Genomic DNA, 56741 nt, shown 5'->3' with positions numbered 1-56741 from the left:
CTGCGGCATCACTCTGTCGCCAGGGCGTGAATGCACACACGGCTGAGATAGAGCTTCCTGAGCTTGACGTCCTGCGCGACAACCCGAGCGAGTTTCGCGCGGTGAATATTGCCCGTTTTCTCGACAACGACGATAAATGGCCGCTGCTGTATGCCGCGCTTCGGCCACTGGCCGAAGGTTGCGACACGCTGTTTATGCCCGCCTGCTTTGGCTTAAGCGACAACCGGCTCTGGCGCTGGCTCTCGGATCGCCTGCCCTGCTCGCTTGGCCTGCTGCCGACGCTTCCCCCTTCTGTCCCCGGCATTCGCCTGCATACCCAGCTTCAGCGGCGGTTTATCGCTCAGGGTGGCGTGTGGATGGCGGGTGACGAGGTGAAAAAAATCACCCTGACGGATGGCTCGGTGAGCGAAGTCTGGACGCGTAATCACGCTGATATTCCGCTTCGCGCGCGTTATACGGTGCTGGCAAGCGGCAGTTTCTTCAGCAACGGGCTGCTGAGCCGTCGGGACGGCATCCAGGAGGCCATTATGGGGCTGGATGTCCGGCAAACGCCCTCCCGCGCGGACTGGTATCAGAGTGATTTCTTCACCCCACAACCCTGGCAGCAGTTCGGCGTGATTGTCGATAAGCAACTGCACCCGCAACTTTCTGGTCAGCCGGTCAGTAATCTCTATGCCATTGGCTCTCTTCTGGGGGGATACGATCCCATCGCTCAGGGTTGCGGCGGCGGGGTCTGCGCCATCACGGCGCTGTATGTGGCAGAGCAAATTGGCCAGCGCATGGAGGCTGAGCAATGAACGATACCCGGTTTGAAAGCTGCATCAAATGCACAGTTTGTACCACCGTCTGCCCGGTCAGCGGTGTGAATCCGCGCTACCCGGGCCCGAAACAGGCCGGACCTGACGGCGAGCGCCTGCGTCTTAAAGACGGTGCGCTGTACGATGAGGCGCTGAAATACTGCATCAACTGTAAACGTTGCGAAGTGGCCTGTCCGTCGGACGTGAAAATCGGCGATATCATCCAGCGAGCCCGCGCGCGTTACAGCACGCAAAAGCCGTCCCTGCGCGATGCGATCCTGAGTCACACCGACCTGATGGGCAGTGTCTCCACGCCTTTTGCCCCGCTGGTGAATGCTGCAACGTCTCTCAAGCCGGTGCGAAAACTGCTGGATGCGACGCTAAAGATAGACCACCACCGCAGCCTGCCAAAATACTCTCACGGTACCTTCCGGCGCTGGTATACATCCGTGGCAGCGGAACAGGCGCAGTACACCGATCAGGTCGCGTTCTTCCACGGCTGCTATGTCAACTACAACCACCCGCAACTGGGAAAAGATCTGCTGAAGGTACTCAACGCGATGGGGACCGGCGTGCAGCTCCTGAATAAAGAGAAGTGCTGCGGTGTGCCGTTGATTGCCAACGGTTTTACCGATAAGGCGCGCAGACAGGCCAAAAGCAACGTCACGTCCCTGCGCGAGGCCATCGTTGATAAAGGAATTCCGGTGCTGGCCACCTCGTCCACCTGTACCTTCACCCTGCGTGATGAGTATCCGCACCTGCTGGACGTGGATAACACCGGTCTGCGCGAGCACATTGAGCTGGCGACGCGTTTCCTGTGGCGCAAACTGGACAGCGGGCAGACGCTGCCGCTGCGGGAACTACCGCTGAAAGTGGTGTATCACACACCGTGTCATATGGAAAAAATGGGCTGGTCGCTCTATACGCTTGAGCTGTTGCGGCTCATTCCGGGGCTGGAGCTGACGGTGCTGGACTCGCGCTGCTGCGGCATCGCGGGCACTTACGGTTTTAAGCGAGAAAACTACGAAACGTCACAGGCGATCGGCGCCCCGCTGTTTCGCCAGATTGAAGAGAGCGGCGCAGATATCGTGGTCACCGACTGCGAAACCTGCAAGTGGCAGATAGAGATGTCTACCAGCAAGCGCTGCGAGCATCCGATCACTCTGCTGGCGAAGGCGCTGGGCTAAACCGTGCCGGGGCAAAACGCCCCGGCAAAGGCATCACTCAACAAACAGCGATTCGACAACATTAATCCAGCCGTGCTCGCTGGCCACCTCTTTACCCTTCAGCCAGCGGCGCAGCATGTTCAGCGCCATCATGGCGCAGACCTCCTGACGTACCGCCAGACTGTGGCGAGTAATGCTCATTTTAACCCGCAAAGCATACGTGCCTTCCGGCGTCGCCAGCGCAAAGTTGAGATGTTCCTCATCCAGCCCCCCCACAAACAGCGCCAGGCCAGCAAAATGTTTCACCCTTCTTTCCGAAGCCCAGCGCGCGGTCTGCGCCAGCGTTTCCTGCTGGAACGGCACCACTTCACTGGCTAACAGCGGCGCACTGGCGCGCGACAGCTGCAGCGCCAGCAGGCCGCCGGTGAACTGTTCACTTAAGGTCACGCTCAGCTGCCGAGACTGCAGATGTGACGCAATCTGCGCCGGCAGCCCCTCGGTGCCTTCAAAGATCAGGCTTTCACCTGCCACGCGCTGCACCTCCGGCCAGAGCGCCAGCATCGCCGCCTTCTCTGAGGCCGGCCCTGTCAGCTTGAGTTCAATGATGGGCATGGAGGAGCGGTAGCCCATTGAGACACCGGGTGGCAGGGAGAGATGATCAAGACTCTGGGCCAGATCGCTTTCGGAGCGGCCAAACGTGGTCAGACGCAGGCAGAGCGGAGGCTCAGGCAGGGTAAAACGTTCGCGAAGGCGCGGCAGGATCTGCTGCTCGACCATCACTTTAAATTCTGACGGTACGCCCGGCGTGAAGAACATCAGGCAGCGGTTCAGCGTAATGGCAAACCCACACGCAGTACCCACGGGGTTATCGACCAGTTCGGCGCTGGCGGGAATTTCCGCCTGCTTGCGGTTGCTGGGTGCCATAACACGGCCACGTTCGGAGAAGAAACGCTCCATCTGCGCCAGCCACTCTTCATGCAGCACCAGCCCTTCACCTTTTGCGGTCGCGGCGGCCAGGGCGCTGAGATCGTCGCTGGTGGGACCGAGCCCGCCGTTCACAATCAACACGTCGGCGTGTTCGCTACGCTCGCGCAGCACATTCACCAGTGACTCAAGATTGTCGCCCACCGTATTGCGACGCGTTAACGGTAATCCTTGCTCAAAGAAAAGATCGGCAAGCCAGGCAGCATTGGTATCAATAATTTGTCCATGCAGCACTTCGTCGCCGGTGGATAACATCTCCACGTTAATCATTGTGTTCTCCCGCTTATATGGTCAAAACACTATAGCGCAAATGGATGTCGGGAGAAGAGAGAAACTGGCGCGACAGAATGCCGCGCCGGCGTGATTAGAACCCTGCGCTGACCCCCACGTACGGGCCGTCAGCCAGTGCGTTGTCGCGGTTGCCGTCTTTACCCGCCAGGTTCAGATAGCGATAGCCTGCTTCAATCGTAATCGGACGCATGATGGTCCAGCGCGCGCCCGCGTTGGCTTCTTCATAGCTGTCGATACCGCTGGAGAGCGAATCCGGTGAGTAGTAATACTCGCCGAACAGGCCGAAGCTATCACCAATTTTCCACTGCAGGCCGCCGCCTACCGCCGCCGCATAACCTTCATCGCCGTCGTTCGGGTTAGTGTAAATTCCCTTACCGCCCACGGTGGCCAGGAACGGGCCAAGCGGAATGTTCAGACCCAGGCCGAGACTTGCCGCATCGCCATCGTCATCGTTATGTGTCCAGCCGCCGGTCATCGCCAGACCGGAGGTCTCGGTCCCAAGGCCAAAGCCGAGGTGAGTATAATCCTGACCCGCCGAGCCGTTGAAGCTGATGGCGTTCGCCGCCGAAGAAACAACCATCAGGCCTAAGCCCACTAATGCCACTTTTTTCATTGTCGTGATCCCGCACAATTTTATAGAGAAGTCCCAAAACCGCGAGATTTTAACCTGAGTCGCCCGGGGATCAAGCACTCTGCGTGCGGCAGGCGAGTAGTTTGTAACGATTTGATACCCGGTGTTTTTTTACGTGAGCAGCAGAAAACGCATTTTAACGCTCAGGCCACCCAGCGTTTCGCTGCGCGTCAGCTGCAAAGGACTTCGGTGCAGACGGGCAATATCAGCGGCCAGCGCCAGCCCGATCCCTGACCCGGCGGCATCTCCGACGTTATCCAGCCGGTGGAAAGGCAGCATCGCCTGCTGGATCTGGTCCTTTTCGATGCCCGGACCACTGTCCTCCACGCTCAGCTCAACGGCGCCCTGGTCCGTTCGTAGGAACACGGTCACTGTCCCTTCTGCAGGGGTATATTTGATCGCATTCTCCAGCAGGTTGGCGCACAACTCCCCCAGCAGCACGTCATCGCCTTCGATCATGACCGGCTGTTGCCGACCGTCATAGCCCAGGTCAATCGCTTTACTGCGCGCCTGCGCCAGCCGGGAGAAGCAGCAGTTTTGCACCACCTGAACCAAATCCACCGGCGCAAACTGGCCCTCCCCCTGCTCCTTACGCTTCACAGCGGAAAGCTGCAGCAGCCGTTCGGTCAGTACAATGGTGTCATCCAGGGTCGCATTCATTGCCCGCAGGCTCTCCTGCCACAGGGCGGGATCCTGACGCATCAGGGCAACGGAGACCTGGGTTTTCAGCACCGCCAGCGGGGTTTTGAGCTGATGCGAGGCATCCGCGTTGAAACGTTCCTGACGCGACAGCACGCCGCGCAGCCTGTCGATATAGCGGTTGAACGCCACAATCAGCAGCCGGGTCTCAGACCAGGGCAACAACTCCGGCAGCGGCGCGAGCAGGCCTGGATCACGACGCACCATCAACGAAGAGAGCTGGCGCATTGGGCGCAGTACGCGACGCAACAACCACGCGGTCAACACCAGGGTCAGCAGCACCAGCAATCCCTGAGAGACCCATGATGAAAAGAGCAACTGACTGGCGAGATAACGGCGGGACTGGAGCGTCTCCGCGACATAAATCTCCGCCATGCCGACGATATTCCCTTCATTGACGGGCTGCAGCAGACGCGCGACACGGATCGCCTGCCCGCGATATTCGGTGTGATAAAACCAGGCCAGCGCCGGATAGAGCGTGGTGCGGGATGTTGCCGGGGGCATCCGGGGCAGATCGTCATAACCGGAGATCACCCGCCCGTCGGGATCAACCACTTTATAATAGAGCCGGTCGTTCATATTGAGTTCAAAGCTGTCGAGCACCACCCAGGGAACATTCACGCCCAGCCTGCCGTCGTGAACCTCCAGCCGCTCCGATATTGTTCGGGCAGAGGATAACAGCGTGCGGTCGTAAGCCTGCGTGGCTGCCTGCAATGCGCTGACATAGCTGTTAAATGCCGACAACCCCCACAGCAACAGCAACGGAAGCCCAAGAAACAGCAGCAGCTGCAGGTAAAGCGACTGCGGCTTAACCCACCTCATCGCCGCACTCCAGCACATAACCCAGTCCGCGAAGGGTGGTGACCCTCACGCCGCTACCGCTGAGCTTTTTGCGCAGACGATGAATATAGAGATCGATACTCTCCGGGCTGACGTCGTCATTCAGGCTAAACACCTGATCGAACAGCTGCTGCCGGGAAACGGGGCGGGTCCGGCGATGCATCAACACCTTCAGCAGCGACAGTTCACGCGGCGTGAGCGACAGAGGCTCGTCGCGCAGCAGGAAAAAGCCTTCGTCGTCATATTCCAGCTCCCCAAGGCGCTGACGCTCCTGCGTTCGCCCTTCGCTTCTGCGCAACAGGGCGCGCAGCCGCGCGTCAAGCTCCTCCAGCTCAAACGGTTTCGGCAGATAATCATCCGCCCCGGCGTTGAGCCCTTTCACCCGGTCCGCCACGTTACTGCGCGCGGTGAGAAACAGGACGGGCAGCGTCTGACCGCGTTTACGCAGACGATGCACGACCTCCAGACCGTCAAAGCCGGGCATTCCGATGTCCAGAATGGCAACCGCATAGCTTTCTCCCTGCAGCAGATGGTCGGCAGCGCGCCCGTCAGAAACGCAGTCCACGGCAAAGCCCTCCTGCACCAGCGCTTTCTCCAGCCAGTGAGCCAGCTCACGATTATCTTCCGCCAGTAAGAGACGCATATCACATCCTGTAAAGTTGGTGTCGCTTTGAAAGGGAAATGAAAGGTTATTGTTTTAACAATCACGCAACGGAACCGCTACAAGGTGGTTCACATAATCAGAAAAAAGACCCGTACCCGTACTCCCGGAACTCCGGCGTGAGGATAAACGATGAAAAAACAACTACTTTCGACTCTTGCTGCAAGCGTATTGATGATAAGTGCCTCTGTCGTTCAGGCGCAGGATGCCCCGTCCCGCACCGAGTGCATCGCGCCGGCGAAACCCGGCGGCGGTTTCGATCTCACCTGCAAACTCATTCAGGTCAGCATGCTGGAGACCGGCGCTATCGCAAAACCCATGCGCGTGACCTATATGCCCGGCGGCGTGGGTGCCGTTGCGTACAACGCGATTGTCGCGCAACGCCCTGCGGAAGCCGGCACGGTGGTGGCTTTCTCCGGTGGCTCGCTGTTGAACTTGTCTCAGGGGAAGTTTGGCCGCTACGGCGTGGATGACGTGCGCTGGCTGGCAACCGTCGGTACCGACTACGGCATGATTGCCGTGCGCGCGGATTCACCCTGGAAATCCCTGAAAGACCTGCTGACCGCCATGGAAAAAGATCCGAACAGCGTGGTGATTGGCGCCGGTGCCTCCATCGGCAGCCAGGACTGGATGAAAGCCGCCCTGCTGGCACAGCAGGCGAAGGTTGATCCTCACAAGATGCGCTACGTGGCGTTTGAAGGGGGCGGCGAACCGGTGACGGCGCTGATGGGAAATCACGTTCAGGCGGTATCTGGCGATCTCAGTGAAATGGTGCCCTACCTGAACGGCGATAAAATCCGCGTGCTGGCGGTCTTCTCTGAGAACCGCCTGCCGGGCCAGCTGGCGAACGTCCCTACCGCAAAAGAACAGGGTTATGACCTGGTCTGGCCGATTATCCGCGGTTTCTTCGTCGGGCCAAAAGTGACCGATGCCGAATATCAGTGGTGGGTCGAAACCTTCAATAAACTCCAGCAGACCGAAGCGTTTAAAAAGCAGCGCGATCTGCGCGGGCTGTTTGAGTTCAACCTGAGCGGCAAACCGCTGGATGAGTACGTCAAAAAACAGGTCAATGACTATCGCGAACAGGCGAAAGCCTTTGGCCTTGCCAAATAACCGGAGGCGGTATGAGCGATCGTATTTTTGCCGGGATTTGGCTGCTGCTCTGCGTCGGTGGGATGTTCGTCGCCTGGCAGATCCACAGCGAGTACAGCTATGAACCGGTGGGGCCGCGCCCCTTCCCGATGGGCATTGTTGGACTGATGCTGCTCTGCTCAGTGGCCCTGCTGCTCCGTCATCCGGATACCGTAGAGTGGCCACCGCGCCGTATTCTGCAGCGTCTGCTGGTGATGGTCATTGTTCTGCTGATGTACGCCTGGGGTTTTGAGTGGCTCGGCTTTCCGGTGGCAACCGCCATCCTGACGATGGTGATCGGCATGCTGTTTAACGCCACCCTCCCGGCGGCGGGGATTTCCGGCGCGGTAATGGGGGTCTTGCTGTGGTTTGTCTTTGACCGCCTGCTGGATGTGACCTTACCGCTCGGCGCATGGTTTAATTAACGGAGCACGCTATGGATACCTGGATTTATCTCTCGCAGGGGTTCGCCGTGGCGATGACCCCGGAAAACCTGGTGATAGCCCTGATCGGCTGCTTTGTCGGGACCATTGTGGGTCTGCTGCCCGGCCTTGGGCCGATTAACGGCGTTGCCATTTTACTCCCGCTGGCGTTTGCCCTGCATCTGCCTGCGGAATCGGCGCTGATCCTGCTGGCGACGGTGTATATCGGCTGTGAATATGGCGGGCGTATTTCCTCCATCCTGCTGAACGTGCCCGGCGATGCGGCGGCCATTATGACCGCGCTGGATGGCTACCCGATGGCACGGCAGGGTCGCGGTGGCGTGGCGCTGTCCATCTCCGCGGTCAGTTCATTTTGTGGTTCGCTGATTGCCATCGGCGGTATCATTCTGTTTGCCCCAGCGCTGGCCCAGTGGTCGCTGGCGTTTGGTCCGGCAGAGTATTTTGCGCTGATGGTCTTTGCCATCGCCTGTCTCGGCAGCATGATGGCGCAGAATCCGCTGAAATCGTTTTTGTCCGCGCTGATTGGCTTAGGGTTAGCCACCGTCGGCGTGGATGCCAACACCGGGGTTTATCGCTTTACCTTTGACAGCGTGCACCTTTCCGACGGCGTGCAGTTTATCGTGGTCGTGATTGGCCTGTTCTCGGTCTCTGAAATTTTATTGATGCTGGAACATACCAGCAGCGGACAGACGCTGGTGCGTAAAACGGGCCGCATGCTTTTCAGTGCCAAAGAGGGCGCACAGTGTATCGGCGCGACGCTGCGTTCGTCGGTGATTGGCTTCTTCGTCGGCATTCTGCCGGGGGCCGGGGCCACCATCGCCAGCGCCATCACTTACATGACCGAGAAAAAGCTCAGCGGCAACAGTGACAGCTTCGGCAAGGGGGACATTCGCGGGGTAGCGGCACCAGAGGCTGCGAATAACGCCTCGGCCTGCGGTTCGTTTATCCCGATGCTGACCCTTGGCGTGCCGGGCTCGGGCACCACGGCGGTGATGATGGGCGCGCTGACGCTCTATAACATTACGCCAGGACCGGCCATGTTTACCGAGCAGCCGGATATTGTCTGGGGGCTGATTGCAGCGCTGCTGATCGCCAACGTGATGCTGCTGGTCATGAACATTCCGCTGATTGGTCTGTTCACCCGGATGCTGACAATTCCCCTGTGGTTCCTGGTGCCGGCTATCGCGGCCGTCTCTGCGGTGGGGGTGTATGCGGTACACAGCACCACTTTCGATCTGGTGCTGATGGTGCTGCTTGGCGTACTGGGCTACATCCTGCGAAAGATGCACTTCCCGATGTCGCCGCTGATTTTAGGCTTTGTGCTGGGAGAGATGCTGGAGCAGAACCTGCGCCGCGCCTTGTCCATCAGCAACGGCAATATGTCTATTCTGTGGGACAGCAGCGTGACGAAGGTGCTGTTAGCGATGGCCATTCTGGTGATTGTGGTTCCGCCGGTATTGCGTCTGCTGCGTCGCCGCCAGCGCAAACCGGCACCGGATATCGGTTGATTATCCTTTCAACAGACGGGTGACCCACTGTTTTAATGCCTGGCGGGAGATCTTAATCCCGCCATTTTTAAGCTCTGCCGGCAGCATCAGCCAGTGCACTGGCTGCTCAAAGCGCGCCAGTTTGCCCTGTACCCATGCCGGGAAGCCGGTGATATCGGTTCCCGGTTCACACTCCACCACCGCCACCGGACGCTGACCGAACTCGGCGTCATCGAGTGGGACGATAAACGCCTGGTTTATCTGCGGATGGCGGGCAATAACCCGCTCAAGGCTTTCCGGCTGGATCCCTTCGCCCCCGCTGAAAAAGAGGTTGTCCATTCGGCCAAGGATCGTCAGGCGCCCGTCATGCCATTCCCCGCGATCGCGGGTGGCAAACCAGCCCTGTGCATTGGTCAGCGGAATCAATGCACCGTCCCGCCAGTAACCTGCGGCCATACTTTGCGCTTTGATCCACACTTCACCGTCAACCACCCGCACCTCTCTGCCCGGCAGCGCAGCGCCGACGTCCGGTTCACCGTCCGCCTCTTTGGCACAAACCGTTGAGGCAAACTCCGTCAGACCGTAGCCACAGAAAGTGCGGATCCCCCGCTGGCTCGCCTGCTGAGTCAGGTCAACGGGGATCGCGGCCCCGCCAAGCAGTACGGCTTTCAGCGCGACAGGCTGATGTGCATTAAGCAGACGCCAGAGCTGCGTCGGTACCAGTGAGGCATGCGTACAGCCCTGCAGGGCCTGCGCCAGCGGCTGCTTCTCGCGGACGGTTAAGCGCGCGCCAGCCTGCAGCCAGCGCCACAAAATCCCCTGCCCGGAGACATGAAACAGCGGCAGGGAGAGCAGCCAGTCGTCTTCATCGCCGTAGGGCATCAGCGAAAGCACGCCGCGCGCACTGGCAAGATGGGCGGCACAGGTATGGACCGCCGCCTTGGGTAAACCGGTTGAACCGGATGTCAGCGTCATGGAAGCCAGCCGCGATGGTTGCCACGCCACGCGACACCCGCCCGGCGCCTCGCGCATACTGAGCGCGACCAGCCCGTCGTAGACGCCGTCCAGCACCAGGGCAAAGCGCAGCGTCATCTGCGGGAGCAACACGTCCAGCAACGGGTGCGGCAGTTGCGGGTTAACGGGAAGAATACGTGCCCCGCACTGAAGCAATGCCAGCCACGCCATCAGGGTTTGCGGGTGATTATGCGCCAGCAGCAGTACGCCGTCGCCCTCCTGCACACCCTGCAGCTGAAAGCCTGCGGCCAGTCTGTCGATGCGCGCACACAGCTGTTGCCAGCTGAGCGTCTCATCGTTCAGCCTCAGGGCCGGTTTATCAGCATACTGCGCGCACCAGTGTCGCCACGGCCAGTCGGTAAAACTCATAGCAACGGCTCCAGCCCCTCAACGTCAAGGAGCGGCAGCGTGCTGTCTGGCCACGGACGGATAAGCTGATTTTGCATCAGGTTCAGCGTATCGAGACCGGGGACAGTGTCTGGCGTTAACCAGGCGGCAACGCGCGCCAGTTGCGTCAGCCCCAGGCTGGACTCAATCGAAGAGCTGATGACCGCCGTCAGCCCGGCGGCATGGGCCGCCGCGACCTGCTCACGTACCTTAGCAAGGCTGCCGGTCAACGTCGGTTTAATGACCACCGCGCGGACACCCGGTTCGGCGACAAACGCAAAGCCGTCTTCACGCAGGCTTTCATCCCACGCGATGGCAATGCCGGTTTCACGGGCAAACGCCCGGGAATCGTCGCGGGTTTTACACGGCTCTTCCAGAAACGCGATACGACTGCGGTACGCCGGGTTTACGTACTTCGCGAACTGCTGCGCCTTCAGCGGCGTCCAGGCGCGGTTAGCATCCAGACGCAGATGCAGGTCGGGCAATGCTTCCAGTAAGAGGTTAGCGACCATCCCATCGCGCACCGCTTCATAGAGACCGACTTTGATTTTCGCCACTTTCTCGCCCGGCATGGCGGCGAGCAACGCAAACAGTTCATCCGGATCGCCCGTACAGAGCGGTGCCGCGCGGTAATTAGCCTCTGCAGGCAAGCTACCATCCAGCTCCGCCAGCGCGCAGCTAATACCAAAAGCCGCGGAAGGCACCTCCGGCAACGCCGGGTTCGCGCCCTCACGCCACTCACTGGCCCACGCCAGCAATACCGTCTGCGCGTCATCCAGCGATTCAAGGCTAAAGCCCGGCAGCGGCGAAATCTCGCCCCAGCCTTCCTGCTCGCCCTGCTGCAGATGCACCAGCATGCCATCACGGGTTTTTAACCGCCGTTCACGCAGCACCACGCCCGCGTCCATCGGTATCTGCCAGCGGTAAACCTGCGCGCGACGCATTACGGATTCCGTTTATATTTGCTGAAGTCAGGCTGGCGTTTTTCGTTAAAGGCGTTGCGACCTTCCTGCCCTTCTTCGGTCATGTAGAACAGCATGGTGGCGTTACCTGCCAGCTCCTGCAGACCTGCCTGACCGTCACAGTCGGCATTCAGGGCCGCTTTCAGGCAGCGCAGCGCCATTGGGCTGTTTTGCAGCATTTCACGACACCAGCGCACGGTCTCTTTCTCGAGGTCGGCAATTGGCACCACGGTGTTCACCAGGCCCATATCCAGCGCTTCCTGAGCAGTATACTGACGGCACAGGAACCAGATTTCGCGGGCTTTTTTCTGACCGACAATGCGAGCCATGTAGGAAGCCCCCCAGCCACCATCGAACGACCCCACTTTCGGGCCCGTCTGGCCAAAGATGGCGTTCTCTGCGGCAATGGTCAGGTCACACATCATGTGAAGCACATGGCCGCCGCCGATGGAGTAGCCTGCCACCATCGCCACTACCGGTTTTGGACAGGTGCGGATCTGGCGCTGGAAATCGAGCACGTTCAGGTGGTGAACGCCAGAGTCATCCTGGTATCCGCCGTAATCGCCGCGCACTTTCTGATCGCCACCGGCACAGAACGCTTTTTCACCTTCGCCGGTCAGGACGATAACACCGATGTTGTCGTCATAGCGCGCGTCTGCCAGCGCCTGAATCATCTCTTTGACGGTCAGCGGACGGAACGCGTTACGCACCTGCGGGCGGTTGATGGTGATTTTGGCAATGCCGTCTGCGGATTTGTGGTAACGAATGTCGGAGTAACCTTCGGAGCAGTCTTGCCATTCAACCGGCGCATAGAGCATGTGTTCATCAGGATAGATCATAGAGAGTCCTTTATTCGAAGACGCAGTATCTGAGCCAGACTCGCAGCAACCGCAGCGGGGTTTTCCCGGTGGGCGTTGTGTCCGGCATGGGGAATCGCATGGCGTACGGCGTGCAGTTCAGCCGCAAGGGCTTTGAACTTCTCATCACGTTCACCATATAAATAATCAAAAGCGACGTTGCAGGCGCTCAGTGCCGGACGCAAATCAGGCTGCACGGCCAGCGAGGTGGCCTCGAGCATCATCGCCAGAGTCGCGCCATTGTTCTGGCTACGCAGGCGAATAAGCGCCTGCCGCTGAACGTCCGTCAGGGAAGCAAATACAGGTTGTCGGTACCAGTCGGTGAAAACCACGTCGAGCGCCTCGGTACGAAAGCGCCGCGCCCAGCGGCGATCGGATGCCAGCCGCGCACTCCGCTCACCGGCATCCTGTAGCCCGGGATGGCCGCCTTCCACAATAATGCCCTTCAGCCCCTCTGGCTGCTGGCAGGCATGGAACATCGCAATGCGGCCGCCGAGGGAGTACCCCACCAGCCAGAAATTCAGTATGTTGTAACTAAGCAGGGTTCGGGTCAGCAAATCGCTCATCTCCTCGAACCCGGTTACGCCAGTATTGCCGGATTCACCGTGCCCCGGCAGGTCGAGATACAGCTGCGGGTAATCGCTCAGCGCCGCCCCGACCGTCTGCCACTCGCGGCAATCCCCGGAAAAACCGTGCAAAAACACCAGCCAGGGATAACCTGGCTTTCCAGCCTGCTGCACGCCCGCGAGGATCACAGGTGGCTTACCTGGGCCAGCAGGCTTTGCAGTTTCTGCGCGCCGTCAGCATCGTTCACCACCAGTTCGATCAGCGTCGCACCGGGCTGTCGCCAGGCGCTGCTCAGGGCCGCATCAAGCGCTTCCCAGCTTTCCGGGCGATGGTATTTCAGGCTGAACATTGCCGCGGCGTGTTCAAACTGCACGTTCTGCGGCATCAGATAGAAACGCTCACGTTCGCTCTGCGGGGTGGGCAGCAGGGAGAAAATCTGTCCACCGTTGTTGTTAACCACAATCAGCACAAACGGTGCCGAAACCTGACGCAGCAGCGCCAGGGCATTGAGGTCGTACAGCGCGGAGAGATCGCCAACGATCGCCAGCGTAGACTTCGCGCTGGCACGCTGTACGCCCGCCGCCGTGGAGATCAACCCGTCAATGCCGCTGGCCCCCCGGTTACTGTAGACCGGGTAACCGGCTGGCAGCTTTGAAAAGGCATCTATCAGGCGAACCACCAGGCTGTTGCCGACAAACAGCTGCCCCTGCTCGGGCAGATACTGACGAATACGGTGTGCCAGCCCGGCCTCACTGAACGCTTCGCAGCTCGCCTGGGTTAACGCCCAGGCCTGTTCCGAAAGCGCCGGGATCGCAACGGCCCAGGGCTTGCGTTTTTCAGCCGGATGGAGCGCAAGCCAGGCATCAATCTCACTGACCAGACGACGACCACGATGGTGCGCCGGGTCGAGCCGCCCGTCCAGCGAGTCCACCAGCCAGTACTCTTCTGGATCACAGGTAGCCTGCCACTGCAGTAACCGTTTACCGGTCAGGCTTGAGCCGAGCTGGACAATAATCTGCGCCTGCGAAAGCTCGGTGACCGCCTTCGCATTCCCCAGCCAGAGATCGGCACACGGCAGCGGCTGACCGGTCTGGGAAAGTACGTCGCCAATCAGCGGCCAGCCAAGGGTTTGCGCCCATTCCGCAACCAGCTTGCCTTGCGCGGCGCTCATGCGCCCGGCAACCACCACGCCACGTTTCTGCCGCCAGAAGAACCAGTCACGTTGTCTGGCGCTTTCAGGATGCGGTTGTGCACGCAGCCACGGCTTTTCACTTTGCCACCACTCACCCAGGGTGCGCTGCCATTCAAGACCGGTGTCATCCATTTCGCCATACAGCGGTTCGGCAAACGGACAGTTAATATGCAGCGCCCCGCTGCGCAGTGTCCCGATGGCATGATCGATTGTCGAGACCAGCCAGCTTGCCGGAATATCCTGAGTAGGACGCGGTAGCGCGATTGCCTGTGAAGGGTGCGAGGCAAAGATGCCCGGCTGACGAATGGCCTGGTTGGCGCCACAGTCGATAAGCTCGGGGGGACGATCCGCGGTCAGCAGGATCAGTTTCTCCCCGGTTAATCCGGCTTCGATCAGCGCCGGATAGAGGTTTGCCACCGCGGTACCGGAGGTCACAATCACCGCCACAGGCTCGTTGCTGGCTTTCGCCAGCCCCAGCGCCAGATGGCCAAGCCCGCGTTCATCAAAATGAGTGTGGTGAATAAATGCCCGGTTTTCAGCGGCCGCCAGCGTCAGCGGGGTTGAACGAGAACCCGGTGCAATACACACGTGCCTGACGCCATGGCGAGTCAGGGCTTCAAGGATCACCGCCGCCCAGCGTCGGTTAAAAGAACTTACTGACATGAGATTGTCCGGTATCAAGAATGCGACACAGTATAAATAATAGAAAAAATTGGAATTTTGATATGAATCGGGATTGCGCGAATCAGTCTTAATCCCTTAGGAGCAGAGAGCGCAGTCCGGCCGCTTTGTTTTCTATCTCCTGCCACTCCTGCTCCGGGTCAGAGCCGCTGACAATTCCCGCCCCGGCGTACAGCCGCAGGGCGTCTTCGTAAACACGGGCAGAACGCAACGCCACGCAGAACTCGCTTTGTTCAGGGGATAAATACCCGGCAGAACCGGCGTACCACTCGCGGTCGAACGGCTCGTTGTGGTGGATAAAGTCGCGCGCCGCCTGACGCGGCAGACCGGCGACGGCCGCCGTGGGCTGCAGAACATGCAGGCATTGTGCATCGTCAGCGTGTTTGAGCTCGGTCCAGATACAGCGACGCAGATGCTGTACTTTACGCAGCCGTACAACCTGGGCGGGCAGCACCTCCAGCGTCTGGGTATGGTGCTGGAGCCGCTGGCAAATATCTTCCACCACCAGCATATTTTCACGCTGATTTTTGTCGTCGTTCATCAGCCAGTCGCCCAGCCGTTCGGCCTGTTTATCATCGGTATGGCTGGCGACGGTGCCTGCCAACGCTTCCGTGCGCAGCAGCTTGCCGCGTCTGCGCCACAGGCGCTCGGGGGTCGAGCCGAGAAACGCGTTGCTGGCATCGAACACCATGCAGAAATGGTAGCAGTTCAGGTTCAGGGCGCGGCTGGCAGCCATCAGCGCGACAGGGTTAACAGAGTGCTTAAACTGCAGGTCGGTTGCCCGGGCGAGCACCACCTTTTCAAAATCACCGCGTGCGATGGTCTGGGTTGCCTTGCGGATAAGGCGCAGCCATTCGGGTTGTTCCGGATGATGCTTTTCCTGCACAACCTCAACGGACAGTGGACGAATGGGTCTCGCCTCACCGAGTTGCTGGAGAAAATCCAGCGCGGCGCGGGCATCATCGTGAAGTGAACTGTCGCTACACAGCTGCAGGCGTAACGTGGCCTGTCCGGCGGTACGTCGCCACAGCAGACGCGGTAAAAACAGACTGCCCTGCTCGGGATTAAACGCATTCAGGCCGCAGATACGCGTGTCGCGGGCCGCATCATGCGCCTGCAAAAACTGTGAGGCACATGCCAGAGAGGAGAAATGCGCGACGGCGCCAAGCGCAGCAAGCTCTTCATCACCGTTACGCTGTTGCCAGTAAAACTGAGGATAGCAATGCTGAACACCCAGCCAGGCCAGGGGATCGAAGGCGTCGTTTAACGGGAAAGAGACGTCGAAGTGATGTAAACCGGGTGCAGTGGGTAACGCTTGCGTAAGCCGGCTACGCAGATGCTCCAGCGCGGTGGAAATCGAATTCACGCGAACCTCTCCCTGTTAAAACCGCATATTATACGGGGTACTGACCATAAATAACAGTACCCACGTATAGGGAGTGGTTAACCGTATAAGGAACGTTAACGGCGGGCTAAAAGCAGCCCCAGCACCAGTCCGACAGCTGCCCCTACCCCGATGCCTTGCCATGGTTTTTCATGGACGTAATCATCGGCACGGTATACCGCCTTTTTCGCGCGGTAATAGTAATTGTCCGAAGCATGGCTGACGCGATTTTTAACATCATCCAGCGCTTTTTCGGCACGGGCTTTCAGCTCAATATATTTCTGATCGGCAGGGTCGCCCGACGAACGTAACACCTCTTCCAGCGTTTCGCTCAGCAAGGCCAGGTCGTCATCGATACGGGTATCCCAGGATTGAAATGACATATTTTTCTCCATGTTAGTACACCAGTCCGCTAACTATAGCCAACGACTCGCCATTACGCCTGTTTCGCTTCCCGCGCCATGCCGATGTGTGGAATACCGTCCTCATCGTACACGTCCGTCACGGGCGTAAACCCAAAATGCCCGTAAAACGGTTGCAGGTGCGCCTGCGCGCCCAGATATAACGCCTTGTCCGGCCACTGTTTTTGGCACGCTTCCAGCGTTTTTTCCATCAGCTGATAGCCCAGTTTTTCACCACGCGCGTTGCCGCTGATAATCACGCGACCAATCACGACAGGCTCAAAATCGTCTTCGCTTTTCAGAATCCTCGCATACGCCACCAGCGCGTTGTCCCGCCAGCCAAGAATATGGCGATTCTCGCCAATAAGATCATCGCCATCGATATCCTGATACGGACAGGTTTGTTCAACAACAAACACTTCGCAGCGCAGTTTGAGCAGCGCGTAAAGTGACGTTACCGTGAGCTCACTATGGTGTAAATCTTGCCACTGGATCATGTCAGTCTCCTTCCTGGGTTCATCACGTTATACTAAACCCCTCCCCGTTCGGCAAAGGGCTGATTACGTTATGGAACTGATTTTTCTCGGTACGTCCGCTGGAGTGCCAACCCGATCACGAAATGTGACCGCGATTCTGCTGGATTTGCAGCACCCGACGCGGGGTGGATTATGGCTTTTTGACTGCGGTGAAGGGACGCAGCATCAGCTGTTACATACCCCGTATCATCCCGGCAAACTGGATAAAATTTTCATTACCCATCTGCATGGCGACCATCTGTTTGGCCTGCCTGGCCTGCTGTGCAGCCGCTCAATGGCGGGCAATGCCAACCCGCTGACGATTTACGGGCCTGCGGGTATCCGGGAATTTGTCGACACCACGCTGCGTCTGAGCGGCTCATGGACAGATTATCCCCTGGAGGTGGTGGAGATAACCGCCGGTCTGGTCCTGGATGACGGGGTTTATCGGGTGACAGCCCAACCCCTGAGCCATCCGGTGGAGTGCTATGGTTATCGCATTGAGGAGCAGAATAAACCCGGTGCGCTCAATGCGTCGGCGTTACTGGCCGACGGAATAAAACCCGGGCCGCTGTTCCAGCGCCTGAAGCAGGGCGAAACCGTGACGCTGGAAGACGGGCGCGTCATCAACGGGCAGGATTACCTCGCCGCCCCGCAGCCCGGGAAAAAACTGGCGATTTTTGGCGACACGGCCCCGTGCCCGGCGGCGTTGCTGCTGGCACAGGGTGTGGATCTCATGGTGCATGAAGCCACCCTCGAGGCGGCGATGGAAGAGAAAGCCAACAGCCGGGGCCATAGCTCTACGCACCAGGCGGCGCAGCTTGCGCGTGACGCGGGCGTCGGGAAACTGATCGTCACCCATGTCAGCTCGCGCTACGACGCCCGGGGCTGTGAACGCCTGCTGGCAGAGTGCCGTGAACGGTTCCAGGAATGTGAGCTGGCCGAAGATTTCGCTAAGGTCAGCGTTTAGTCCTTCATTTTTCTCTCAGAGTGCCGATAACGATTAAAAGGTCAGCATTTCTCTCGAGGGTAGAATGGATAATTTCCAGAAAGATATTGATGACAGGGCGAATCTCACCCTGTCGAACCGTTTTGAACTGTTGCTGTTCCGTCTTGGCACCTCTCTGAACGCAAATAAATCCGAGCTGTTTGGCATTAACGTCTTTAAGCTGCGTGAAATTGTGCCGATGCCAGAGTTCACGAAACCCGCCGGGATGAAATCACCGCTGATGGGCATGGTGAATATTCGCGATCAGGTTATCCCGGTAATCGACCTGGCTGCCGTGGCGGGCTGTAAGCCAACCACCGGGCTGAACATCCTGCTGATCACGGAATATGCCCGCAGCGTGCAGGCTTTTGCGGTGGAATCCGTTGAGAACATCATGCGTCTTGACTGGAAGCAGGTGCACGCGGCGGAAACTGCCGTCAGCGGGCGGTACATCACCAGTATCGCCTGTCTGGATGAGAAGACCGATACCAATGAGCTGGCGATGGTGCTCGACGTTGAGCAGATCCTGTATGACATCACCCCGGCCAACCACGACCTGCATGCCACGGATCTGAAGACCACGAAATTCCACATCAAGCCCGGTGCCGTCGCGATTGTCGCCGAAGACTCTAAAGTGGCACGCTCGATGCTGGAAAAAGGTCTGCAGGCGATGGAGATCCCGGCGCAGCTGCATATCACCGGCAAAGACGCGTGGGAGAAAATTAGCGTGCTGGCGGCACAGGCTCAGGCTGAAGGTGTGCCGATTACCGATAAGATTGCACTGGTGCTGACCGACCTGGAAATGCCGGAGATGGACGGCTTTACCCTGACGCGTAAAATCAAAACCGACCCACTGTTGAAAGATATTCCGGTGGTGATCCACTCTTCCCTCTCCGGCAATGCTAACGAAGATCATATTCGCAAGGTGAAAGCCGACGGTTACGTGGCAAAGTTTGAACTCAATGAACTGTCGTCAGTCATTGAAGAAGTCCTGGATCGGTCAATGAAGAAGATTGACGGTCCGCTGATTAGCCGTAAACAGCTGGCTTAACTTTCAGCAGGCTCACGCCTTCCCGACAGGGCAAGGCCGCAAGCCAACAAAAAACCCGCCGAGGCGGGTTTTTTTATTCACTGCGGTCAAACAGCAACGTGATTACATCAGCGGCATCGCGTGCTGCACGATGGTGATCAGCGGCTGTGGATAGATACCGAAGATCAGTACCAGCAGCGCGGAGATCAGTACCACGATACCACCGGCGCTGTACTGCCAGTTACGCGGCGCATCGCGGTTCAGTTGCTGAGGTGCACTCAGATACAGACTCACGGCCACACGCAGGTAGTAGTAGAGACCGATTGCAGAGCCGATAACCACGCCCGCCGTCAGCCACCACAGGTGTGCCTGCACACCCACTGCCAGCACGTAGAACTTACCGATAAAGCCCAGCGTCATCGGAATACCCGCCAGAGAGAGCATCATTACGGTCATAACGGCGGACAGAATCGGACGGTGCCAGAACAGACCACGGTAGGAGAACAGGGAATCTGCATCCGGACCACGGTACGGGCTGGACATCAGGCTCACCACGCCGAACGCGCCGAGGCTGCTGAACAGGTAACCGGCCAGGTAAACACCGACGGTCTCCATCGACATCTCACCGCTCTGCAGCGCAATCAGTGCCACCATCAGGTAGCCCAGATGGGAGATAGATGAGTAGCCCAGCAGACGTTTAATGTTGGTCTGGCTCAGCGCCATCAGGTTACCGAAGATGATGGAAGCAAACGCGATGATGCCCAGCACCACGCGAACCGCTTCGCTGTCACCCACCGGCGCATACAGGAACAGACGCATCACCACCCCGAAGATAGCGATTTTGCTCGCCGTCGCCAGGAAGGTTGAGACAGGAGCAGGCGCGCCCTGGTAGACGTCTGGCGTCCACAGGTGGAACGGAACCAGAGAGAGCTTAAAGCCAAGGCCAACAATCATCATGCCCAGACCCGCCAGCAGCAGCGGTTCGTGCAGCATACCGTCGCCGAGGCTCTTGCCGAGCGCCATGAAAGAGAGGTTTCCGGACTGTGCGTACAGCAGCGCGATACCAAACAGCAGGAAAGACGACGCGGCAGCAGACAGAATGGTGTACTTGATGCTCGCTTCCAGAGAACGTTTCTGACGGAAGGCGTAACCAATCAGACCGAACAGCGGCAGAGAGATAAGCTCAATACCGAGGAACAGCGCAGCCAGATGGTTCGCATTCGCCAGCAGAATACCGCCCAGCGCGGCAATCAGTACCAGCAGGTAAAACTCTTCTTTGTTGTCGTTGTAGCCTTCCAGCCATGGGTACGCAAACGTACAGGTTGCCAGGCTCGCCAGCAGAACCAGACCCGAGTACAGCATGGCATAGCCGTCAACGCGCATCAGTGGAGTGACGTCCATCGCCCCGCCCTGGCCAACAAACCAGAGAGAGACTAATGCGGCGTTCAGACCGATGACCGACAGCGTGGCATTCAGGAAGTGATTGCGTCGCCACGCAATGGAGAGCATCACAACCACCACCGTCAATCCGACGATCAGCAGCGGTAGCAGCGCGATCAGTTGTTGTGGAGTTATTGTCATGGCGAATTACGGCCTTGTAGTAGAAGCAGAATTAACAAACCACTGCTGGATATTCCCCATCGCGGAGTGCGAGGTATCCAGAATTGGCTGCGGGAAGAAGCCCAACAGCACCAGCAGTACGACCAGCAGCAGGATGATGAACAGCTCACGCAGCGACATCCCCGGCAGTTCTTTTGCAGCAATTTCGCTCTTCGCTTTACCGAAGTAAGCGCGATGCAGCATCGCCAGCGAGTAAACGGAAGCGAACACCAGACCAAAGGTGGAGATCACGGTAATGACCGGCACCACTTTGAAGCTGCCGAACAGAATCATAAATTCGCCGACGAAGTTACCGGTGCCTGGCATACCCAGCGTGGCCACCGCGAAGAACATAGAGAGCGCTGGCAGCCATTTAATTTTGCTCCACAGACCGCCCATCATACGCATGTCACGGGTGTGAAGACGTTCGTACAGCTGACCACACAGGATGAAGAGACCGGCTGCGGACAGACCGTGCGCAATCATCTGGATAACCGCCCCCTGGTAAGCCAGCTGGCTGCCGGTGTAGATGGCAATCAGTACAAAGCCCATGTGGGAAACGGAGGTGTACGCAATCAGACGTTTAATGTCGTACTGCGTGAAGGCCATCCAGGCACCGTAGAAGATACCGATCACACCAAGCCACATCGCAATTGGCGCGAACTCAGCGGACGCATTCGGGAACAGCGGCAGAGCGAAACGCAGCAGACCGTAGGCCGCGGTTTTCAGCAAGATCCCCGCCAGGTCAACGGAACCCGCCGTTGGCGCCTGTGAGTGCGCGTCTGGCAGCCAGCCGTGCAGGGGAACCACCGGCATTTTCACCGCGAAGGCAATGAAGAAGCCCAGCATCAGCAGGTATTCCACACCGTGAGACATCGGGGTCTTCAGCAGGTCTTCATAGTTGAAGGTCCAGATACCGGTCGCGGTGTGGTGAACAAACACCAGCGCCAGAATCGCAATCAACATCACCAGACCGCTCGCCTGGGTATAGATGAAGAACTTGGTTGCCGCCGTGATACGCGTTTTACCGTCGGACGCCTTATGGCCCCACAGCGCGATCAGGAAGTACATCGGCACCAGCATCATCTCCCAGAAGAAGAAGAACAGGAACATGTCGATGGCAAGGAATACGCCGATAACGCCGCCCAGGATCCACATCAGGTTCAGGTGGAAGAAGCCCTGGTATTTTTCAATTTCTCGCCAGGAGCACAGTACCGCCAGAACGCCGAGCAGACCCGTCAGCACCACCATCAGCAGCGACAGACCGTCGATAGCCAGGTGAATGGTTATCCCAAAACGCGGGATCCACGGCAGAATAAATTCAGACTGCCACTGCGGAATCCCCGCAGACTGCGTCAGAGAGTAGCCACCCTGCAACCACAGTTGCAGACCAAGCGCGAGCGTCAATCCCATGGTGATCAGCGCGATCCAGCGCGGCATCTTCACGCCAAAGCGTTCAGTCTGCCAGCACAGGAAGCCGCCGATGAAGGGAATTAATATTAGCCAGGGTAGTAACATGGCGATTTACATTCCTTTTTAAGGCCCCCAGCAGGGGCCTGATTTTCAACGAATTCGAATAAAATTCACTTAACGATCAACGCAACACCATCAGCAGCGCCAGCACGACAACCGCACCGATGCTCATGGACGCCACATACCAGCGCAGGTAACCGTTCTCGCTGAACAGCAGGCCTTTACCTGCAAAGCGGGAAAGGATCGCCGGGATATTCATCAGGGAGTTCAGCGGATCGCGTTTCAGCAGCCACGCAATGCCCAGGAACGGCTTGACGAAGATCATGTCGTACAGCCAGTCGAAGCCCCACGCGTTGTACCACCAGGTCCCCAGCAGGCGGCCTGGCGCACTGTTGGCAACGGCAGTCACCAGCGTACGTTTGCCCAGCCACAGCCATGCTGCGATCAGGATGCCCGCGATAGCGACCACGCCCGAGGTAATTTCAAGCGTCAGAACGCGACCGTGCTCAAGCTCGGTGGTGTCCGGCAGTACGCCCTGCAGCGGTGGCACAATCAGTGCGCCAACGAAGGTGGAGAGTACCAGCAGCACAATCAGCGGCAGGTGATGAGTAATCCCCTTCCCTGCGTGAGCGTGAATTTGTTCTTTACCGTGGAATACGATGAAAATCATACGGAAGGTATACAGGGAGGTCATGAACGCACCGACCAGACCCGCAACCATCAGATTGATATGACCATTCGCCATGGCACCGGCAAGGATTTCGTCCTTACTGAAGAAGCCCGCGGTAATCAGCGGCAGTGCCGCCAGCGCCGCGCCGCCCACCAGGAAGCAGACATAAACCAGCGGAATGGACTTACGCAGTCCGCCCATCTTGAAGATATTCTGCTCGTGGTGGCAGGCCAGAATCACGGAACCGGATGAGAGGAACAGCAGCGCTTTAAAGAACGCGTGCGTCATCAGGTGGAAAATGGCTGCGTCCCATGCCTGAACACCCAGTGCCAGGAACATATAACCAATCTGGCTCATGGTGGAGTACGCGAGAACGCGTTTGATGTCGGTTTGAACCAGCGCGGCAAAGCCTGCCAGCACCAGCGTTACCGCACCAACGATACCCACCAGATGCAGAATTTCCGGCGTCATCAGGAACAGACCATGCGTACGCGCAATCAGGTAGACCCCAGCGGTAACCATGGTTGCGGCGTGGATCAGCGCGGAGACAGGCGTTGGACCTGCCATCGCGTCGGCCAGCCATGTCTGCAACGGCAGCTGCGCGGATTTACCCACGGCACCACCCAGCAGCATCAGCGTTGCCCACCACAGCATGTCATTGCCGGCAGCGAAGTGCGCTGGCGCCAGTTCCACCATTTCGCGGAAATTCAGCGTGCCCAGTTCGTTGTAGAGAATGAACAGCGCGAAGGCGAGGAAGACGTCACCCACACGGGTCACGACAAACGCTTTCATGGCCGCTGCGCCATTCTTCGGATCGGTATAGTAGAAGCCGATCAGCAGATAAGAGCAGAGACCCACGCCTTCCCAGCCGAGATACATCAACAGCAGGTTATCGGCCAGCACCAGAACAACCATGCTCGCGATAAACAGGTTGGTGTAGGCGAAGAAGCGGGAGTAACCCTCTTCACCGCGCATATACCAGGAGGCAAACATGTGGATCAGGAAGCCCACGCCGGTTACCACGGAGAGCATAGTCAGAGAGAGACCATCCAGCACCAGGTTGAAACCGATGTTGAAATCACCGACCGACATCCAGGTCCACAGCGGTACGCTGAAGGCCTGACGCCCGTTGTTAAAGAAGTCGATACCCGCATACGCTGTCACCAGCGCAGCCAGACCCACAGAGCCCATGCCGACGGTGGCGGACAGATTCTCAGACCAGCGGCCACGAGAAAACGCCAGCAGCACGAAGCCAATCAGCGGAAAAATAATGGTTAAGGCAAGCATGTTCATCCACGCAACTCACTTACTGAATCGATGTTCAGGTTCTGGCGGCGACGATGGAGCTGCAGTAACAGCGCCAGGCCAATACTCGCTTCGGCAGCCGCGAGGCTGATGGCGAGAATGTACATCACCTGACCATCGGTCTGGCCCCAGTAGCTTCCGGCGACCACGAAGGCCAGCGCGGAGGCGTTAATCATGATTTCCAGACCGATCAGCATAAACAGCAGATTGCGGCGGATAACCAGACCGGTTAAGCCCAGAACGAATAAAATCGCAGCGAGGATCAGTCCATGTGTTAAGGGGATCATGCGCGTTCCTCCGTTTTTCTTTTCGCGCGGTCGTCAGTGCGGTTGCTCAGCAACTCACCAGCACGCTCTTCGCGGCCAACGTGGAAGGCAACAACCAGGCCCGCCAGCAGCAGCATAGAGGCCAGTTCAACCGCCAGGACGTATGGGCCAAACAGCGTAATACCCACCTCTTTAGCGCCGATTAGCGTGCCGTCGATGCCCTGATCATTCACACCCAGAATGGCGTAAACAATGACCACCAGCATGATGGCCGACAGGATCGCCGGGCCAATCCAGACCTGCGGTTTTAACCACTGACGTTCCTGCTCAATTTCAGAGCCACCCAGGTTCAGCATCATCACCACGAAGACGAACAGCACCATGATGGCCCCGGCGTAGACGATGATCTCCAGCGCACCAGCAAAGTGCGCGCCCAGCGCAAAGAACACCCCGGAAATAGCCAGCAGCGAGATAATTAAGTACAGCAGCGCATGCACCGGATTGGTGTGCGTAATCACTCGCAGCGTAGCCAGGATGGCGATAAGGCCACAGATATAAAAAGCGAATTCCATTGCCCTCTCCTTACGGTAACAGGCTCTTGACGTCGATAGGCTTAGCTTCGTTCTCTGCTTCGCCCTTATCTTTGCCGTCGATTGCCATACCCGCCATCCGGTAGAAGTTATATTCCGGGTATTTGCCCGGACCGGAAATCAGCAGATCCTCTTTCTCGTACACCAGGTCCTGACGCTTATACTCACCCAGTTCGAAGTCCGGGGTCAGCTGAATCGCCGTGGTTGGGCACGCTTCTTCACACAGACCGCAGAAAATGCAGCGTGAGAAGTTGATGCGGAAGAACTCAGGATACCAGCGGCCATCTACCGTCTCTGCTTTCTGCAGAGAGATACAGCCCACCGGACACGCTACCGCACACAGGTTACAGGCAACGCAGCGCTCTGAACCGTCCGGATCGCGCGTCAGCACGATACGGCCACGGTAGCGCGGCGGCAGATATACCGGCTCTTCCGGGTACATCCGGGTTTCGCGTTTGGCAAACGCGTGCAGGCCGATCATCCAGATACTGCGTACCTGAGTGCCGAAACCTACCAATAATTCTTTTAAGGTCATGGTCTATAGCCCCTTATGGCTGCTGCCAGAGAATGACAGCCGCCGTTACCAGCAAGTTGATGAGCGTCAGCGGCAGGCACACTTTCCAGCCGAAGGACATTACCTGGTCATAACGCGGACGCGGTAACGCTGCGCGAATCAAAATGAACATCATCATGAAGAACGCGGTTTTCAGCGCGAACCAGATGAACGGCGGTAAGAACGGGCCATGCCAGCCACCAAAGAACAGCGTTACCATCAACGCGGAAATGGTGACAATACCGATGTACTCGCCCACGAAGAACAGACCGAATTTCATACCGGAATATTCGATGTGGTAACCGTCGGCCAGTTCCTGTTCGGCTTCTGGCTGGTCAAACGGGTGACGGTGACACACCGCCACGCCCGCGATAGCAAAGGTAATAAAACCAAAGAACTGCGGGATAACGTTCCAGATGTCAGCCTGGTTGTTGACGATGTCGGTCATGTTGAATGAACCGGCTTGCGCCACCACACCCATCAGGGAAAGCCCCAGGAATACTTCGTAGCTCAGCGTCTGCGCAGAAGCACGCATCGCACCCAGCAGGGAGTATTTGTTGTTACTGGACCAGCCCGCGAACAGCACCGCATACACGGCGAGGCCTGCCATCATCAGGAAGAACAGAATGCCGATGTTCAGGTCAGCCACCACCCAGGTCGGGCTGACAGGAACAATCGCGAACGCCAGCAGCAGCGAGGTAAAGGCGATCATCGGTGCCAGAGTAAAGATCACGCGGTCAGAGAAGCGCGGGATCCAGTCCTCTTTAAAGAACATCTTGATCATGTCCGCTACCAGCTGGAGTGAACCACCCCAGCCCACGCGGTTCGGTCCGTAACGGTTCTGGAACAGACCGAGCAGACGACGTTCACCAAAGCTCATGAACGCGCCGCAGGTGACGACCACCAGCAGGATAACTATCGCTTTCAGAATGCTCAGCAGGATGTCGATAAGATCCGGCGTTAACCAACTCATGCTTTTGCCTCCTGCAGATTATCAAGACGCGCACCCGCCAGTACCGGCGCGATGCCAGGCATACCCATCGGCAGACCCACCTGCCCTGCTGTCAGACTTTCAGAGATAATCAGCGGCAAGCTGATTGTCTGGCCATCATAGCTAAAGGCGATGTTCGCACCCGCGTTAACGCCAAGCTTCGCGGCATCTGCCGGGTTAAGCTTGATGTACGGTTGCGGCATGCGGCTCTGGAATACCGGAGAACGCTGGGACAATTCGTCACTGCCGAACAGATGGTAGTACGGCGCAATACGCCAGTTCCCTTCCTGCGCCTGGAAGCTCGCCGGCACGGTGGTGAAGAAGTCCAGACCGGTGTCGGAAGCTTCAATCAGACGCACGCCCGGGTCACCGTGGCGCAGAGAGCCGCCCACTTCAGCCTGGAATTTGTTCCATGCCTGCGGGGAGTTCCAGCCTGGTGCCCATGCGAACGGAACCTGAGAGCGCGGTGCAGACGGCTGGTTGTTCCCTTCCATTGAGAAGGCAAACATCGTGTCTTTATCCTGCGGCTGACGAGGTTCGTGAACGCTGATGTTGGCTCGCATCGCGGTACGACCGCTGTAACGGTGCGGCTCACGCGCCAGTTTCTGGCCACGAATACGGAAGCTTGCGTCAGGAGCCGCATCTTTGATGCCAGCCAGCTGAGGCAGTTTTTCCACGACCGCGTCGATAACATGGTCGAGCTGCGTCCAGTCCACTTCACGGCTCTGAACGGTGCTGTGCAGAGAGTGCAGCCAGCGCCAGCTTTCCAGCATTATGGTGTTGCTGTCGTAGTACGCCGGGTCATACACCTGGAAGAAACGCTGTGCGCGGCCTTCGTTGTTGATAACCGTACCGTCGCTTTCCGCGAAGCTTGCCGCAGAGAGCACCAGGTGCGCTTTGTCCATGATCGCGGTGCGCTGATGGTCAATAACCATCACCAGCGGCGCTTTGGAGAGCGCTGCGTCAACGCGTGCGGCAGAAGCATGGCGATGCAGGTCGTTTTCCAGCACCACAACGGCGTCAGCGGCACCGGATTCCAGTTCGCTTAACGCAGCTTCCAGAGAGCCACCGCCAATCATTCCCAGACCGATGCTGTTCACCGCACGGGCAATCATGGTCACGCCAACGTCTGCACCACGGCCTTTCAGCGCTTTAGCCACGTTCGCGGCAGCCTGAATGACCTCCGCGCTACCGGCGTTAGTCCCGGAAACAATCAGGGGTTTCTTCGCACCCGCCAGGGCCTGAACAATCACATCAACCTTGTTCTGCAGGTCGCGATCGAGACCTTCAACGGCCGGAGAATTGCTGTCCAGCGCATGAGCAATCGCAAAGCCAAGACGGGCCTGATCTTCAACCGGCGCGCAGTAGGTCCACGCCGCGATATCGTCCAGACGCGTGTTGTCGACGTTGGTCACAAACAGAGGATGCTTCGCACGCTGACCGATGTTGAGGATTGCCGCAATCTGCCAGTCAGCCACTTTCTGAGCCGCCGCCATTTCACGAGCTTTACCTTTGACCGCCTGACGAACCGCCAGGGCAGCGCGAGCGCCGGTCTGCGTCAAATCTTCACCCAGCACCAGAACCGCATCATAAGATTCAATTTCACGCAGCGCTGGGGTATGAATACCGCCTTCACGCAGCACTTTCAGTACCAGCTGCAGACGTTCCTGCTCGCCCTGAGCGATACCGGTGTAGAAGTTTTCCGCCCCAACCAGCTCACGCAGCGCGAAGTTACTTTCGATGCTGGCGCGCGGGGAGCCGATACCGATCACTTTCTTCGACTGGCGCAGAATATCTGCCGCGCCCTGCATCGCCTGTTCAGCGTTCAGGGTGATGAAGTCATCACCACGGCGTTGAACGGGCTGACGTGGACGGTCTTTCAGGTTCACGTAGCCGTAGCCGAAACGACCGCGGTCGCACAGGAAGTAATGGTTAACGGTACCGTTATAACGGTTTTCAATACGACGCAGTTCGCCATAGCGTTCACCCGGGCTGGTGTTACAGCCCAGCGAACACTGCTGGCAGATGCTTGGTGCAAACTGCATGTCCCACTTACGGTTGTAACGCTCGGAGTGAGTTTTATCGGTGAAGACGCCGGTTGGACAAATCTCGACCAGGTTACCGGAGAATTCGCTTTCCAGCGTACCGTCTTCCGGACGACCGAAGTAGACGTTGTCATGCGCGCCATACACGCCCAGATCTTGTCCGTCTGCGTAATCTTTGTAGTAACGCACGCAGCGGTAGCAGGCGATGCAGCGGTTCATTTCGTGAGAGATGAACGGCCCTAGATCCTGGTTGCGGTGGGTACGTTTGGTAAAGCGATAGCGACGGAAGCTGTGACCGGTCATTACGGTCATATCCTGAAGGTGGCAGTTACCGCCCTCTTCACAGACCGGGCAATCGTGCGGGTGGTTGGTCATCAACCATTCCACAACGCTTTCACGGAACTGTTTGGCTTCTTCGTCATCAATCGAAATAAAAGTGCCTTCGGTGGCTGGCGTCATACAGGACATCACCAGGCGACCACGCGTGTCTTCCGCGTTTTGATATTGCTTCACCGCACACTGGCGGCAAGCACCGACGCTGCCCAGCGCCGGATGCCAGCAAAAATACGGAATATCAAGGCCGAGCGACAGACAAGCTTCCAGCAGGTTGTCCGCCCCGTTGACCTCATACTCTTTGCCGTCTACATGAATCGTAGCCATTAGCATGCTTCCAGTTGGCTCAGTCGTAACTGAGCGTTAATCAAAATTCTGTTTTACCAGCGCGCTTTCAGCAGGTTCGGCTGAATCCCATTGATGGCATGGGTATTGCTGAACGGCTGCTTGATGCCTGCTTCGAATTCGTCGCGGAAATATTTAATCGCGCTCTGCAGTGGCTCAACGGCGCCTGGTGCGTGGGCACAGAAGGTTTTCCCTGGACCCAGGAATCGACACAGTTGCTCAAGTGTCTCGATATCGCCAGGCTGGCCTTCGCCACGTTCGATAGCACGCAGGATCTTCACGCTCCACGGCAGACCATCACGGCACGGTGTACACCAGCCGCAGGACTCGCGGGCAAAGAACTCTTCGAGGTTACGCACCAGCGATACCATGCCGATCTCGTGGTCGACGGCCATCGCCAGCGCCGTACCCAGACGGCTGCCTGCTTTACCAATGCTTTCGAATTCCATCGGCAGATCAAGATGGGCCTCGGTCAGGAAGTCGGTCCCTGCACCGCCTGGCTGCCAGGCTTTGAATTTCAGGCCATCACGCATGCCGCCAGCGTAGTCTTCAAGAATTTCACGTGCGGTGGTGCCAAACGGCAGTTCCCAGACGCCAGGGTTCTTCACGCGACCGGAGAAGCCCATCAGCTTGGTACCGGCATCTTTACTGTTCGAGATGCCCTGATACCACTCCACGCCATTGGCGAGGATTGCCGGGACGTTACACAGGGTTTCGACGTTGTTTACACAGGTCGGTTTACCCCAGACGCCAGAGCTTGCCGGGAAAGGTGGCTTGGAACGTGGGTTCGCACGGCGGCCTTCAAGGGAGTTAATCAGTGCGGTCTCTTCACCACAGATATAACGCCCTGCCCCGGTGTGCACGAACAGCTCGAAGTCAAAACCGGTGCCAAGGATGTTTTTACCCAACAGGCCCGCTTCAGTGGCTTCGGCAATCGCGCGACGCAGGTTTTCAGCCGCTTCGATGTATTCACCGCGCAGGAAGATGTAACCCCGGTACGCTTTCAGCGCGAACGCGGAGATCAGCATGCCTTCCACCAGCAGGTGCGGCAGCTGTTCCATCAGCAGGCGGTCTTTATAGGTGCCCGGTTCCATTTCATCAGCGTTACACAGCAGGTAACGGATGTTCATGGATTCGTCTTTTGGCATCAGGCTCCACTTCAGACCGGTGGAAAAGCCTGCGCCGCCGCGCCCTTTCAGGCCAGCGTCTTTGACCGCACTGACGATGTCGTCCGGCGCCATGCCGCCCAAGGCTTTACGCGCACCGGCATAGCCGTTTTTGCTCTGGTATTCGTCGAGCCATACCGGCTGTTTGTCATCACGCAGACGCCAGGTCAGTGGATGAGTTTCAGCAGTACGAATTACAGTTTTCATTTGTACTGCTCCAGCAGGTCAGGAATGGCTTCCGGCGTCAGATAACTGTGAGTATCCTCATCAATCATCATGGTCGGCCCCTTGTCGCAGTTCCCCAGGCAGCAGGTTGGCAGCAGCGTAAAGCGGCCATCGAACGTGGTCTGGCCTGGCTTGATATTGAGCTTTTTCTCAATCGCTGCCTGAATGCCCTGATAACCGGTAATGTGACAAACCACGCTGTCACAGTAGCGGATCACATGGCGACCCACCGGCTGACGGAAGATCTGGCTGTAGAACGTGGCTACGCCTTCTACGTCACTTGCCGGAATGCCCAGCACTTTTGCGATCTCATAGATCGCCCCATCCGGCACCCAACCACGCTGTTTCTGTACGATTTTCAGCGCTTCAATGGACGCCGCACGCGGGTCTTCGTAGTGGTGCATCTCGTGCTCAATAGCGGCACGTTCTGCTTCACTCAGCTCAAAAGCCTCGGTTTGTGGTTGTTGATTCTCGTGCATAATTAGCGGTCCACATCTGACATAACAAAATCGATACTACCCAGATACACAATCAAGTCGGAGACCAGACTGCCGCGGATGGCGGACGGGATCTGCTGCAGGTGCGCAAAGCTTGGTGTACGCACGCGGGTACGGTAGCTCATGGTGCTGCCGTCACTGGTCAGGTAGTAACTGTTAATACCCTTGGTCGCTTCAATCATCTGGAAGGATTCTTGCGCCGGCATGACCGGACCCCAGGAAACCTGCAGGAAGTGGGTGATCAGGGTTTCGATATGTTGCAGCGTGCGCTCTTTCGGCGGCGGCGTCGTCAGCGGGTGATCCGCCTTGAACGGGCCTTCCGGCATGTTGTTGAGGCACTGCTCAAGGATGCGCAGACTCTGGCGCAACTCTTCAACTTTCAGCATCACGCGGGTGTAGCAGTCGGAAACACCGCCGCCAACCGGGACTTCGAAGTCGAAGTTCTCATAGCCAGAGTAAGGACGGGCTTTACGCACGTCGAAATCAATACCGGTTGCGCGCAGACCCGCACCTGTCGTACCCCACTCCAGCGCTTCTTTCGCACCGTAGGCGGCAACGCCCTGGGAACGGCCTTTCAGGATGGTGTTACGCAGTGCGGCTTTCTCGTAAGAAGCCAGACGTTTTGGCATCCAGTCGAGGAATTCACGCAGGAGGCGCTCCCAGCCGCGCGGCAGATCGTGTGCCACACCGCCGATACGGAACCAGGCCGGGTGCATACGGAAACCGGTGATGGCTTCTACCAGATCGTAGATTTTCTGACGATCGGTAAAGGCAAAGAAGACCGGGGTCATCGCGCCAACGTCCTGAATGAACGTGGAGATATACAGCAGGTGGCTGTTGATACGGAACAGTTCGGAGAGCATCACGCGGATAACGTTAACGCGATCCGGTACGGTGATACCTGCCAGTTTCTCAACGGCCAGCACGTAAGGCATTTCGTTTACGCAACCGCCGAGGTACTCGATACGGTCGGTATACGGAATGTAGCTGTGCCAGGACTGACGCTCGCCCATCTTCTCAGCACCACGGTGGTGGTAACCGATGTCCGGTACGCAGTCGACAATCTCTTCGCCATCAAGCTGAAGAATAATACGGAAAGCACCGTGCGCAGAGGGGTGGTTTGGACCGAGGTTGAGGAACATGAAGTCCTCGTTTTCCGTCCCGCGTTTCATGCCCCAGTCTTCCGGCTTGAAGGTCAGCGCTTCCATCTCCAGATCCTGCTTGGCTTTCGTCAGCTCAAACGGGTCGAATTCAGTTGCACGTGCCGGGTAGTCTTTACGCAGCGGGTGGCCGGTCCACGTCTGCGGCATCATGATGCGCGTCAGATGCGGGTGGCCGTCGAAGGTCATCCCGAACATTTCCCAGGTTTCACGCTCATACCAGTTAGCGTTCGGGAAAAGTTTAGTGATCGTCGGCAGATGCATGTCGTTTTCAGACAATGCCACCTTGAGCATGATATCCGTATTACGGTCTATTGAGATCAGGTGGTAGAAAACGGAAAAATCCGCAGCAGGGAGACCCTGGCGGTGCGTACGCAGACGTTCATCCATGCCGTGTAAGTCAAACAGCATGACGTAAGGTTTTGGCAATTTCTTGAGGAAATCGACCACTTCCAGTAATTGCTCACGCTTCACCCAAACAACGGGTACCCCGGTGCGGGTCGCCTGAACAGTAAAGGCATCCGGCCCAAAACGGTTGCGCAGTTCGCCAATGACAGGGTCATCCAGATGATCCCGTGTTTGCCAGGCGGCTTCTTGCGCGGTTAAGTCGGTCATATTGTTCACCATTGCAAATGGTCCGTGGTGACTGTAGGGCGTGGCTTCGCGCTATTTGAGTAGTGATATGCGAAGGTTTACTCCATGCCCACAGGCGCAAATTAAATTTCGTCAGGCGTACGCAGATTGGTTACTGCAATACGTTCGCCGCGTTTACGCTCGCGCTCAGACTGCATGTTGGCGCGGTAAACACCCTGATCGCCAACCACCCAGGAGAGCGGACGACGTTCTTTACCGATAGACTCCTGCAGCAGCATCAGCGCCTGCATGTAAGCTTCCGGACGCGGCGGACAACCCGGGATGTAAACATCCACTGGAATAAACTTATCTACGCCCTGTACGACGGAATAAATGTCGTACATACCGCCAGAGTTTGCACATGCGCCCATGGAAATAACCCATTTTGGCTCCAGCATCTGGTCATACAGACGCTGAATAACAGGTGCCATCTTGGTAAAGCATGTACCTGCCACCACCATCAGGTCAGCCTGACGTGGGGAAGCACGCAGTACCTCTGCCCCAAAACGCGCAACGTCATGCACCGCAGTGAATGACGTCACCATTTCAACGTAGCAGCAAGAAAGGCCAAAGTTGTAAGGCCAGATGGAGTTCTTACGACCCCAGTTGACCATATCGTGCATGGCATGCTCGAGTTTGCCCATGTACACGCTTTTATTGACTTCTTGCTCCAGGGGGTCGGTTACGATCTCCTGTTTTTGCAGGGGGTAACGGTCATTCTCACCGTTAGGATCTATGCGGGTGAGCGTATAATCCATCTTATTGCCTCGCTGTTACTGCTGACGATTAGAGATACTGTTTTCCGGGTTGATGTGTTCACGACGTGAACGCGCAGGCGTCCAGTCAAGCGCGCCAATACGCACCAGATAAACCAGACCGGCCAGTAACACTAAAATGAAAATTGCGGCCTCGACAAAGCCCACCCAACCACTTTCGCGGATGGAAGTTGACCATGCGAAAAGGTAAAGCGCTTCCACGTCAAAGATGACGAAGAACATGGCTACCAGATAGAACTTGGCAGACAGGCGTAAGCGAGCGGAACCTACTGAATCAATACCTGATTCGAAAGGTGTGTTCTTGTGCCTTGCACGGGCGCGACCGCCCAGGAACCAGCCGCCGACTAACATCAGGCAGCACAGGCCAATGGCTACAATAAGAAAGATTGCGAATGCCCAGTGATGAGCGATGACTTCTGTGGATGTTGACATACTCATTGCTTACTCATCAAAAGTGATACCTACGACACTGCTCTTGCTGGCAGATGGGCATCACATCGATTCATGGGGAGGAACGAAAAACCTTACACTAACTGTCAGAAATGAGACGTAGACAGCAAAATGATGGGGTTTTTTACTCCTTTCTATAACCTTTTGTCAACTTTAACAAAGGTTTCTTCACATTAAATTACATCGAGCGATTCTCATTAACATTTGGTGCCCTTTAACCCTGGTGGGTACCTGAGTTTACGTCAAATGCATGTTGTTGAATCGTGTCCGTTTTGGAAGTAAAAAAAATAACCCTCCTATTTTGACAGGATTTGCCAACGATTCCTCCCCCCAAAGAGGAGTATTTTCTTGATCTGAGACACGCTTTTGTTAATTCACCCAAAAAACCAGCAACATATTTCCTGTTTTATTAACATCGAGGCGAGCTGGAGGGAGACTGAACGGGAAACGCACAACATTTGAACAAAAGTATTTATCTTACTGATAAATAGCGGCTATCCTGAAAATCCACGCGGTGATCGCGGGTATTACTGCCAAAAAAAAGCCACTGCAGGCGAAAATCGCGTGAGTGGCTTTTTTTTACATTTACAAATTGTTACCAGAATTTTGAGCTGTCGATCACTCAAAGTCCCCTTCAACGATCAGGGAATCATCCCCCCCTTCGGAGGTAACATGTTCGAACTGCCATGGATTATGGTAGTTTTCCATCGCCTCGAACACGACTTTCGCCAGTTCGTTATTGCTGGACGTATTGTGGCAGAGCAGATACTCCGTATCAGGCAAAGCAGGAAGACCATCTGATTTACCCAGTACGCGCAGATCCGGGCTCATCATTTCTACCGGACGGGCCGTTACCCCAAGCCCCGCTTTCACGGCAGCACGTACCGCTGGCAATGTGGAAGCCACATAAGCCAGACGCCATGGAATATTGGCCTCATTGAGCGCCGCCAGCACCATATCGCGGAACGGACTCGGATCATCCAGTAATACCAATGGAATTGGCTCACCTTTTTGCAGCACATATTCAGCAGCGCAATACCAATGGGTCGGAGACGTGCGCAACGTCAGGCAATTAAATTGCCCTGGACGGTGCGTGGTCACCACCAGATCGACCTTATTCTCATTTAACATCTCAATCATAAAAGCATTTCGTTTTACGCTAACGTCCAGCGCAAGCTTCGGATAAACCGAACTAATTCGATTGAGAAGAAATGGCAATATTGTGTCTGCTGACTCATCAGACGCACCTAACGTTAGCACCCCTTGCAGGTTGCTATACATTAATGACATACATGCTTCGTCATTAAAGCGAAGTATTTTCCTGGCATAACCCAGAAGCTGAATACCGTGTTCCGTTAAGAGCTTATTACGCCCGTGACGGGCAAAGAGCTCTTTACCAACCAGTTGTTCCAGCCGTTGCATTTGCTGGCTAACGGCGGACTGGGTTCGGCAAACGGCGGCAGCAGCAGCTGCAAAAGTGTTGAGATCGGCGACCGCAACAAACGTTCTCAGCAGATCGAGGTCGAGATTCATTATCGGACGATTTGCATTTATCATATCTTTTCACTTTCAGGTTGCTCGTGCGGAGCTGCCCGGGTTGAAGCTGTGTGTGTAACAGTTAAGCAATTCCCTCTGAAGGTTTTCCCTCGCATCCCGGCCCGGCAGACTGCCTGACAGATAGTTATTGTACTGTTTTAATATCAACAGTCAGAAAGCACGTTTCATGACGTTATTTTTATTCTCTTAAACGTTCAGGATATTTAGATGTTTGCAGGTTTATGTAAATTCCATTAAGGGTGATACACCCTTTCTGCCATCTTTCTCGCAGTGCTGTCAACGTAGCAGGAGATGTTTAACCCATTCCGGCCAGAGATAACTCTAACAATAACAATCAATTAATTCAGAAAACCTGTTCCACAAATACAAAACATATGTATCTGTGCCCAGCTTTCCTGAAAGACATCTTAACCCAAATCCACTTTATTTATAAGTCTTATTGCAATATTGCGGATTTATGAGGGTTGTTAAGCTTCTCAACTAATTTTATTAAAATTAACTAAAGTTGCATTTTGTCGGTTAATAATAAATAAATTTTAATTTAGATTAAGGCCATTCATTAATAACACTTAACATTAATTTCACATGAGTAACTTTTAGCCAATGCACACTATTACAACGCCACGTAACGAAGCATTCAGGTTTTACGAAAGGTCACTCAGCGTAACTGCCACGCAGGTTGCGGATATTATTTATTTTTATCAGCACAATATACAGCATTTATATTATTTAACAGCACAATAAACCTACTTTCACACCATTAACCTTACTTTACGTCAGTTAAATTGTTCGCTGATAGCGAAAAAGATTCACTCTATTTTCATTCACTCCACAAAATCTTCTCCTGCCCGCCCTTCAAAACGAAGCGAGGGGGGAGTACATTATTCCGTGCTGACTTCCACGGCAGGGAGTGGCAACAATCGCGAAAAGGTTAAAGGTTCATGTCCCCTATCGAAAAATCCAGCAAGCTAGATAACGTCTGTTACGACATCCGTGGCCCGGTTCTGAAAGAGGCTAAACGCCTTGAAGAAGAAGGCAATAAGGTTCTGAAACTCAACATTGGTAACCCTGCGCCATTTGGTTTTGAAGCGCCGGATGAGATTCTGGTTGATGTGATCCGCAACCTGCCCACTGCGCAAGGCTATTGCGATTCAAAAGGACTTTACTCCGCACGAAAAGCCATCATGCAGCACTACCAGGCGCGCGATATGCGTGATGTTACCGTTGAAGATATCTATATCGGCAACGGCGTCTCTGAGCTGATCGTGCAGGCCATGCAGGCGCTGCTGAACAGCGGCGACGAAATGCTGGTTCCCGCGCCGGATTATCCGCTGTGGACGGCGGCCGTATCCCTGTCCAGCGGTAAAGCCGTGCACTATCTTTGCGATGAGTCCTCTGACTGGTTCCCGGATCTCGATGATATTCGTGCGAAAATTACCCCACGCACGCGCGGCATCGTCATTATTAACCCGAACAACCCAACGGGCGCGGTCTACTCAAAAGAGCTGCTGATGGAGATCGTGGAGATCGCCCGCCAGCACAACCTGATCATCTTTGCCGACGAAATTTACGACAAGATCCTGTATGACGCGGCGCAGCACCACTCTATCGCCGCACTGGCTCCGGACCTGCTGACCGTGACTTTTAACGGCCTGTCTAAAACCTACCGTGTGGCCGGTTTCCGTCAGGGCTGGATGGTCTTAAACGGCCCGAAAAAACATGCGAAAGGCTATATTGAAGGGCTGGAAATGCTCGCCTCTATGCGTTTATGTGCCAACGTGCCGGCGCAGCATGCTATCCAGACCGCACTCGGCGGCTATCAGAGCATCAGCGAGTTTATCGTGCCGGGCGGGCGTTTATATGAGCAGCGTAACCGCGCGTGGGAGCTTATCAACGATATTCCAGGCGTCTCCTGCGTGAAGCCGAACGGCGCGCTCTACATGTTCCCGAAAATCGACGCGAAACGCTTTAATATTCATGACGACCAGAAGATGGTGCTCGATTTCCTGCTGCAGGAAAAAGTGCTGCTGGTTCAGGGTACCGCCTTTAACTGGCCGTGGCCGGATCACGTGCGTATCGTTACCCTGCCGCGTGAAGATGACCTCGAGATGGCCATCAGCCGCTTTGGACGTTTCCTCTCAGGTTACCACCAGTAATCTTAAAATCAGGCTACTTCGGTAGCCTGATTTGCATCTTGCCTCCCCTCCCCGCACAATGAAGTCTGTCGCAGTGAAGACAAAAGGTAACCTATGAGTCAGAGTCATTTCTTTGCCCACCTCTCCCGCCTTAAACTGATCAACCGCTGGCCGCTGATGCGCAATGTCCGCACCGAGAATGTGTCGGAGCACAGTCTGCAGGTTGCGATGGTCGCTCACGCTCTGGCTGCCATTAAAAACCGGAAATTCAACGGGCAGGTTAACGCTGAACGTATTGCCCTGCTGGCGATGTATCACGATGCCTCGGAAGTGCTGACCGGGGATTTACCGACACCCGTGAAATATTTCAACTCGCAGATAGCCCAGGAATATAAGGCCATTGAGAAGATTGCTCAGCAGAAACTGATCGACATGGTGCCGGACGAGCTGCGCGATATTTTTGAGCCGTTGATTGATGAGCATCAGTACACGGAAGAGGAAAAATTGCTGGTTAAGCAGGCGGATGCGCTATGCGCTTACCTGAAATGTCTGGAAGAGCTGTCCGCGGGGAATAACGAATTTCTGCTGGCGAAAACGCGTCTGGAAAAAACGCTGGAATCACGCCGCAGCGAAGAGATGGATTATTTCATGCAGGTGTTTGTGCCGAGCTTCCATTTGTCGCTGGACGAGATCAGTCAGGACTCCCCTCTCTGACGGTATGCCGGGTCGCGACATCGCCACCCGGCATCAGGGTTTAAAACGGGAACAGCACGGGAATCAGTATCACGCACACCACCATCACCAGCACGGTGAAGGGCACGCCTATCTTCACAAAATCACTGAATTTGTAATTTCCCGGGCCAAGCACCAGCGTATTGACCGGTGACGAGACCGGAGTCATAAACGCTGCAGATGCCGCCATAGCGACGATCATGGCAAACGGGTACGGCGAAACCCCCATTGATTTCGCCATCGCCAGTGCAATGGGTGCCATCAGGACTGCCGTGGCCGTATTGGAGATAAACAGGCCTATCGTGGCGCACATGATAAACAGGCAGACCAGCATCATGTAAGGCCCGTATCCACCGCCTGCGTCCATGAGTCCCTTGACGATCAAATCCACCCCACCGGTTTTTTGTAACGCCAGGGCAAAGGGCATCATCCCGACAATCAGAATGATGCTCGGCCAGTGAATGGCTTTGTAGGCGCTTTCGGCATCAATACAGCGGAATTTCCCCATCAGAAGACAGGCGATAATGGCCGCAATGGGGTTTGGAATTTCGTCAGTCAGCATCAGTGCGACCATCAACACCAGGCAAAAAATCGCATGCGGTGCCTGGCTGTGCGCCGGAGAAGCATCGCTCTCTTCAACCGGCATATTAAGTACCACAAAGTCGCGGCCTTTCTGCCCGAGCTGACCGATCAGTTTCCAGTTGCCGACGACCAGGAAGATATCACCGAGCAGGATAGGCTCATCCACTACCGCCCCTTCCATCGCCACGCCATCACGCTTTAAGCCCACCACGTTTAGCCCATAGCGGGTCCTGAAGCCGATTTCGCGCACGGTTTTACCCAGTAATTCTGATTCCGGGATCAGCGACACTTCGGCCATGCCGACATCCAGCGCCTGGTCTGAGAAATACTCCCCACGTAGCACCATGGGTTCCAGCAACTGTTCACTGCAAAACTCGCGCAAATCGACATCGGCGGTGGACATATCAATCAGCAAAACGTCGCGTGCACGGAATTCCGACACCCCGTTGACGTTAACAATCACCCGCCGAAAACGACGCCAGCGCTCTACGCCGATCACGTTCGCGCCATAGCGCTCGCGCAGCTTCAGGTCGTCAAGACGCTGGCCAATGAGGGGCGAGCCGGGGCGGATAGCCAGACGGCGCGCTCGCCCGGTCAGACGATACTCTTTGATCAGATCGCGGAAGGTCCGTCGTTTCCAGCCGTCTTTGCTTTTATCCTGTTTTTCCCCCTTCAGGGCAAAACGGGTTAACAGCATGTAGACCACGCCCAGCACCAGAATCACCAGTCCAAGTGGGGTCACGCTGAAAAAGCTAAAGCCTTCAAACCCTTCGCGGATTAGCTCACTGTTGACGACCAGGTTCGGCGGGGTCGCCACCAGCGTCATCATCCCGCTGATAAGACCGGCAAAGCTCAGAGGCATCATCAGGCGCGACGGCGAGGTTTGCATCCGCATGGAGACGCTCAGCACCACCGGGATAAAGATGGCGACGACGCCCGTGGAGCTCATAAACGCCCCCAGCCCGGCAACCGTCAGCATCAGGTAGATCAACATTTTGGTTTCGCTGTTGCCGGCCACCTTGACCAGCCACGACCCCATAATGGTCGCCACGCCGGTGCGCACCAGCCCGTCGCCAATAATAAACAGGGCGGCAATCAGGATAACGTTGGGATCACTAAATCCGGAGAAAGCCTCCGGAAGCGTGAGCGTACCGCTCAGCACAAAGGCAACGATGACAAACAAGGCGATGGCATCCATGCGCACCTTGCCTGAGGCAAAGAGAAGGATGGCGATTAAAAGCAGGCTCAGGACCCAAATCAGTTCACCGTTCACAACATATCCTTGTCAGTGGAGGAGACAAAATTTTGCCATAAAAAAGCCCCAACAATGTGGGGCTATATCATGGGATTACATTTTAAGCGAGACGGTTACAACTCCGTCCGGTGCCTTCGCAACGTTAATCGCCGTCAGCGTGTTAAGCACCAGATCCGCCTCGTTCAGGCGGGGTGAACCCGCCGGAACATTAACGGCGATGACGTGGCTTCCGGCGTTCAACCCCGCCAGGACGCCTGCGGCCGCATCCTCCACCACCACACAATCGGCTGGTGCCAGGCCAAGCAGTTCGGCACCGAGCAAAAAGGCATCCGGTTCAGGCTTGCCGCGCTTCACGCGCTCTGCCGTGATAAACACTTCGGGCGTCGGTAACCCTGCGGCCTTGTGGCGGGCATGGGCAACGGGCACCGAGCCGGAGGTGACGATCGCCCACGGGATTTGGGCTTCGTTCAGATGTTCAAGCAGTTCAAGCGCCCCCGGCAGCGCTGTGATGCCATCCGTGTCGGTGGCTTCAATGTGCTCAAGATAGCTGAACTCCGCCTGAATCTCTTCCTCAGAACGTCCTGCTAAGAAGTGCCGCAATGAGGTTATGGCCTGTTTGCCATGGATAAAATTCAGTACTTCCTGATGGTCAATGCCATGTCTGTCCGCCCAATGGCACCATGAACGCTCCACAACCGGCAGCGAATCCACCAGCGTACCGTCCAAATCAAACAGAAAACCTCTACACTGCACAAGCACCTCCGTCAGGCATTAATAATTTGTTGAATCTCATTGTTACTTAAATGGTACTGGCGCGGGCAGGCGTGCCAGACGCTCAGCATGCGCTGATATTTTTCCCACATTGGGGTCTGCGCATTGAAGCCGTGTGTGCCCGCGTCAAAATGGGTATAGCGCCCTTCCGTATTCACCATAAAACGCACATAGCTCAGATAACGCGCTTCCGTTGCGGCATCAAAGCCCAGGAAGGTGACGCGACGTTCGTCAATGGACTGCTGATCTTTGAGATTGGTCCAGGAAACATGCAGGGCGTGATACATCTCCATAATGTCGATCACGGTGCGGCAGGTTTCTTCTTTCATCTCACCAAACTCGCGGTCCAGTTCACGCATCTGCAAACCAAAGCCACGTTCGACGATTGTCTGCAGGCGGCTGTAGCGCTCAGCGTTATCGGGATCAAGCATAGTCATCATTTTGTACTGGTTGGACAAAATCAGACGTTGAGCATGGGTCATTTCCATCTTTCGACTCCTGTAGCGCATTGCACTGTAAAAAAAAGACACGGTAACGGTGAGTTACTGTGCCTTCTTTTATTCGTCGTTTCGATGATCAATCACAAGTCATCGAGGAATGTTTTGTCGAGTTGCTTAAAAGCGCGCTTGAGCGTGTCAGCCAGCGCCTGGTAATCGGGCTTGCCTTCGACCGGGGCAAGCGCCTGCCCGGCTTCCTCCAGTTTCCCGCGAACTTCATAAAACCAGTGTAAAATAGAAGGCGGGAGTGGCGTGATAGAACGTTTACCTAACCACCACAGACCCTGCATCGGCAGACTTAACGCGAAAAGTGCCGTCGCAACGGCCGGGCCAAGCTGCCCACCCAGCGCGATTTGCCAGCAGAGCGTAAAGATGGCGACAGGTGGCATAAAGCGAATCGCATAGCGCGTGGCGCGGATCGTGCGATTCTCAATAAACATGGGCGCAAGGCGCTTTTCCATTGGCCACGTCTTTGCGTAATGCTGTCCCCGACGAAACAGACTGAAAAAATTCACGGACGGGTTCTCTGGTGTCGACATGGCTGTACCTCAACTTCACATATAAAAATTAAAATTTTCGTGCAAAACCACAACAGGCTATGACAACGTTCAAAATATTTTGTCATCAGCACCCCGTATCGGGTATTCTGTGCCAGCCTGATAGGCCCTTAGACGAGAACCATTAACTCGTCAAATTATCGCATATTATGCCATTGGCTGAAAAATGTTCAAAATGGCATAAAATCATATGTATTTCTTCCATCATGCCACAATGTTCGTTTGGCATGATGTTAATCATAAATGTCTGAGTCATTATGCGTTACGCTTTTAGACTCCCTGACGTTTTTTTAGCCACGTATCAATAATAGGTACTTCCATGTCGAGTAAGTTAGTACTGGTTCTGAACTGCGGTAGCTCCTCACTGAAATTCGCCATCATCGATGCGCTCAACGGTGACGAATACCTCTCTGGTTTGGCCGAATGTTTCCATCTGCCTGAAGCACGTATCAAGTGGAAGATGGACGGCAGCAAACAGGAAGCGGCTTTAGGTGCAGGCGCCGCTCACAGTGAAGCGCTGAACTTTATCGTTAACACTATTCTGGCACAAAAACCAGAACTGTCTGCTCAGCTGACTGCGATTGGTCACCGTATCGTCCACGGCGGCGAAAAATACACCCGTTCCGTCGTTATCGACGAAACGGTTATTCAGGGCATTAAAGACTCTGCCTCTTTCGCACCGCTGCACAACCCAGCTCACCTGATCGGTATCGCTGAAGCGCTGAAATCCTTCCCGCAGCTGAAAGACAAAAACGTGGCTGTGTTCGACACTGCGTTCCACCAGACCATGCCGGAAGAATCTTACCTCTATGCCCTGCCGTACAGCCTGTACAAAGAGCACGGCGTTCGTCGCTACGGCGCGCACGGCACCAGCCACTTCTATGTGACTCAGGAAGCCGCTAAAGTGCTGAACAAGCCGGTTGAAGAAGTTAACATCATCACCTGCCACCTGGGCAACGGTGGTTCTGTTTCTGCCATCCGCAACGGTAAATGTGTTGATACATCCATGGGTCTGACCCCGCTGGAAGGTCTGGTGATGGGTACCCGTTCCGGTGACATCGACCCGGCGATCATCTTCCACCTGCACGACACCCTGGGCATGAGCGTTGATCAGATCAACAAAATGCTGACCAAAGAGTCTGGCCTGCTGGGTCTGACCGAAGTCACCAGCGACTGCCGTTATGTTGAAGACAACTACGCAGAAAAAGCAGACGCTAAACGTGCAATGGACGTTTACTGCCACCGTCTGGCGAAGTACATCGGCTCTTACACTGCGCTGATGGACGGTCGTCTGGACGCGGTTATCTTCACCGGTGGTATCGGTGAGAACGCGGCAATGGTTCGTGAACTGTCCCTGGGTAAACTGGGTGTTCTGGGCTTCGAAGTTGACCACGAGCGTAACCTGGCTGCCCGCTTCGGCAAGTCTGGCTTCATCAACAAAGAAGGCACCCGTCCGGCTATCGTTATCCCAACTAACGAAGAGCTGGTCATCGCGCAAGACGCGCACCGCCTGACTGCCTGATTCCACACCGCCAGCAATGCTGGCGGTGCTGTTTTGTAGCCCGCCCCCTGTCGGCGGTAACGAAAGAGGATAAACCGTGTCCCGTACTATTATGCTGATCCCTACCGGAACCAGCGTCGGTCTGACCAGCGTCAGCCTTGGCGTTATCCGTGCTATGGAACGCAAAGGCGTTCGTCTGAGTGTCTTTAAGCCTATCGCCCAGCCTCGTGCCGGTGGCGATGCGCCAGACCAGACCACCACCATCGTGCGTAAGAACTCCAATCTGCCAGCGGCTGAACCGCTGAAGATGAGCCACGTTGAATCTCTGCTGTCCAGCAACCAGAAAGACGTGCTGATGGAAGAGATCATCGCCAACTATCACGCTAACACGCAAGACGCGGAAGTGGTGCTGGTTGAAGGCCTGGTCCCGACCCGCAAACACCAGTTCGCTCAGTCTCTGAACTTCGAAATCGCGAAAACGCTGAATGCTGAAATCGTGTTCGTCATGTCCCAGGGTACCGATAACCAGGAACAGCTGAAAGAGCGTATCGAACTGACCCGCAGCAGCTTCGGCGGCGCGAAAAATACCAACATCACCGGCGTTATCGTTAACAAACTGAACGCACCGGTTGATGAACAAGGTCGTACCCGTCCTGACCTGTCCGAAATCTTCGATGACTCTTCTAAAGCGAAAGTGGTTAAAGTTGATCCGGCGACTCTGCAGGATTCCAGCCCGCTGCCAGTACTGGGCGTGGTGCCATGGAGCTTCGACCTGATTGCTACCCGTGCAATCGACATGGCGCGTCACCTGAACGCTACCGTGATTAACGAAGGCGACATCAACACCCGCCGCGTGAAGTCTGTGACCTTCTGTGCGCGTAGCATTCCGCACATGCTGGAACACTTCCGCGCAGGCTCTCTGCTCGTGACCTCTGCTGACCGTCCTGACGTGCTGGTTGCTGCGTGCCTGGCCGCGATGAACGGTGTGGAAATCGGCGCCATTCTGCTAACCGGTGCTTACGAGATGGATCCACGCGTAAGCAAGCTGTGCGAGCGTGCGTTCGCCACTGGCCTGCCAGTCTTTATGGTGAACACCAACACCTGGCAGACCTCTCTGAGCCTGCAGAGCTTCAACCTGGAAGTGCCGGTTGATGACCATGAGCGTATCGAGAAAGTGCAGGAATACGTTGCGGGCTACATCAACGCAGACTGGATTGAATCCCTGACGGCAACCTCCGAGCGCAGCCGTCGTCTGTCTCCTCCGGCCTTCCGTTACCAGCTGACCGAGCTGGCACGTAGAGCGGGCAAACGTGTTGTTCTGCCAGAAGGCGACGAACCACGTACCGTTAAAGCGGCTGCCATCTGTGCAGAGCGCGGCATCGCGACCTGTGTGCTGCTGGGTAACCCGGATGAAATTAACCGCGTTGCTGCCTCTCAGGGCGTTGAGCTGGGTGCAGGTATTGAAATCGTCGACCCGGAAGTGGTTCGCGAAAGCTATGTTGCGCGCCTGGTTGAGCTGCGTAAGAGCAAGGGCATGACCGAAGCCGTAGCGCGTGAGCAGCTTGAAGACAACGTTGTGCTGGGCACGCTGATGCTGGAGCAGGACGAAGTTGACGGTCTGGTTTCCGGTGCGGTTCACACCACAGCGAACACCATCCGTCCACCGCTGCAGCTGATCAAAACGGCGCCAGGCAGTTCTCTGGTGTCTTCCGTGTTCTTCATGCTGCTGCCTGAACAGGTTTACGTTTACGGTGACTGTGCGATCAACCCGGATCCAACTGCAGAGCAGCTGGCTGAGATTGCTATTCAGTCTGCCGATTCCGCGATTGCCTTCGGTATTGAACCTCGCGTGGCAATGCTCTCCTACTCCACCGGTACTTCTGGTGCAGGTAGCGATGTAGAGAAAGTCCGTGAAGCGACACGTCTGGCACAGGAAAAACGTCCTGATCTGATGATCGACGGTCCGCTGCAGTATGATGCCGCGGTTATGGCTGACGTTGCGAAATCCAAAGCACCGAACTCACCGGTTGCGGGTCGCGCTACCGTGTTCATCTTCCCGGATCTGAACACCGGTAACACCACCTACAAAGCGGTACAGCGTTCTGCAGACCTGATCTCCATCGGGCCAATGCTGCAGGGTATGCGCAAACCTGTGAACGACCTGTCCCGTGGCGCGCTGGTTGACGATATCGTCTACACCATCGCTCTGACCGCGATCCAGTCTTCACAACAGCAGTAATACGTTACTGACTAAAAAGGCGACCCGAGGGTCGCCTTTTTTATTTACAACAACTCCCTCGCCGCCGACACAATGTCGTGTGCCGTCAGGCCATACTCCTTCTGCAGGAAGTCCTGTGTCCCCACCTGGCCGTAACGCTCCTTCACGCCCACCCGACGCATCGGCACCGGACAGGTTTCCACCAGCACTTCCGCCACTGCCGATCCCAGCCCGTTATGAATGCTGTGGTTTTCGCAGGTCACGATACGTCCGGTTTTCTCGGCGTAGTTTTTCACCAGCATCCGGTCAATCGGCTTAAGGGTAAACATGTCGATCACCGCGGCGCTGACGCCCTCCTGTTCGAGCTGACGCGCCGCTTCAAGCGCTTCCGCCACCATAATGCCGTTGGCAATCAGGGTGATGTCACTGCCTTCGCGCAGTACGTTGCCCTTGCCAAGCGTAAATGTCGAACCCGGCGCATACACGCTCGGGGCCTGCTTACGGATGGTACGCACCCAGTAGAAACCTTCGAGGTCAATAAGCTGGCGCAGTACATCTTCAAACATCACCGCATCCGTTACCTCCAGCACCACCGAATGGGCCAGCCCCCGCACGATGCCCATATCTTCAAACGACATATGCGTGCCGCCGTTATGACAGGCCGTCACGCCGGCATCTGAGGCAATGACCTTCACATTGTTACGCTGGTAGTCCAGGGACATAAACAGCTGGTCGAAACAGCGACGGCTGGCGAAGGCGGTAAAGGTATGCACGAACGGCTTGCGTCCGGTCAGCGACAGCCCCGCCGCCGTCCCCATAACGTTAGCTTCCATGATGCCGCAGTTAATCACATGCTGCGGATAATCACGCGCCACGCCATCCATCGCCATTGAGCTCATCAGATCCGCCTCGAGGGCGATAATGTCGCTCCCGGCTTCAATCTGCTGTGCCACAAACCCCGCGTAGACTTTACGCATCTCAACGGCGTCTTTCTGACCTGCAGGTGCAACCTTAATCATGTGAAGCCTCCAGTTGGCGAATCGTCTCGTTGAGGGCCGCCTTGCTCTCGGCGGTTAATCGCAGATGGTGCGAGTTACTCAGTTGCTCCAGATACGGCACGCCCTGCCCTTTGATACTGTCGAGGATCACCACCAGCGGGCGAGCATCCGCCGCCGGAACCAGCGATGTCACCTCCAGCAGTGCCGGAATGTCATCTCCTTTCACCGTCACCACGTCAAACCCGAAGGCACGGAATTTTCCTTCCAGATCGAACGCACAGATAATGTCGTCGAGTTCGCCATCAAGCTGCTGTTTGTTCCAGTCAACGAATACGGTCAGGTTATTCAGGCGATGGTGTGCAATAAACTGGAACGCTTCCCAGCACTGCCCTTCGTTCAGCTCGCCGTCGCCGACGATACAGAAAACCCGGTTGGGGCGTCCCGCCAGCTTATGCGACAGCGCCATTCCACCGGCGATGGAAATCCCCTGCCCCAGCGAGCCGGTGGTAGCATCCACCCCGCGCGTTTTTAGCCGGTCCGGATGGCTCGGCAGGCGCGTACCATTCTGGTTCAGCGTGCCCAGCTCTTCCATCGGGAAGTAGCCTTTGATCGCCAGGGTGCTGTACAGCGCCGGGCCAGCATGTCCTTTTGACAAGACAAAGTAGTCACGCTCTGGCCAGTCCGGGTCGGCCGGGTCAATTTTCATCACTGCGCCGTACAACACGGCCAGGGTTTCAACAACCGACATACTGCCGCCGTAGTGACCAAAGCCCAGCTGGGTCAGCATTTTCAGCGTTTCAAGGCGGATCTGACGCGCCAGATGGGTTATCTCATTCTCATTCATGATTTGGCTCCGGTGTTTTCCTGCGCGTTATCGCCCGCAGATTTGTTTTTAGCGAACACGTTGTACGCCACCAGCAGTGCGAACAACGCCACAACAAGGCCGGTGATGGCAAGCGGCGACAGGAAGCGCGCCAGGTTACCCAGCACGATCCCGACAGCGCCAAAGTCAGCGTCCGAGAACGTGGTATTGGCAAATCCAATTGCCCCCAGCACCGGCAACAGCAGAACCGGCAGGAAGGTGATCAGCAGGCCGTTGGCAAACGCACCAATCATCGCTCCACGACGTCCCCCGGTGGCGTTACCAAACACGCCCGCGGTAGCGCCGGTGAAGAAGTGCGGCACCACACCAGGCAGAATCAGCACCCAGCTGAACTGCCCACAGATAAACAGCCCCACCAGCCCGCCAAGGAAGCTGAACAGGAAGCCAATCAGCACCGCATTTGGCGCATACGGATAGACAACCGGGCAGTCCAGAGCCGGACGTGCATTCGGCACCAGTTTTTCAGAAAAGCCGGTAAAGGCCGGGACGATTTCCGCCAGAATCAGGCGCACACCCTGCAGGATGATGAACACCCCCGCGGCGAACGTGATGGCCATGATGATGGCATAGACCAGGTAGTTCTGACCGCCGCTAAAGGTCGCCTCAACGTAGTCACGGCCGGCGCTCACCGCCATGATCAGGTAGATGATCATCATGGTCAGCGAGATGGAGATAGAGCTGTCGCGCAGGAAGCTCAGGTTCTTCGGCAGGTTCATCTCTTCAGTCGAGCGAGAGCCTTTGCCGAACTTGCTGCCAATCCAGCCGGAGAGAACATAGCCCAGGGTACCGAAGTGACCAAAAGCAATGTCATCGTTGCCGGTAATGCGCTTCATGTAACGCTGCGCCAGCGCCGGGAAGAAGGCCATCACCAGACCGAGGATCAGCGACCCGGTAAACACCAGACCAACGCCCTCAAAGCCCGCCACGGTGAGGATGACCCCAATCATGCATGCCATGTAGAAGGTGTGATGCCCGGTCAGGAAGATATACTTCAGACGCGTAAAGCGGGCGACAATGATATTTGCCACCATACCGAATGCCATAATCAGCGCGGTAGAGGCACCGTATTTCTCTAGCGCAATAGAAACAATTGCCTCGTTATTGGGAATAATGCCCTGAATATTAAAGGCGTGTTCAAACATTCCGCCTAACGGATTTAATGACCCAACCAGCACCGTGGCCCCGCCGCCAAGCACAATAAAACCGAGTATGGTTTTAATGGTCCCTTTCACCACATCAGAAAAAGATTTCTTCTGAGCGACCAGGCCAATTAAGGCTATTAAGCCCACCAGAACCGACGGGACTTTTAATATATCAACAACGAAATTCAGCGTTTCAAGGATAAACATATCCACCTCGCCTTATCAGGATTATTGTCTGTCGAACCAGGCGCGGAGCTGCGCTTCGAGTTCGTTGATATCAATGATGTTGTTGATCACCACCAGCTGGCTTTCCGGCACGCTGGCACTGGCGGCAATGTCCTTCGCCATCACGAAAAGATCGGCGGCACCCGGCGTTGCCGAGGAAAGATCGGAGTGTTCAACGTCGGCGTCAATGGCCAGCTTCTTGAGCACCTTTTTAATATTCATTTCGACCATAAAACTACTGCCCAGGCCTGAACCGCAAATAGCCATAATTTTCATTGTTGTCCCCTTTTTTTGAGTAGAGCACGCCCCATCACGCTAAACGTAATGTTGTGATAAATCGGATGAGAGAATTAAATCAGAAGCGGTCAATAATCGTTTTAATGTCCTCCAGGGTATTCGCCTGATGCAATTCAGCCATATCGTCGTCGCTGGAAAATAATTCAGCGAGGGCAGAGATCATGCCGATGTGACTGTGTTTATCCGGCGCCGCGAGCATAATAATAACATCCACGGGATCGAACTCGCCGGCACCAAAAGAGACTCCCTTTTTCAGTTTTAATAATGAGAGGCCTAATCCTTTGGCCCCCTCTTCCGGCCGCGCATGCGGCATGGCCAGCCCTGGTGCCAGCACATAATAAGGTCCTAATGCATGATGCTGCTCAATGATGGCCGTCACGTATTCCGGGCCAATCACCTGCAGATTCAGCAACGGTTTCGCGCATATTTCCAGCGCCTGCGGCCAGCTTTCCACGCTCTCCTGCAGCGTGATGGTTGTATCATATATCCACTTTTTCAGCATTTCTCCGTCCCGCCACAATGCAAAAGATGAGCAAACTTTATTCAACACATCCCTTATTGACTGCGATCGGGATCACAAAGATAGCGCTACCAATCGCTAACATTCAGAAGTGTGATAGCGCTATCAAATTGTAATCATGGTGTGAATTCACAGCAAAAAAAGGGATTTAAGGCGTATACTGCGTTTCACGTGAAACGAAGGATGATAATAAAAACGCGTCTGGTCAGCAGGAAGGTGTATGTCTCTAACCCGAAAACGGCGCAGTACCGGTAAAGTGACACTCGCCGATGTCGCACAGCTTGCCGGGGTGGGCACGATGACCGTGTCCCGTGCACTCCGCACGCCTGAACAGGTTTCCGATAAACTGCGAGAAAAAATAGAAGCCGCTGTACAGGAATTGGGTTACATGCCTAATCTTGCTGCCAGCGCGCTGGCCTCGGCATCGTCATGGACGATTGCGATGGTCGTTCCTAATCTCTCCGAATCCGGTTGCTCGGAGATGTTCGCCGGGCTTCAGCAGGTACTGCAGCCTGCCGGATACCAGATCATGCTGGCCGAATCACAGCATCGACTCGAGCAGGAAGAAAAATTGCTGGAGACGCTGCTGGCGTCGAACATTGCCGCTGCGATTTTGCTCAGCGTTGAACACTCCGATACTGTCCGCCACTGGCTGAAAAACGCCTCCATTCCGGTCATGGAAATGGGGGCCATGCGCGCCGATCCTATCGATATGAATATCGGGATTGATAACGTCGCGGCGATGTACGAACTGACGGAGATGGTTATTAAGCGTGGCTACCAGAATATTGGCCTGCTGTGCGCTAACCAGGAGCAGTGGATTTTCCAGCAGCATTTACAGGGCTGGTACAAAGCGATGCTTCGCCACCATATGTCACCAAACCGGGTGATTAACGCCGCCATGCCACCGAGTTTTTCCACGGGTGCGGCGCAACTGCCGGAGTTCCTGCTGGCGTGGCCGGAGCTGGATGCACTGGTGTGCGTGTCGGATGAACTGGCCTGCGGGGCACTTTATGAATGCCAGCGTCGGCGTATAAAAGTACCGGACGATCTGGCCGTGGTAGGTTTTGGCGATAGCGACGTCAGCCGGGTCTGTCAGCCACCGCTGACGACCATGGCTGTGCCACATCGTAAGATTGGGATTGAAGCGGGACGCGCGTTACTGGAACGTCTGAATGATGGAGACTGGCGCGATCATAAACCTATCGCGTCCAGCCTGTGTCTGCGGGAGAGCTGTTGAGGCTTACTCCGCCTCTTCCTCTTTTTCCGCTTTCGTGGATTCGTTTTTAGCGTTGCGGGTCATCCACAGCGCCAGCGCTTTTAACGAATCCGGGGTGAACTCGTCGCAACGCGCGGTAATTTCTTCCGGCGTCATCCAGTTCACTTCGCTCACTTCTTCTTCCTGCAGGGCGAACGGGCCATGGGAAACGCAGCTAAACAGCCCGCCCCAGACGCGGCAATGCTCGTCCTCGAAATAGAACTGACCATGCTCGGCAAACGGCACGCCGGCAATCCCTAACTCTTCTTCCGCTTCACGACGCGCGGAATCCAGCAGAACTTCATCCGCCTGAACAACGCCGCCTGCAGTTGCATCCAGCATACCAGGGAGAAAATCTTTGGTGTCCGTGCGGCGCTGAACCAGAATTTTGCCCATCCCGTCATGCACAACGATGTATGTCGCACGGTGACGCAGACGCTCCGCGCGCATTTGTTCGCGGCTGGCCTGCGCGATCACTTCATTCTCTTCGTTGACAATGTCAACCCACTCTGTACTTGCCAAATGACTCTGCTCCACCATCGGGAAACCTTCTCGTCTAAGCGCTCTTTCGGCGCGTTTGCAGTTGAGGTGTAACTTACGGATTAATCGCTATGTGCGCAATAACTTGCTGATCATTAAGTGCGATTACGCTTAACGTATTCTCATCGAGCATGCCATAGCTTGCTGGATTTCCACCTTTCGGTATGCTGACCGAACCAGGGTTAAAGTGATACATCTCGCCGCGTTTTTCTGCCACCGGAATATGAGTATGACCGTAAACCAGGACATCGCCAGCCGCCAGTGCCGGGAGATTTTCCGGGCTAAAAAGATGACCATGGGTCAGGAACAGACGGCTATTTTCCATCAGCACCTGTTGCCAGGGGGCAGTGATGGGAAAATCCAGCAACATCTGGTCCACTTCACTGTCGCAGTTACCGCGAACGGCGATAATGCGCGAAGCATACTGGTTGAGTTTTTCCGCTACCTGCGCCGGTGCATAGCCTTCCGGCAGCGCATTGCGCGGACCATGATTTAACACATCCCCCAGAATCACCAGCCATTGCGCCCCGCTTTGAGCAAACAGAGAAAGAACACGCTCGGTCGCGGGCAGCGAACCATGGATATCAGACGCAAACATCAGTTTCATCAGTCACTCCCTGGAAATCAGACTGCCCTATCATACCTGAAGCGTCAGGCTATATCAGCCCGCCCGCTTAGCGGAGAGTGCCACATAGCGCTGCACTGAGGCGCGTTGCCACTGAAACGCGGCATAATCCACCAGCAGCTGAGGCACCTCATCCCCATTGAGGATCAGACGGTTCAGCATCAGCGCCAGATCGGTATCGGCAATACACCACTCGCCGAATAAATTCGGATTACCATGAGCCAGCAGAGAAGTCGCGGTATCGATCAGTTTTTGGGCACTGGCCGCACCGTCTTTACTCAGCGCCGGTTTTTTCACCCCGGCAAACACCACATCCGTGGAGCGTTCCACGCGAATCGGCACCAGATCGCTGCGCAGCCACGCCTGGATCTGACGTGCGCGGGCACGTTTTTGCAGATCGTGAGGGTAGATGCGCTCCCACTCAGGCGGTGCGAACCGATCTTCCAGATACTCATCGATCGCCGACGATTCACTCAGCGCGAAGCCATCAATGTCCAGCACCGGTACGCGACGGGTCAGGGTGTAGCCCTGCCACTGTGGTTTCAGATGTTCACCGCCGTCCAGATCCACCGTCTTTAGCGTAAATGACAGTCCTTTTTCGGCCAGCGCCACATACGCGCTCAGAACATAGGGAGAAAAGAAATCTGCATCGGACCATAACGTGATTACGGGCTGGTTCATAACATCCTCATCGGCTGATCGGTTTTCATTCAACATATAATCTCTTTGCCTCGCTGTCACTTGATGAAAACTCACGATTTACAACAACCACCTATACTCATTTTTCATGGCGTCACTATTTTCACTGACAGGAGTTGAGAATGATCGACCTTTATTATGCCCCTACCCCGAACGGCCATAAGATCACCCTCTTTCTTGAGGAAGCCGAACTGGATTACAGGATCATTCGCGTGGATATCAGCAAAGGCGATCAGTTCAGTCCTCTCTTTCTGGCTATATCGCCAAACAATAAAATCCCGGCCATTATTGATAACCATCCTGCCGATGGGGGCAAGCCGTTGAGCCTGTTTGAATCCGGAGAAATATTGCTCTATCTGGCAGAGAAGACTGGCAAATTGCTGAGCGTAGAGCTGCGCGAGCGTCACCACACGCTGCAGTGGCTTTTCTGGCAGACGAGCGGTCTGGGGCCGATGCTCGGACAAAACCACCATTTTACCGCCTACGCACCACAGCCGATTCCTTATGCTATCGAACGCTATCAGGTGGAAACCCAGCGGTTATACGGCGTTCTGAACCGTCGGCTGGAGAAAGCACCGTGGCTCGGTGGGGATCATTACAGCATCGCCGACATTGCCTGCTGGCCCTGGGTGAATACCCATGAAAAGCACCGCATTGACCTGGCGTCTTACCCGGCGGTGAACAACTGGTTTGAACGAATCCGCACGCGTCCGGCCACCGAACGCGCCATGCAAAAAATCCAGCAAATTTAAGCCGGTGGCTGGTGTGTGCCGGAGAGGCTCTCATGTATTATGTGAAGGAAATTCTGACACGGAGAAGACCTGCAATGTCGCAGCATGACGCTATTATTCGTATAAAAAATTTACGCCTACGCACCTTCATCGGAATCAAAGAGGAAGAGATCGCCAACCGTCAGGATATCGTGATTAATGTGGTTATCCACTACCCGGCTGAGAAAGCGCGGGCCAGCGAAGATATTAATGATGCGCTGAACTACCGCACGATAACCAAAAAAATCATCCAGTACGTGGAAAACAACCGCTTCTCTTTACTGGAAAAATTAACTCAGGATGTGCTCGACATCGCACGCGATCATCACTGGGTCACTTATGCTGAAGTAGAGATCGATAAACTTCACGCCCTGCGTTACGCCGATTCCGTCTCGATGACGTTAAGCTGGCAACGCCAGGCGTAACCCTGGAGGTTGTATGAAGATTTTGCTGACCGGCGGTACCGGCCTGATTGGTCGCCATCTCATTGCGCGTCTGCAGGCGTTGCATCACGACATTACCGTGGTGACGCGCAGTCCAGAGAAAGCGCGCCAGGTACTGGGCGCAGGTATCGACATCTGGAGAAATCTGGCCGAGCAGCAGAATCTGGACGGATTTGACGCCGTCATCAACCTGGCAGGCGAACCGATCGCCGATAAGCGCTGGACGGAAGAGCAAAAACAGCTCCTGTGCAGCAGCCGGTGGACCCTTACCGAGAAGCTGGTTGAGCTTATCCGTAACAGTCATACCCCGCCGTCGGTTCTCATTTCGGGTTCCGCCGTAGGGTATTACGGCGATCTCGGCGAGGTGGTGGTAACGGAAGAAGAGCCGCCCCACAACGAGTTTACCCATAAACTTTGCGCCCAGTGGGAGCGTATCGCCTGTGCTGCGCAAAGCGATCATACCCGCGTCTGCCTGCTCCGCACCGGTGTGGTCCTTGCCCCAAAAGGCGGCATTCTGGCGAAGATGCTCCCCCCTTTCAGGCTCGGTCTTGGCGGGCCAATCGGCAATGGCCGTCAGTATCTGGCGTGGATCCATATCGACGATATGGTCAACGGTATTCTCTGGCTGCTGGATAACGATCTGCGCGGGCCGTTTAATATGGTTGCGCCCTACCCGGTGCGAAATGAACAGTTTGCCCATGCTCTCGGACATGCCCTGCATCGCCCGGCGATTTTGCGCGTGCCTGCTACGGTGATCCGCCTGATGATGGGTGAAGCGTCCGTGCTTGTGTTAGGCGGGCAACGGGCCCTGCCAAAACGGCTGGAAGCGGCCGGGTTTGCGTTCCGCTGGTATGACTTAGAAGAGGCGCTGGGGGATGTGGTGAGATAATGTTACAGTGATATGCCATGTTCCGACGAAATGGCATATCTATGGCAACCATTACCACTCCCCGGCTCCACCTCACGCCCTTCGAACCCACTGACTGGCCTTTTTTCCGTGCCCTGCGCGAGGATCGCGCCATCATGCAGTATATGGCCGCTATCGCCCCGGAAAAAGAGACCCGACGCCTGTTTGCCGCACGTCTGACGGCAGCGCATGTGTTCGTTATCCGCTTACGCGATGAAGAGACCCCGCTGGGCGATATCGGCTTGCAAATCAGCGCTGAAAATCGTGAAGAGGCGGATATCGGCTATACGGTCGTGCCTGCCGCGCAGGGCCAGGGCATCGCCAGTGAGGCACTGCGCGCGGTGTGTGACTACGCATTTAACCAGACGGGCGTAAAGGCGATTAACGCATATGTGCTGGCAGACAACGGCGGGTCAGTCCGGGTACTGGAGAAAGCGGGTTTTGTGCGCACGCAGGTGCTGGAAAAAGCGTATGAGATTAACGGTGTGCGGTATGACGACTGGGTGTATCGACTGGAGTGTGGTGCGGTTTGATGCCCACACTCCGGCCCTCTCCCACAGGGAGAGGGGAAAGGCTAAACCTACTTCAAAGACCCCTTCAGGAACTGCTGCAGACGCGGGCTTTGCGGGTTCGCTAACACCTCATCGGGATGCCCCTGCTCTTCGATTTTACCCTGATGCAGGAAGATGACGTGGTTAGAAACGTTCCGGGCAAAGCCCATCTCGTGCGTCACCACCACCATCGTTTTGCCCTCTTCGGCGAGCTTCTGCATGATGCGCAGCACTTCGCCAACGAGTTCCGGGTCCAGCGCGGAAGTCGGTTCGTCGAACAGCAAGACTTCCGGCTCCATCGCCAGCGCGCGGGCAATGGATACACGCTGCTGCTGCCCGCCGGACAGATGTACCGGATACTTCATCTGCTGGCGCTCATCAATACCCACTTTCGCCAGGTATTTCACCGCACGGTCGCGGGCGTCCTGTTTGCTGAGACCCAGCACCTGGATTGGCGCTTCCATTACGTTCTCCAGCACCGTCATATGGCTCCAGAGATTAAAGTGCTGGAAAACCATCGTCAGGCGCGTACGCAACAGACGTAGCTGATTTTTATCCGCCACCTTCAGCTGGCCGTCTTTGTCACGCACCAGATTGATGTTCTGCCCGCTCACCACAATTGAGCCTTCGCTCGGTTTTTCGAGGAAGTTAATGCAGCGCAGGAAAGTACTTTTACCGGAGCCGGATGAGCCGATAATACTGATGACATCGCCCGCGTTTGCCTGCAGCGACACCCCTTTCAGCACTTCATGTTCGCCGTAGCGTTTGTGCAGATCAATAACGTTTAATTTGTTCTCAGCCATCATCATTCTCAGTGCGTCGAAGAAGGTTTTATATGCTGCAACCAGCGTTTTTCTGCCTTACGGAACAGGCTAATCAGGACGTATGAAATT

At 56.0% G+C, this 56741-nt stretch carries 56 protein-coding genes (2 of these 56 running past the window's edge); 16 read left to right on the top strand and 40 right to left on the bottom strand.

The features are described 5' to 3' along the window. On the top strand, positions 1-797 hold the 3' portion of the coding sequence (glpB, locus tag BJ887_RS03175; RefSeq protein ID WP_047742954.1) for a glycerol-3-phosphate dehydrogenase subunit GlpB. The gene continues 421 nt to the left of window position 1, outside the view; the window shows 797 of its 1218 coding nt (coding positions 422-1218); its start codon lies off the left edge, out of view; it ends in the stop codon at positions 795-797. After that, complete coding sequence (glpC, locus tag BJ887_RS03170) at positions 794-1984, top strand: anaerobic glycerol-3-phosphate dehydrogenase subunit GlpC (protein WP_014170972.1); 1191 nt, start codon at positions 794-796, stop codon at positions 1982-1984. The genes glpB and glpC overlap by 4 nt, the downstream gene beginning before the upstream one ends. A gap of 33 nt (positions 1985-2017) precedes the next feature. Here glpC and BJ887_RS03165 read toward each other — a convergent pair whose 3' ends face one another. From BJ887_RS03165 to tctD, 4 genes are all read right to left on the bottom strand, one after another. Continuing rightward, positions 2018-3217, bottom strand: a complete 1200-nt coding sequence (locus BJ887_RS03165; RefSeq protein ID WP_014170973.1) for a nicotinamide mononucleotide deamidase-related protein YfaY — start codon at positions 3215-3217, stop codon at positions 2018-2020. Between the two features lie 94 nt (positions 3218-3311). Then, the gene (locus BJ887_RS03160; protein WP_020883156.1) at positions 3312-3851 is read right to left on the bottom strand and encodes a YfaZ family outer membrane protein; all 540 of its coding nucleotides are present in this window, start codon (positions 3849-3851) and stop codon (positions 3312-3314) included. 129 nt (positions 3852-3980) lie between these two features. Then, positions 3981-5390: a sensor histidine kinase gene (locus BJ887_RS03155; RefSeq protein WP_121339242.1), complete on the bottom strand. Its 1410-nt coding sequence runs from the start codon at positions 5388-5390 to the stop codon at positions 3981-3983. Continuing rightward, complete coding sequence (tctD, locus tag BJ887_RS03150; RefSeq protein ID WP_014170976.1) at positions 5377-6051, bottom strand: transcriptional regulator TctD; 675 nt, start codon at positions 6049-6051, stop codon at positions 5377-5379. The genes BJ887_RS03155 and tctD overlap by 14 nt, the downstream gene beginning before the upstream one ends. A 150-nt stretch (positions 6052-6201) precedes the next feature. Between tctD and BJ887_RS03145 the strand changes: the two genes are divergently transcribed. From BJ887_RS03145 to BJ887_RS03135, 3 genes are read left to right on the top strand one after another with little or no spacing between them, the layout of a single operon-like run. After that, positions 6202-7182, top strand: coding sequence for a tripartite tricarboxylate transporter substrate binding protein (locus BJ887_RS03145; RefSeq protein ID WP_014170977.1), 981 nt, complete (start codon positions 6202-6204; stop codon positions 7180-7182). A gap of 11 nt (positions 7183-7193) precedes the next feature. Next, entirely contained in the window at positions 7194-7625 is a 432-nt protein-coding gene (locus tag BJ887_RS03140) for a tripartite tricarboxylate transporter TctB family protein (RefSeq protein ID WP_121339240.1), read from the top strand. 11 nt (positions 7626-7636) lie between these two features. Continuing rightward, on the top strand, positions 7637-9151 hold the full coding sequence (locus BJ887_RS03135; RefSeq protein WP_014170979.1) for a tripartite tricarboxylate transporter permease: 1515 nt from the start codon (positions 7637-7639) through the stop codon (positions 9149-9151). Here the strand turns inward: BJ887_RS03135 and menE are convergent, their stop codons facing one another. From menE to BJ887_RS03095, 8 genes are all read right to left on the bottom strand, one after another. After that, positions 9152-10513: an o-succinylbenzoate--CoA ligase gene (gene menE, locus BJ887_RS03130; RefSeq protein WP_106503365.1), complete on the bottom strand. Its 1362-nt coding sequence runs from the start codon at positions 10511-10513 to the stop codon at positions 9152-9154. Beyond that, positions 10510-11475, bottom strand: a complete 966-nt coding sequence (gene menC, locus BJ887_RS03125) for an o-succinylbenzoate synthase (RefSeq protein WP_121339238.1) — start codon at positions 11473-11475, stop codon at positions 10510-10512. The genes menE and menC overlap by 4 nt, the downstream gene beginning before the upstream one ends. Continuing rightward, entirely contained in the window at positions 11475-12332 is an 858-nt protein-coding gene (gene menB / locus BJ887_RS03120) for a 1,4-dihydroxy-2-naphthoyl-CoA synthase (RefSeq protein ID WP_014170982.1), read from the bottom strand. Before menB ends, menC begins: the two co-directional genes overlap by 1 nt. Then, a complete protein-coding gene (menH, locus tag BJ887_RS03115) occupies positions 12329-13105 on the bottom strand; it encodes a 2-succinyl-6-hydroxy-2,4-cyclohexadiene-1-carboxylate synthase (RefSeq protein ID WP_121339237.1) in 777 nt (258 codons plus the stop codon). The genes menB and menH overlap by 4 nt, the downstream gene beginning before the upstream one ends. Beyond that, on the bottom strand, positions 13102-14772 hold the full coding sequence (gene menD / locus BJ887_RS03110; protein WP_121339235.1) for a 2-succinyl-5-enolpyruvyl-6-hydroxy-3-cyclohexene-1-carboxylic-acid synthase: 1671 nt from the start codon (positions 14770-14772) through the stop codon (positions 13102-13104). Before menD ends, menH begins: the two co-directional genes overlap by 4 nt. 88 nt (positions 14773-14860) lie before the next feature. Further along, positions 14861-16156, bottom strand: coding sequence for an isochorismate synthase MenF (gene menF / locus BJ887_RS03105; protein ID WP_121339234.1), 1296 nt, complete (start codon positions 16154-16156; stop codon positions 14861-14863). A 95-nt stretch (positions 16157-16251) separates the two neighbouring features. Further along, the gene (elaB, locus tag BJ887_RS03100; RefSeq protein ID WP_020883147.1) at positions 16252-16557 is read right to left on the bottom strand and encodes a stress response protein ElaB; all 306 of its coding nucleotides are present in this window, start codon (positions 16555-16557) and stop codon (positions 16252-16254) included. Positions 16558-16610: 53 nt separating this feature from the next. After that, positions 16611-17072: a GNAT family N-acetyltransferase gene (locus BJ887_RS03095; protein ID WP_014170987.1), complete on the bottom strand. Its 462-nt coding sequence runs from the start codon at positions 17070-17072 to the stop codon at positions 16611-16613. A 70-nt stretch (positions 17073-17142) separates the two neighbouring features. On the opposite strand from BJ887_RS03095, the gene rbn reads away from it, so the two are divergent. Both rbn and BJ887_RS03085 read left to right on the top strand, forming a co-directional pair. Next, positions 17143-18060 (top strand): ribonuclease BN, encoded by a 918-nt coding sequence (gene rbn, locus BJ887_RS03090; protein ID WP_121339232.1) that lies wholly within the window; start codon positions 17143-17145, stop codon positions 18058-18060. Positions 18061-18124: 64 nt separating this feature from the next. Then, positions 18125-19129 (top strand): chemotaxis protein, encoded by a 1005-nt coding sequence (locus tag BJ887_RS03085; protein WP_014170989.1) that lies wholly within the window; start codon positions 18125-18127, stop codon positions 19127-19129. 102 nt (positions 19130-19231) lie between these two features. Here BJ887_RS03085 and nuoN read toward each other — a convergent pair whose 3' ends face one another. The 14 genes from nuoN to lrhA form a co-directional block, all read right to left on the bottom strand. After that, positions 19232-20689: an NADH-quinone oxidoreductase subunit NuoN gene (gene nuoN / locus BJ887_RS03080; RefSeq protein WP_014170990.1), complete on the bottom strand. Its 1458-nt coding sequence runs from the start codon at positions 20687-20689 to the stop codon at positions 19232-19234. A gap of 6 nt (positions 20690-20695) precedes the next feature. Continuing rightward, positions 20696-22225, bottom strand: a complete 1530-nt coding sequence (gene nuoM, locus BJ887_RS03075) for an NADH-quinone oxidoreductase subunit M (protein WP_014170991.1) — start codon at positions 22223-22225, stop codon at positions 20696-20698. 76 nt (positions 22226-22301) lie between these two features. Beyond that, positions 22302-24143, bottom strand: coding sequence for an NADH-quinone oxidoreductase subunit L (gene nuoL / locus BJ887_RS03070; protein WP_014170992.1), 1842 nt, complete (start codon positions 24141-24143; stop codon positions 22302-22304). Next, positions 24140-24442, bottom strand: coding sequence for an NADH-quinone oxidoreductase subunit NuoK (gene nuoK / locus BJ887_RS03065; protein WP_003861496.1), 303 nt, complete (start codon positions 24440-24442; stop codon positions 24140-24142). The genes nuoL and nuoK overlap by 4 nt, the downstream gene beginning before the upstream one ends. After that, positions 24439-24993, bottom strand: coding sequence for an NADH-quinone oxidoreductase subunit J (gene nuoJ / locus BJ887_RS03060; protein WP_121339230.1), 555 nt, complete (start codon positions 24991-24993; stop codon positions 24439-24441). The genes nuoK and nuoJ overlap by 4 nt, the downstream gene beginning before the upstream one ends. 10 nt (positions 24994-25003) lie before the next feature. Then, complete coding sequence (gene nuoI / locus BJ887_RS03055) at positions 25004-25546, bottom strand: NADH-quinone oxidoreductase subunit NuoI (protein ID WP_003861491.1); 543 nt, start codon at positions 25544-25546, stop codon at positions 25004-25006. Between the two features lie 13 nt (positions 25547-25559). After that, positions 25560-26537, bottom strand: a complete 978-nt coding sequence (gene nuoH, locus BJ887_RS03050; RefSeq protein ID WP_014170994.1) for an NADH-quinone oxidoreductase subunit NuoH — start codon at positions 26535-26537, stop codon at positions 25560-25562. Next, positions 26534-29260 carry an NADH-quinone oxidoreductase subunit NuoG gene (nuoG, locus tag BJ887_RS03045; protein WP_229216793.1) on the bottom strand — a complete coding sequence of 909 codons (2727 nt, stop codon included), beginning with the start codon at positions 29258-29260 and terminating at the stop codon, positions 26534-26536. The genes nuoH and nuoG overlap by 4 nt, the downstream gene beginning before the upstream one ends. A gap of 53 nt (positions 29261-29313) precedes the next feature. After that, positions 29314-30651 carry an NADH-quinone oxidoreductase subunit NuoF gene (nuoF, locus tag BJ887_RS03040; RefSeq protein WP_014170996.1) on the bottom strand — a complete coding sequence of 446 codons (1338 nt, stop codon included), beginning with the start codon at positions 30649-30651 and terminating at the stop codon, positions 29314-29316. Beyond that, positions 30648-31148 carry an NADH-quinone oxidoreductase subunit NuoE gene (gene nuoE / locus BJ887_RS03035; RefSeq protein ID WP_014170998.1) on the bottom strand — a complete coding sequence of 167 codons (501 nt, stop codon included), beginning with the start codon at positions 31146-31148 and terminating at the stop codon, positions 30648-30650. Before nuoE ends, nuoF begins: the two co-directional genes overlap by 4 nt. 2 nt (positions 31149-31150) lie before the next feature. Continuing rightward, entirely contained in the window at positions 31151-32953 is a 1803-nt protein-coding gene (gene nuoC, locus BJ887_RS03030; protein ID WP_014170999.1) for an NADH-quinone oxidoreductase subunit C/D, read from the bottom strand. Positions 32954-33042: 89 nt separating this feature from the next. Beyond that, positions 33043-33717 (bottom strand): NADH-quinone oxidoreductase subunit NuoB, encoded by a 675-nt coding sequence (gene nuoB / locus BJ887_RS03025; RefSeq protein ID WP_003861482.1) that lies wholly within the window; start codon positions 33715-33717, stop codon positions 33043-33045. A 15-nt stretch (positions 33718-33732) separates the two neighbouring features. Beyond that, positions 33733-34173 (bottom strand): NADH-quinone oxidoreductase subunit NuoA, encoded by a 441-nt coding sequence (nuoA, locus tag BJ887_RS03020; RefSeq protein WP_014171000.1) that lies wholly within the window; start codon positions 34171-34173, stop codon positions 33733-33735. A gap of 630 nt (positions 34174-34803) precedes the next feature. Next, positions 34804-35742, bottom strand: a complete 939-nt coding sequence (lrhA, locus tag BJ887_RS03015) for a transcriptional regulator LrhA (protein WP_025203584.1) — start codon at positions 35740-35742, stop codon at positions 34804-34806. A gap of 941 nt (positions 35743-36683) precedes the next feature. Between lrhA and alaA the strand changes: the two genes are divergently transcribed. Continuing rightward, entirely contained in the window at positions 36684-37898 is a 1215-nt protein-coding gene (gene alaA, locus BJ887_RS03010) for an alanine transaminase AlaA (RefSeq protein ID WP_014171002.1), read from the top strand. Positions 37899-37991: 93 nt separating this feature from the next. Next, positions 37992-38591: a 5'-deoxynucleotidase gene (gene yfbR / locus BJ887_RS03005; RefSeq protein WP_014171003.1), complete on the top strand. Its 600-nt coding sequence runs from the start codon at positions 37992-37994 to the stop codon at positions 38589-38591. A gap of 40 nt (positions 38592-38631) precedes the next feature. Here the strand turns inward: yfbR and BJ887_RS03000 are convergent, their stop codons facing one another. The 4 genes from BJ887_RS03000 to yfbV form a co-directional block, all read right to left on the bottom strand. Next, positions 38632-40464 carry an SLC13 family permease gene (locus tag BJ887_RS03000; RefSeq protein ID WP_014171004.1) on the bottom strand — a complete coding sequence of 611 codons (1833 nt, stop codon included), beginning with the start codon at positions 40462-40464 and terminating at the stop codon, positions 38632-38634. A 75-nt stretch (positions 40465-40539) separates the two neighbouring features. Continuing rightward, the gene (locus BJ887_RS02995) at positions 40540-41199 is read right to left on the bottom strand and encodes a sugar phosphatase (RefSeq protein WP_059305524.1); all 660 of its coding nucleotides are present in this window, start codon (positions 41197-41199) and stop codon (positions 40540-40542) included. A gap of 11 nt (positions 41200-41210) precedes the next feature. Further along, positions 41211-41705 carry a YfbU family protein gene (locus tag BJ887_RS02990; RefSeq protein ID WP_020883140.1) on the bottom strand — a complete coding sequence of 165 codons (495 nt, stop codon included), beginning with the start codon at positions 41703-41705 and terminating at the stop codon, positions 41211-41213. 92 nt (positions 41706-41797) lie between these two features. Next, on the bottom strand, positions 41798-42253 hold the full coding sequence (yfbV, locus tag BJ887_RS02985; protein WP_008502875.1) for a terminus macrodomain insulation protein YfbV: 456 nt from the start codon (positions 42251-42253) through the stop codon (positions 41798-41800). A gap of 337 nt (positions 42254-42590) precedes the next feature. Between yfbV and ackA the strand changes: the two genes are divergently transcribed. Together ackA and pta are read left to right on the top strand one after the other, a co-directional pair. Further along, positions 42591-43793: an acetate kinase gene (gene ackA / locus BJ887_RS02980; RefSeq protein ID WP_014171008.1), complete on the top strand. Its 1203-nt coding sequence runs from the start codon at positions 42591-42593 to the stop codon at positions 43791-43793. A 76-nt stretch (positions 43794-43869) separates the two neighbouring features. Then, positions 43870-46011: a phosphate acetyltransferase gene (gene pta / locus BJ887_RS02975; protein ID WP_121339226.1), complete on the top strand. Its 2142-nt coding sequence runs from the start codon at positions 43870-43872 to the stop codon at positions 46009-46011. 44 nt (positions 46012-46055) lie between these two features. On the opposite strand, the gene BJ887_RS02970 is transcribed toward pta, so the two are convergent. The 5 genes from BJ887_RS02970 to BJ887_RS02950 all read right to left on the bottom strand — a co-directional run bounded on the left by BJ887_RS02970 (position 46056) and on the right by BJ887_RS02950 (position 50037). Then, entirely contained in the window at positions 46056-47009 is a 954-nt protein-coding gene (locus BJ887_RS02970; protein ID WP_025203581.1) for a transketolase family protein, read from the bottom strand. Continuing rightward, positions 47002-47832: a transketolase gene (locus BJ887_RS02965; protein ID WP_121339224.1), complete on the bottom strand. Its 831-nt coding sequence runs from the start codon at positions 47830-47832 to the stop codon at positions 47002-47004. The genes BJ887_RS02970 and BJ887_RS02965 overlap by 8 nt, the downstream gene beginning before the upstream one ends. Next, positions 47829-49220, bottom strand: coding sequence for a PTS ascorbate transporter subunit IIC (locus tag BJ887_RS02960; protein WP_020883137.1), 1392 nt, complete (start codon positions 49218-49220; stop codon positions 47829-47831). The genes BJ887_RS02965 and BJ887_RS02960 overlap by 4 nt, the downstream gene beginning before the upstream one ends. Positions 49221-49241: 21 nt before the next feature. Further along, positions 49242-49514, bottom strand: a complete 273-nt coding sequence (locus tag BJ887_RS02955; RefSeq protein WP_014171013.1) for a PTS sugar transporter subunit IIB — start codon at positions 49512-49514, stop codon at positions 49242-49244. Between the two features lie 79 nt (positions 49515-49593). Continuing rightward, positions 49594-50037, bottom strand: a complete 444-nt coding sequence (locus BJ887_RS02950; RefSeq protein ID WP_121339222.1) for a PTS sugar transporter subunit IIA — start codon at positions 50035-50037, stop codon at positions 49594-49596. Between the two features lie 238 nt (positions 50038-50275). Here BJ887_RS02950 and BJ887_RS02945 point away from each other — a divergent pair, with 238 nt between their 5' ends. Further along, the gene (locus BJ887_RS02945) at positions 50276-51295 is read left to right on the top strand and encodes a LacI family DNA-binding transcriptional regulator (RefSeq protein ID WP_014171015.1); all 1020 of its coding nucleotides are present in this window, start codon (positions 50276-50278) and stop codon (positions 51293-51295) included. 3 nt (positions 51296-51298) lie between these two features. Here BJ887_RS02945 and yfcD read toward each other — a convergent pair whose 3' ends face one another. Genes yfcD through yfcF form a run of 3 tightly spaced genes read right to left on the bottom strand, consistent with a single transcriptional unit; the run spans position 51299 to position 53159 of the window. Beyond that, positions 51299-51853: an NUDIX hydrolase YfcD gene (gene yfcD / locus BJ887_RS02940; protein ID WP_014171016.1), complete on the bottom strand. Its 555-nt coding sequence runs from the start codon at positions 51851-51853 to the stop codon at positions 51299-51301. A 55-nt stretch (positions 51854-51908) separates the two neighbouring features. Then, a complete protein-coding gene (yfcE, locus tag BJ887_RS02935; protein WP_126487864.1) occupies positions 51909-52460 on the bottom strand; it encodes a phosphodiesterase in 552 nt (183 codons plus the stop codon). Positions 52461-52514: 54 nt separating this feature from the next. Then, entirely contained in the window at positions 52515-53159 is a 645-nt protein-coding gene (gene yfcF / locus BJ887_RS02930) for a glutathione transferase (protein ID WP_121339733.1), read from the bottom strand. Between the two features lie 140 nt (positions 53160-53299). Between yfcF and yfcG the strand changes: the two genes are divergently transcribed. The 4 genes from yfcG to BJ887_RS02910 all read left to right on the top strand — a co-directional run bounded on the left by yfcG (position 53300) and on the right by BJ887_RS02910 (position 55830). Then, positions 53300-53929, top strand: a complete 630-nt coding sequence (gene yfcG, locus BJ887_RS02925; RefSeq protein ID WP_121339218.1) for a GSH-dependent disulfide bond oxidoreductase — start codon at positions 53300-53302, stop codon at positions 53927-53929. Between the two features lie 74 nt (positions 53930-54003). After that, a complete protein-coding gene (folX, locus tag BJ887_RS02920) occupies positions 54004-54372 on the top strand; it encodes a dihydroneopterin triphosphate 2'-epimerase (RefSeq protein WP_020883131.1) in 369 nt (122 codons plus the stop codon). 13 nt (positions 54373-54385) lie between these two features. Further along, positions 54386-55279 carry a TIGR01777 family oxidoreductase gene (locus BJ887_RS02915; RefSeq protein ID WP_014171021.1) on the top strand — a complete coding sequence of 298 codons (894 nt, stop codon included), beginning with the start codon at positions 54386-54388 and terminating at the stop codon, positions 55277-55279. 41 nt (positions 55280-55320) lie between these two features. Then, positions 55321-55830 carry a GNAT family N-acetyltransferase gene (locus tag BJ887_RS02910; RefSeq protein ID WP_032678617.1) on the top strand — a complete coding sequence of 170 codons (510 nt, stop codon included), beginning with the start codon at positions 55321-55323 and terminating at the stop codon, positions 55828-55830. Positions 55831-55877: 47 nt separating this feature from the next. Here the strand turns inward: BJ887_RS02910 and hisP are convergent, their stop codons facing one another. Together hisP and BJ887_RS02900 are read right to left on the bottom strand one after the other, a co-directional pair. Then, complete coding sequence (gene hisP, locus BJ887_RS02905; protein WP_020883129.1) at positions 55878-56651, bottom strand: histidine ABC transporter ATP-binding protein HisP; 774 nt, start codon at positions 56649-56651, stop codon at positions 55878-55880. Between the two features lie 8 nt (positions 56652-56659). Further along, positions 56660-56741 carry the 3' portion of an ABC transporter permease gene (locus BJ887_RS02900; RefSeq protein ID WP_008502590.1) on the bottom strand. The gene runs 635 nt beyond the window's last position, so the window shows 82 of its 717 coding nt (coding positions 636-717); its start codon lies beyond the right edge, outside the window; the stop codon is at positions 56660-56662.

Source organism: Enterobacter sp. WPR_3_1 (genome assembly GCF_003635055.1).
Lineage (GTDB): Bacteria > Pseudomonadota > Gammaproteobacteria > Enterobacterales > Enterobacteriaceae > Enterobacter > Enterobacter ludwigii.
The sequence above is the reverse complement of the archived record's forward strand: the minus strand, read 5'-3'. Positions and strand labels throughout refer to the sequence as shown.

What these genes read in the sequence shown, in the direction of transcription:
- glpC (WP_014170972.1), top strand. Translation starts at nt 794, where the DNA reads ATGAACGATACCCGGTTTGAAAGCTGCATCAAATGCACAGTTTGTACC.
- BJ887_RS03165 (WP_014170973.1), bottom strand. Translation starts at nt 3,217, where the DNA reads ATGATTAACGTGGAGATGTTATCCACCGGCGACGAAGTGCTGCATGGA.
- BJ887_RS03160 (WP_020883156.1), bottom strand. Translation starts at nt 3,851, where the DNA reads ATGAAAAAAGTGGCATTAGTGGGCTTAGGCCTGATGGTTGTTTCTTCG.
- BJ887_RS03155 (WP_121339242.1), bottom strand. Translation starts at nt 5,390, where the DNA reads ATGAGGTGGGTTAAGCCGCAGTCGCTTTACCTGCAGCTGCTGCTGTTT.
- tctD (WP_014170976.1), bottom strand. Translation starts at nt 6,051, where the DNA reads ATGCGTCTCTTACTGGCGGAAGATAATCGTGAGCTGGCTCACTGGCTG.
- BJ887_RS03145 (WP_014170977.1), top strand. Translation starts at nt 6,202, where the DNA reads ATGAAAAAACAACTACTTTCGACTCTTGCTGCAAGCGTATTGATGATA.
- BJ887_RS03140 (WP_121339240.1), top strand. Translation starts at nt 7,194, where the DNA reads ATGAGCGATCGTATTTTTGCCGGGATTTGGCTGCTGCTCTGCGTCGGT.
- BJ887_RS03135 (WP_014170979.1), top strand. Translation starts at nt 7,637, where the DNA reads ATGGATACCTGGATTTATCTCTCGCAGGGGTTCGCCGTGGCGATGACC.
- menE (WP_106503365.1), bottom strand. Translation starts at nt 10,513, where the DNA reads ATGAGTTTTACCGACTGGCCGTGGCGACACTGGTGCGCGCAGTATGCT.
- menC (WP_121339238.1), bottom strand. Translation starts at nt 11,475, where the DNA reads ATGCGTCGCGCGCAGGTTTACCGCTGGCAGATACCGATGGACGCGGGC.
- menB (WP_014170982.1), bottom strand. Translation starts at nt 12,332, where the DNA reads ATGATCTATCCTGATGAACACATGCTCTATGCGCCGGTTGAATGGCAA.
- menD (WP_121339235.1), bottom strand. Translation starts at nt 14,772, where the DNA reads ATGTCAGTAAGTTCTTTTAACCGACGCTGGGCGGCGGTGATCCTTGAA.
- elaB (WP_020883147.1), bottom strand. Translation starts at nt 16,557, where the DNA reads ATGTCATTTCAATCCTGGGATACCCGTATCGATGACGACCTGGCCTTG.
- BJ887_RS03095 (WP_014170987.1), bottom strand. Translation starts at nt 17,072, where the DNA reads ATGATCCAGTGGCAAGATTTACACCATAGTGAGCTCACGGTAACGTCA.
- rbn (WP_121339232.1), top strand. Translation starts at nt 17,143, where the DNA reads ATGGAACTGATTTTTCTCGGTACGTCCGCTGGAGTGCCAACCCGATCA.
- BJ887_RS03085 (WP_014170989.1), top strand. Translation starts at nt 18,125, where the DNA reads ATGGATAATTTCCAGAAAGATATTGATGACAGGGCGAATCTCACCCTG.
- nuoN (WP_014170990.1), bottom strand. Translation starts at nt 20,689, where the DNA reads ATGACAATAACTCCACAACAACTGATCGCGCTGCTACCGCTGCTGATC.
- nuoM (WP_014170991.1), bottom strand. Translation starts at nt 22,225, where the DNA reads ATGTTACTACCCTGGCTAATATTAATTCCCTTCATCGGCGGCTTCCTG.
- nuoL (WP_014170992.1), bottom strand. Translation starts at nt 24,143, where the DNA reads ATGAACATGCTTGCCTTAACCATTATTTTTCCGCTGATTGGCTTCGTG.
- nuoK (WP_003861496.1), bottom strand. Translation starts at nt 24,442, where the DNA reads ATGATCCCCTTAACACATGGACTGATCCTCGCTGCGATTTTATTCGTT.
- nuoJ (WP_121339230.1), bottom strand. Translation starts at nt 24,993, where the DNA reads ATGGAATTCGCTTTTTATATCTGTGGCCTTATCGCCATCCTGGCTACG.
- nuoI (WP_003861491.1), bottom strand. Translation starts at nt 25,546, where the DNA reads ATGACCTTAAAAGAATTATTGGTAGGTTTCGGCACTCAGGTACGCAGT.
- nuoH (WP_014170994.1), bottom strand. Translation starts at nt 26,537, where the DNA reads ATGAGTTGGTTAACGCCGGATCTTATCGACATCCTGCTGAGCATTCTG.
- nuoG (WP_229216793.1), bottom strand. Translation starts at nt 29,260, where the DNA reads ATGGCTACGATTCATGTAGACGGCAAAGAGTATGAGGTCAACGGGGCG.
- nuoF (WP_014170996.1), bottom strand. Translation starts at nt 30,651, where the DNA reads ATGAAAACTGTAATTCGTACTGCTGAAACTCATCCACTGACCTGGCGT.
- nuoE (WP_014170998.1), bottom strand. Translation starts at nt 31,148, where the DNA reads ATGCACGAGAATCAACAACCACAAACCGAGGCTTTTGAGCTGAGTGAA.
- nuoC (WP_014170999.1), bottom strand. Translation starts at nt 32,953, where the DNA reads ATGGTGAACAATATGACCGACTTAACCGCGCAAGAAGCCGCCTGGCAA.
- nuoB (WP_003861482.1), bottom strand. Translation starts at nt 33,717, where the DNA reads ATGGATTATACGCTCACCCGCATAGATCCTAACGGTGAGAATGACCGT.
- nuoA (WP_014171000.1), bottom strand. Translation starts at nt 34,173, where the DNA reads ATGAGTATGTCAACATCCACAGAAGTCATCGCTCATCACTGGGCATTC.
- lrhA (WP_025203584.1), bottom strand. Translation starts at nt 35,742, where the DNA reads ATGATAAATGCAAATCGTCCGATAATGAATCTCGACCTCGATCTGCTG.
- alaA (WP_014171002.1), top strand. Translation starts at nt 36,684, where the DNA reads ATGTCCCCTATCGAAAAATCCAGCAAGCTAGATAACGTCTGTTACGAC.
- yfbR (WP_014171003.1), top strand. Translation starts at nt 37,992, where the DNA reads ATGAGTCAGAGTCATTTCTTTGCCCACCTCTCCCGCCTTAAACTGATC.
- BJ887_RS02990 (WP_020883140.1), bottom strand. Translation starts at nt 41,705, where the DNA reads ATGGAAATGACCCATGCTCAACGTCTGATTTTGTCCAACCAGTACAAA.
- yfbV (WP_008502875.1), bottom strand. Translation starts at nt 42,253, where the DNA reads ATGTCGACACCAGAGAACCCGTCCGTGAATTTTTTCAGTCTGTTTCGT.
- ackA (WP_014171008.1), top strand. Translation starts at nt 42,591, where the DNA reads ATGTCGAGTAAGTTAGTACTGGTTCTGAACTGCGGTAGCTCCTCACTG.
- BJ887_RS02970 (WP_025203581.1), bottom strand. Translation starts at nt 47,009, where the DNA reads ATGATTAAGGTTGCACCTGCAGGTCAGAAAGACGCCGTTGAGATGCGT.
- BJ887_RS02965 (WP_121339224.1), bottom strand. Translation starts at nt 47,832, where the DNA reads ATGAATGAGAATGAGATAACCCATCTGGCGCGTCAGATCCGCCTTGAA.
- BJ887_RS02960 (WP_020883137.1), bottom strand. Translation starts at nt 49,220, where the DNA reads ATGTTTATCCTTGAAACGCTGAATTTCGTTGTTGATATATTAAAAGTC.
- BJ887_RS02955 (WP_014171013.1), bottom strand. Translation starts at nt 49,514, where the DNA reads ATGAAAATTATGGCTATTTGCGGTTCAGGCCTGGGCAGTAGTTTTATG.
- BJ887_RS02950 (WP_121339222.1), bottom strand. Translation starts at nt 50,037, where the DNA reads ATGCTGAAAAAGTGGATATATGATACAACCATCACGCTGCAGGAGAGC.
- BJ887_RS02945 (WP_014171015.1), top strand. Translation starts at nt 50,276, where the DNA reads ATGTCTCTAACCCGAAAACGGCGCAGTACCGGTAAAGTGACACTCGCC.
- yfcD (WP_014171016.1), bottom strand. Translation starts at nt 51,853, where the DNA reads ATGGTGGAGCAGAGTCATTTGGCAAGTACAGAGTGGGTTGACATTGTC.
- yfcE (WP_126487864.1), bottom strand. Translation starts at nt 52,460, where the DNA reads ATGAAACTGATGTTTGCGTCTGATATCCATGGTTCGCTGCCCGCGACC.
- yfcF (WP_121339733.1), bottom strand. Translation starts at nt 53,159, where the DNA reads ATGAACCAGCCCGTAATCACGTTATGGTCCGATGCAGATTTCTTTTCT.
- yfcG (WP_121339218.1), top strand. Translation starts at nt 53,300, where the DNA reads ATGATCGACCTTTATTATGCCCCTACCCCGAACGGCCATAAGATCACC.
- folX (WP_020883131.1), top strand. Translation starts at nt 54,004, where the DNA reads ATGTCGCAGCATGACGCTATTATTCGTATAAAAAATTTACGCCTACGC.
- BJ887_RS02915 (WP_014171021.1), top strand. Translation starts at nt 54,386, where the DNA reads ATGAAGATTTTGCTGACCGGCGGTACCGGCCTGATTGGTCGCCATCTC.
- BJ887_RS02910 (WP_032678617.1), top strand. Translation starts at nt 55,321, where the DNA reads ATGGCAACCATTACCACTCCCCGGCTCCACCTCACGCCCTTCGAACCC.
- hisP (WP_020883129.1), bottom strand. Translation starts at nt 56,651, where the DNA reads ATGGCTGAGAACAAATTAAACGTTATTGATCTGCACAAACGCTACGGC.